Origin of the sequence: Paenibacillus gyeongsangnamensis, from assembly GCF_027533625.1 — a bacterium.
GTDB classification, from domain to species: Bacteria; Bacillota; Bacilli; order Paenibacillales; family NBRC-103111; genus Paenibacillus_G; species Paenibacillus_G gyeongsangnamensis.
The window spans coordinates 288357-346027 of sequence record NZ_JAQAGZ010000002.1; the positions used below are offsets into that span (position 1 = coordinate 288357).

Genomic DNA, 57671 nt, shown 5'->3' on the forward strand with positions numbered 1-57671 from the left:
CTTTCCAGCCGGTATCAACCAAAATACGATCGTTAATTAACATACTGGCTGTGTCGCTCCCTACTTCGGGTACAGCACTGGAAGTGCCTAAAAAAGTAATTCTTGTTGTTAAGTCCTCCATAAAATTACCTCCACGTTAACGAGATTCAATTTTTATTAAAAATTAATAGTCACTTTACGGATTATTCGCTTACGAACGTTCTCCGCTTTGTCCTGACAGCGAATGACGTTGAACCGTCGTTTGTGTCGTGAGCATGTGCGGTTGCTCCCCAAGCTGCGGTGCCTCTTGCGTATGATCCGACTCCTTCCCGGTCGTTATGTCTTTAAATTCCCTGCAAAATAAGCGAATATCCGCCCCCATACAAAACACCTCTACATTCATGTCTTCCGGCTCCAGCGGGTTTAGACCAGGAACCATTTTTTTCCCGCCGTTTCCTCCTTTATAATACAGAGCAATATGATCCGGTTCTTGAATGAGGGCTGATAGGATCGGTCCCACTTAAACAGCAGAAATCCGATGATCCATGGGGAAGCCATCAACCAGCCCATCAGATTTTCTTTCCGTCTTCTTTTTTTTACGGACCTGACCAGCATGACTTGGGCAGCGGCTGACTTTTCAGCATATTAACCCTTTGCCTTGTTTTCCTGGATGATTTTGTTCAGCTCGTTTTCTGCGGCTTTCCAGCCCTGCTCCACCGATACCTTGCCGCTGTACATTTGATCCAATGCGTCCTTAATGACACGCTGCACCTCGGGGTACGATACCCATTCGCTGAAAACCATAGGCTTCGCATAGCTTAAACAACGTTGGAACGCCTTAAGATTGGCAGGCTTGTCCGAGCTGAAAAACGGATCCTGCGCTTCGCCGTAAGTCGGAATATAGACGCCTTTCTCAGCATACACCTGCTGCGACTCCTTGCTCGTCAACTGCTCCAGCAGCTGGATAATTTCTGCCTTTGCTTTCGTATTCGGACCGACAATATAGCCAAGCACGTTGGAGGATACGAACCTTTTGTTCGTGTTCGGGGAAAACGGAATTTCCGCTACATCCCATTCAAAATCTTTAATTGCGCGGTATTTGGGCATCGTATAGTTGCCGACGTTCATCATTGCAATTTTACCCGTCATAAATAAATCGTCAACGCTTTGATCCTTGATGAAAGCTGGTGTTGGAGACACTTTATCCTTCACCGCCAAATCAGTCAAAAACTGCATTGCTTGAATGCCTTCCTTGCTGGCAATCGTGCATTGATCCCCAGCCTGATTGAACAACTCTGCTCCGTTCGACCACAAATATTCAAAGGTGGGCAAACGATTGACCGGCACCAAATAGCCGTACTGGGTAATGTCGTTCCCTGATCGCTTGGTCAATTTGATTGCAATGTCGCGAAGATCGTTCCAGGACCATGATTTTTCGATTTCCGAAGGCAGCTTGAGCCCTTCTTTTTGAATCAATGTTTTATTGAAGACGATTCCCGTGCTGTCCACTCCGAAAGGAACGCCTCTGGTTTGGCCTTTATATTGGTACGTTTGCACGAAAACACTGTTCATCTTTGCCAGGTTTTGCTGTAGCTTCGCGGAGTTTTTCACTTCCTGCGTAATATCGGCCGCCTGTTTTGCCCGGGCGAACGTTTCGAAATTAGGACGGGTCATTACAAACAGATCGGGGCCTGTACCCCCGGCAATACTGATCGGCAGCTTTTTCCAATAATCATCATACGGAAAATATTGTACAGTGACGTTCAGGTCGGGAAATGCTTTTTTAAATTGGGCGACTTGCGCGTCGATAACTTCTTTGGCTTCCGATGTCCATGTTTGGAACACGAGATCGGTTACTTTGCCGTTGCTCGTGCCGACTTTGGCACAAGCGGCTAGGATGCCGCCCATCGAGGAAAGCATCATCAAACCTCCCGCCATTTGCGTTCCCTTTACCAAAAAATCTCTGCGTGACAGCTTCGTTTCTTTTTCGTTCATGAGCTTGCAGCCTCCTTCGATTATACAATAGTTGTATGACCGTCTTTCGGCCATTCGACTGATTTTGAAAATATTTGGCTTGCGACCTGCACGCATTCATCCGCAGTGCTCAAGGGACCGTGGATCAAAAGCAGCTTTTCCACCTGCGCAGCCTCGGCAATCCGTGCGGCGTCAACAGCGCCTGAATGCAGTGCCGGGTTGTTATTCATATCGACAGCAATCGGACCTCGTGAAGCTTCATGAATAAGTAAAGAGCTGCCTTTTACATGGTCTGCGATGGGAGGATGGTAAGCCGTATCGCCGGTGAACGAAAAGACGCGTTCCGATAGCTTGTCCGTAAACCGATAGCATAGACCTTGCACCGGATGCACGGTTTCACAGGTATGCAATACAAAGTTTTCATCCTCGTATGAATCTCCGGGTTGAAGTGGAATCAGGGTTGGGGTTCCTCTATCCTCGAAAAACCGTTCGAATTGCAAAAACTGTTGAGCAAGCTTAACCACCTTCTCCAGGTCGTCCGCCGGCCCGACAATTTTGAGACTTGCCAAATCCTTCCGTTTCATGGTGAAGTAAAAAATGAGCGCCGGCAGCGACAAATAATGATCATGATGTATGTGGGTAAAGAAAAGATACTCGATGTTCAAAGGATCTATCTCGTACTTTCTTAAATTGGGAATGACAGACCACCCCGTATCCACCAAATACTTGCCATTGATAACAAAACTGGCTGTATCGCTTCCCAAATCGGGAACCGCAGTGGATGTTCCCAAAAATGTGATTGTCGTTTGATTATTTATGCTGCTCAAAATCGTACACCGCCTATTCTTGGTTTAATTTCTTTCACTCTATATAGTAGAGATGATTTGTTAATTATGTGTCAAATTTGAATGAAAAATTTGTTAAATACGGTCATTTTGATTATTATCAATCATTTAGAGGGATGATCGTCGTGGCTAAAAAAAGACGGCAGGAGCTAGTCAACCTGCTTAAAACGAATATGTTAATGAATGTTCAGGATTTATGCGTCCGATTAAACGCGTCTCCGGCAACGATCCGCCGGGAATTGATAGAGCTTGAAAAACTGGGACTGATTAAGCGGGTAAGTGGGGGAGCTTGCTTCCGTTATCGGGAGATTCGGCTAGCAGCCAATATGCGAGCCTCTTGAACGACCCTTACTTGCCGTATAAAAAATCAATTGCCCGTGCTGCAGTCTCGCTGGTAAAAGAAGGAGATACCGTATTTATCGATGCCGTCTCGACCAAAAATCAAATTGCAGACTTGCTCGTCTCTTCACCAATATATCGATCGTTACGAATAGCGTTGAAATAGCGTATAAGTTCGTCCGCAGAAGATGTTTCGGTTTTTGTAAGCGGCGGATCGGTCAATGAAACCATTTCCGACGGGAGCATTGTAGGGCAATTGGCGGAGATGATGATTTCGCAGTTTCTGGGGAAATAAATGCTTTGTTGGCAGTTCGGGGGTAGATACGAAACACAGCCTTACGGACCCTTATTTGTCCGTTGCCAGCATTAAAGCCAAAATGATCGAGAACTCGTCCCAAGTTGTTCTGATTGCGGATCACAGTAAATTCGGCAAGGTAAATAAAGCTTTTGTAACTTCGATTGATAAAATACAACATGTCATTACAAACGACCGGGTTTGCGTCAGGACTGCTTGATTAATCTCATTCGGTTCTAGATAACTCCCAATAGCTTAAAGAGGTTGTTCGATTATCTTCGGCAGACTCATGGATTTGTTGTATTGAACTCTTGTTTCTCAAGAGTTGCCCTCTTTTGGCCTAATTCGCGTCAACTTGTGATGGCGAGTTTGAATTGGCTAATGTTCTTGTCGTTCGCCAGGTATTTAAAAAATACCGGCTTTCGAAAAATTCGCGCCAAATAAAAAAAGACACCTCACGGTGTCAGTTTATTTGTTTTGGGGTGACTTTAAATAGAGGGGCCATTTCCAGCTTCCTTATAATAATAGTATAACTCCCAATAAATACACGGTCGCATTCCATTGAATTTGCGCCAGCGCACTCGAAAACTGTTCGGCCATCGTAGGCATGGCGATGTTGACGATCCCGACATCGAACGTCGACATCAGCGTCCCCATATTCACTACATACAGTATGCCCCAGCGGTTCGAATGGCTTGCGCCGTCACCTTAATGTTCATTTCCGGAGAAGTCCGAGTTCAACACCACTTCTTTACTGCTTCTGGACGATTCATAGATCGCAAGGATCAGCTCGACGGATTTGCGCGCATCTTCACCCGAAACGAGCGGAGCTCGATCATCGCGAATCGCCCGAATCATATCGTCCAGCAAAATGTAATGCCCGTCGCTGGCGATTTTGCTCGGATCGCTGCCGGAATACACCATCCCCTCCACTTGCGGCATCTCTTCATCACTTCCTGCGAATTTCCATTGCTTAAACCCGCTATCCCCGAAAATAATGGTGCCATTCTCACCGTGCAGCTCGAAACGTGTCTCCTGACTGGGAAAGACGGATGTCGTGCCTTGAATGACGCCGAACGCTCCGTTCTTGTATTTCAGCACGGCGACAGCCGTATCCTCGACTTCGATGTCGCGAAGCAGCGGAGCGGAATAAGCGAATACAGAATGTACGTCTCCCGCCAGCCATTGGATCAGATCGATGCCGTGCACCCCCTGATTCATAAGGGCGCCGCCGCCGTCGAGCGCCCAAGTCCCTCTCCACCCGGCGCTGCGGTAATATTCCGGGCTGCGGTAATATTTTAAATAGGCGTCGCCCAGTACAAGCTTGCCGAGCTTTCCTTCTTCGATAGACCTTTTGGCGACGATGGACGCGGGCATGACCCTCCGTTGAAACACACAGCCGAGCTTCACATTGCTTCGCTTACACGCCTCTATCATTTGAGTCATTTTTTCACTTGTGATTTCCAGCGGTTTCTCGCAAAACACATGCTTACCGGCTTGCGCTGAAGCAATCGTCACTTCCCCATGCATACCGCTGGGCACCGCCACCGATATGACATCAATATCGCCCTGCTTCAGCATTTGTTCGTAATCGGTATAAACGTACGGGATGGCGTATTCTTCGGCCATCTTATTCGCTTTGTCCTTCTCTACGTCGGCGATAGCGACTAGCTCCGCATCCGGATGGCCGGCAATCGCTTTCGCATGAAACGGGGCGATCACTCCGGCCCCGACAATGGCAAATCTCATTTTGTCCGTCATGTATTGGTTCTCCTATTCATTCCACACCGAAAAGCCGGTGCAGATATTTGCACGCTAAACTCGTTTCCTCTTCAAAATTTTTCCACAAGCATTCGATCGAAATGCGGCTGTCATATTCGGCGCGACGGATGCAATCAAGGAAGACGGGATATGGGTAGTCGCCCAAGCCCGGCGCGTACCGGCTATCCGAAACGTGAACATGTCTGATCCATTCTTTATGCCGCACGATATTTTCCAAAGGCTCGTTTTCCTTGTACATATGATAGAAGTCCGCCAATACGCGTATCGATTTCCGATTCACTTTTTCGGCGAAATGGACCGCTTCCGGGACACTGTTGATGATATTCGATTCCGTCCTGTTGAGCGGTTCGATCACGATCGTAATACCGGCCGGATCCGCGAGATCCGCGAGTGTATCGAGGAACTGCACAATTTGTTCTTCCCCTTTTGCCCGCGGAAATCCTTCCGGCAATGTTCTCGAGCCGCCGCTTCCGAATACGATCGTGTCAGCGCCGACCGCTTTGACTCTTTCCAACGCTTTTTCCAAATAGCGCTGCACTCTTTCGCCGTCCACATTATCGCCTACGATTTTCAAATCGCGCGGAAGCAAAATGTTAAACGATTCGATGGGAAGCGGGCTCTCCCGATACTGCTCCAGAACATCCCGCACCTCGGAATCGCTTTGTTCCGGCTGTAAAGAAACGACTGTACATTCGATAAAATCGAACCCGGCCTGTTTCACAATCCCGGCCTTGTCAATGGGTGCGCATACGCCGAATTTCATCGCATTGTCTCCTCTCATATGTACAGGACGGCGTCACGAAGTAACGTGAAGCCGTCCTAAATTTGGAATGTTATACCCGTTATGAACCGGTCACAACCTCTTTCTTCATTAACGGAATCGATATGGACGTTCCAGAGTCGGAAGATTGGTGTGCGGCTAACGACACCTGCAGCGTTCTCGCCGCTTCCTCATATGGCGCCAAAATGCCGGAGGCGTCCTTCGTAAGCACTGCATGAATGAACGCATCGTCCTGCTCTTTGTAGAAATTCACTTTGCTCTTGTAAGTGACGGTCTTATCCTTCTCCATAATCGTCAAAGTCGTGCCGTCAAGGGTGACCCGGAAGCCGCGTCCTATCACTTCCAAACTGGAACGTCCGTCGGGCTGCTCTACGAAGGAGGTGTCGAGATGGCCGACCGCTCCGGAGGCGAAACGCAGATTAACGGAATACACGTCGGGGATGTCGATTCCCGGTACATCCTCCATGACCCGGAGAGCCATATCCGCCGAAACCTTGTTGACGTCTCCGGCCAAGTAAAGCATTAAATCCAAATTATGCGTCGTTTGCTCGATCAGCTGTCCGCCGGATTTAGCCATCTCCCGCCACCAAGGAACGGTTACCAAAGAACCGAAGCGGTGAGCGCGCACCATGGCGATCTTCTTGCCTTGCAGATACTCCCTGGCCTTCGTTACCGTATCGAGATAACGCAAGCAATAACCGGTTCCGGCGATGATTCCGGCCTTTTGAATGGCTTTTGCCTTCCGTTCCACCGTTTCCATATCGAGGCCGACCGGCTTTTCCACGAACAGATGGATGCCGCGTGCAGCCGCTTTTTCTTCCATATCACCATGTGCAAACGGAGGCACGCAGAGGAACAAAGCGTCGATCTCTACACTATCCAGCATTGCATCAAAATCCGTATACGGAACGACGTTGTACTGCTGAGCGGCTTTCTCGGCGCTTGCTTTGACAATGTCGCAAACGGCGACAAGCTCCGCTTCGTCGTTTTCCTGCAAATTTTTCAAATGCTCGGCGGCGATGCCGCCAACCCCTACTACCGCTACACGCACCATATCGATGTCCTCCTTTGACTTTTGCTCTACACTTCGGCCCATAGCCGTTTGGCGTTTTCCATTCCGATTCTGGAGCCTATACGGCAGTCTTCCATCCCCTCAAATTCGATGGATATATAACCGTCATAGCCCGAGCTTTTGATAATGCGAATGACTTCCGGCATATCGATGTCGCCTTGCCCTACGATTGCGCCGCGCAAATAATTGCCTGCCGACGTCTGAAACCACCCTTCGCCAGGGTTGCGATACGATGGACGAAGGTAGAAATCCTTCAAGTGGACGATGGAAGCGTAGCCGATATTTTTTTTGACTGCCGACACCGAATCTTCGTCAACACACATGAAATTGCCGATATCCAGCGTCGTTTTATAATTGCTTCGATTGACGGCATGAATGAGCCTTTGCACCCTGTCGCTCGATTGTATGAAGTACCCGTGGTTTTCGACGCTTGTCGTAATTCCGTACTGATGCGCATAATCGGCGATGGTGCGGGCCGCATACACCAAGCTATCCAAGTCCTCTTCCATTTGCAATACCGTACATTCGGGTTTTGGCCGAAAAGCGATGTCGTGCCGCATCGTCGATACGCCGAGACGGCGCGCGATATCGACATGGTTTTTGACGCGTTCGATTTCGGCCTCGTACTCGACTGCGGTCGGCTTAATGAAATTGGAGGACACGTTGTAGCTCGATACGTCGATGCCCTTTTCGTTCGCCTTGTGCACGATGGCGTCGGCCAGGTCCGGCGTTTCCTCAAGATTGAAACCGTGGGGGGAAATTTCCACATGTTCCCCGCCATTGTCGGCGATCCATTCGATGACCTGCAGAACATCCATTTCGCCGGATTTGATCGCCCGGGATAAGCTGTATGTACTTAAGCCGATTTTCAAGTTCTATGCCTCCTATGAATCGAGTTATCGCGCTTCCCCGCTAATGATAAAATCCAAATGTCTGGACGTATCGTAGATCAGTTGTTCCGCAGTGCTGGCATAGGCGTCAAGCTCCGCTGTCAGTGTATCGGCATAGCCGATATCAAGCAGCGCCTCCCTTACCCGTGCCCAAGGCACATCGCCCGCCAAAAGCGGAACGAAGCCGTTGTAATTGCCTACATTCGGTTTAAAATCTTTCACATGAACTTTCTTGATGCGGTGGCCGAGGATGCGGATCCATTGATCCGGAAAACCGACTATAAGCGTATTTCCTACATCGTAGTAGGCGGCGGCAAACGGAGATTGAAGCTCATCGATATAACGCGCCATCTCCAAAGGAGACTGCAGAAATTTGTTCCACACGTTTTCGATTCCGATATAGATGCCGCGCGCTTCGGCGTCCGGCACTAGCTTTTGCAGCTCCTGTTGACTGCGGGTATAGCATACGTCATAAGAAACTTCATCGTTGACCCTCCCCGGGACGACGAGAATCGTATCGATCCCAAGCAGCGATGCGAGCTCCAGCTGCTTCTGCACGGCCCGCCGGCCCGCAGCCCGTACGGATTCGTCATTCGAGGTCAGCGGGTATTTGCCGAGCAGGCCAGTGGACAAGCTGCGCAGCTGCAGGCCGTAATGGCGCGCCATAGCGCCGATCGCCTCGGCCTCCGCTGCGGTTGTGTCCATCGTCAGCCCAACCCCGCCCGGCTCGTATACGTTCAATTCCACCGTTTCGTATCCGGCTTTTTGGCATGTTGCGAAAATCGTTTCCAGTGGAGTTCCAGTCGGAAAACACCATTGATTGATACCCTTAAGCATCTCAATCTCGCCTCCACATCATAGTCAAGATTCGAGCGTGACAGTGCGTCGTCGCGCTCTTATATTATTATATTATGGTATTATTTCAAATTATTCGACCAAGCTTCGGCGCGCTTCTGCAGATCGTCGAGGAATGTTTTCGCATCCGGCGCGTTGCCTTGGGCCGCTTGGCTGGCGTATCCGTTGATGGCCGGCACGATATCGCTCAAGAAGAACGGATTCGCTTCGTCCATCAGTTCGGAGTGGGCGACGTCGGCGATTTTCAAAGCTTCTTTTACAAACTTGTCTTCGGCCGTTATGAAATCCGGATTTTTCAGCGTCGGCGTATAGGCAAAATATTTGTAGTTATGCTTTTGCGTTTCCGGGCCGGCGAGGAACTTCATGACTTCCCAGGCGGCTTTTTCGTCCTTAACGTCTTTGGCCATGATGAACGGGTCGACGGCAACCCAGCTCTCGCCTTTCGGTCCGATATTCATGGCCGGCACGAAGCGGTCTATGATGTCTTTGTTTTTATTGACGCGGAAGTCGCTCATTGTAGTCCCGCCGGTTTGGTCGAGACCAATCGCGATACTGTTTTTCGCAATACCGAAGCTTTCTGCGCCTTGCGCGTTTACGAATCCCGGAGGTGCAAGAGGCGCCATTTCTTTTAGCCACTCGACCACCTTGACCATTTCCGGGCTGTTCAGCTGCCATTTGATGTGTTTCATATCGCTTAGGCTGCCTTCAGCGCCTTTGGCGCCGAAAGCCAGCGTCAGGCCGACAATAGTGGAGCCGTTAAGAGAGTTGCCTGACCAATAAACGCCGTAGTTTTGTTCTCCGGTTTTCGGATTTTTGCCCGTCATTTTCTTGGCAGCGTTCATAATTTCGTCCGGTGTCGCTTTGCTGGATAACGGCTTTACTCCCCAATCGTCAAACAGCTTCTTGTCATAAATCGTCATCCGTCTGCCGAGTACGGCGGGAATTCCGAACTGGTGCGTTTTGTCAAGAGATTTGGTACTGTACGAATTGTTCCAGACGCCATCCAAATAAATTTTCGGATCGAAGCCGGAATCCGCTTTAATCAAATCGTCGATGTCCCGCAGCAGTCCTTGTTGATACCACTGGGCCGCATACGCTCCCCCGGTGTACAGCAGGTCCACGTCCTTGGAAAGCAGCATCGCGTACTGCTTAGCCTTCGCATTTTCCCAAGGAATCTGATAAATTTCCAGCTTAATGTTGGGGTACATCTTATTGAACGTTTCTTTCAGAAATTGATTGAGCCCAACGCTCTCGGCGCCGGTCTGGGCATCAATGCCGTTATCGAGCGTCCATCCGGCTAACGCAACCCTGACCGTGCCGGCCATATCGGACTTTTTGGCGACCGGCTCGGTTTGCTCCCCATCACCGGAACTGGATGATGAACAAGCGGCGATTGACAGCGTCAGCAGGATCGAGATCAAGACAAGCAACGCTTTTTTCATCGGCTTATTAACTCCCTTCGGTTTGTTTTACCCAAGATGGCTTACATGCTTAACTCCGTCGTTATCTGCCTCTGCCCTACATCGCATTCACCCCCACCGTAATGAAACCAGGACGACTTATTGCTTGATCCCGGTCAGAGCAATACTTTCGATGATATATCTTTGTAAAAACAGATATACGACGACGACGGGCACGAGACTGACGGTGGTGGCGGCCATGATGATGGACGGGAGCTTGTTGATGCCGTTGTTATATGTGAACATCGCAAGCCCAAGCTGTATCGTATATTTCGCCGGTGATTTCAGCGCAAGCAGCGGCCAGAGCAGGTCATTCCATACCCCAAGGAACAACAAAATGATCATCGTGGCAACAATCGGCGTACACAAAGGGAAGTAGATTTTGCCGAATACCGAAAATTCCCCGGCTCCGTCAATAATGGCTGCCTCCCGCAAGCTGGAGGGCAGCTGGTCAATAAACGCTTTCGCCATGAAGGTGCCGAACGCATAGTGCATTGCCGGCAAGTAAAACGCCCAGTACGTATCGATCAGCTTCATGCTGCTGAACAACAAGTATTGTGGAATCATCGTCATTTCAAACGGAATCATGAGCGTGCTCAGTGCTAACACCAAGACGAAGTTCGAGCCTATGAACCTGATCTTGGACAGGGCATAGCCGGATAATAATGCTGACATGACGCTCACAACAATGACGCCGGCAACAACCGTCAGCGAATTGAAAATGTATTTCAGCATCGGCACATTCGTGAAAGCCGCCCGGTAATTTTTGAGTGACGGATCGAGCGGCCAAAATCGTGGCGGAAATCCGAGCTCAAGTCTTGCCGCCCAGTCGAAGCTTGTACTGATCATCCAGATGAGCGGAATGATCATAACCAGCGATCCCAGCGATAGCAAGATGACCAATATCCTTTGCATGGCGGCGTCTCGGCGCTTTTTAGAGCCCGTCTTATGAACAATCGATGTTCCCGGCATGCTTCACCCCTCCTTTAATCGAAGCTGTCTTTTTGCCTGTTAAGGCGCATCAGCAGTACCGTCAAGATGAGAATGACGATGAAGAGCAGGTAGGATGCCGCCGTCGCGAGACCCATTTGACCGGCCAAAAAGGCGTTTCGATAAATGTACATCACCGAGGTCAGCATCGTTCCACTCGGATTGCCGGCCGTCCCGCCGATGAGCCACACATCCGTAAATCGCTTCATGCTGCCTATTGTTCCCATGACGATCATAAAGACGAAAATCGGCCGCATATACGGAATGGTAATGTACCACCACTTTTTCAACCCGGCGGCGCCGTCCACTTCGGCAGCTTCGTATAAATCGCGGGGGACGCTTTGCAATCCGGCGATGAAAATGATCGTGTTGTAGCCGAGCGCTCCCCACAGACTCATTAACACGATGCTGATTTGTGAAAACCGCGGATCCGTAAACCAGCCGATTGGACCAATCCCAACGGCCCCCAGTACGAAGTTGAGCAGTCCTTGCTTCGTCGGGAAAAATAAAAAGCTGAACAACAGCGTCGTCGCCACCGCGGAAATAACGTTGGGCAGAAAAAATATGCCTTTGAAGAAGTTTTTCCCTTTCACCCATTTAACGCTGTTGATCATGCTAGCCAATACGAATGAGACGATGATACCGAGCGAAACAGATAAAATGCCCATATAAATCGTGTTGAATAACGATTTCCAAAAGATCGGATCGTTTAGTGCATAATTATAGTTGGACCATCCGACCCATTTGCCGGCAAGTGTGGCGCCCGACGTTTGATTGAAGCTTAAATACAAAGCGGAAAACATCGGATAAATGGCAAAGACCAAAATTCCGAGTACCAAGGGCGCTACGAACACATAGCCCATCCTGTTATTGCGCTCTTTTACCCTTCTCCTTCTTCGTGCCGGATCGGGCATCCGAACCGAAGCCGTCTGTGCAGAAACGGCCATCAGCTTCACCTCCTAATTAGTGTGTCGACGGTATAGCAACCGGCTTACCCATCGCAACCGATTCATCGATGGCGAAACACAGCTCCATCGATTTATAGGCATCGAAGAAATCGCATCGCGTTTTCCTATTGCTCTTAACCGCTTCTACAAAATCATTGATTTCATGCACGAACGGATGATGGGAGACATCGCCGCTATCGGGAAGAATGGTCGGCACGGTCGCATAATCGGTTTGGCCGGGAAGTTTGTGAGTGAACAGTTGATTGTTCATTACGGATCCCTTTTCCCCGAGAAGATGGATGTTGAATTTATAAGGAGTCCTACATTCCAAGGAGGAAGAAACTTTGGCGACGCCGCCATTTGCCAGCTTCATAATGGCGATGGTGTTCGGATCGAATTCGTATTCCGAATCGGACCATGTGCTGCAAGAGTAGGCTGTCACTTCCTCGACATCGCCGGCAAAATACCGGACGGCGTCGACTGCGTGACAACCTGCGGAAAGGATACTGCTCCCTCCCAACGCCTTCTTGCTGCTCCAACGATATTGGCCGTATTGCGGGCCGATATGATGCCAGTAATCGATTTGCGCCATAAAGACACGTCCAAGGGCATCGTCATCGATCAGCGATTTGATCGTTTCGAAGGCCGGATTCCAGCGCAGCACGAAGCTGGCCACGGTCGTCACCGGATGCTCCTTTAGCGCTTGCGCCATTGCAATTAGACTTGCTTTTTCCATTGTCAACGGCTTTTCGATCACGATATGCTTGCCGTATTTCGCCGCCAAAATCGTTTGCTCGGCACGTATGTCGGGTGTCGAGCAAAGGACGACGGCATCGACTTGCGGATCCCGAACAACGAGCTCGTAGGAATCGCATATGGTTGAATCGATGCCAAGCTCGGCCAGTCGCACCTTGGCTTGAACGGGATTTCGCGTGACAACTCCGTAAACTTCTGCGTCCGGGTGATTTCGAATCGCCTTCAAGTATTCTCCCGCCACCCAACCAGTACCGACAACTGCAAATTTTATCGCCATATTGAGATCACCTTCCAGTGTATAAATGAAAGCTTCTTATACAGGAAATCTGATTGCGTTAGGCCGAGTCCACGCCATATGTTGAATGAACCCTTCGGCATAGGTGCACCCAGCTTGAATTCCCCTCATCTTACCGAGCGTTTCGACGAAACCCAAAATATCGACATGATCGTGTTCCTTTAACCAGGTCAGCTGGCTTTGATGCTTCCGCAGCATTCGGAGCTTCGTTTCAAATGTATCGGTGACATCGACGTAAATCGTCGGCTGAAAATCAATCCCGGATAAATTGTCCATATAATATAAAGCTGGCACTTTTTTGGCGATCGGGAAGCGGTCGGAGAATGCCGGCAACGTGGCCGTAAACGTTGTGTCAAACACGAGCTTGCTGACGGCGACGTGATCCGGCATGTAATCATTGGGTGCATGAGTAATGACCATATCCGGCTGAACCGATCGGATCAGGTCGATGAATGTCGTTTTTACGGATTCGTCTTCAGAGGAAATTTCCCCGTCTCTGAGCCCTAGACTTATGACCGGGCAGCCGATCAGCTCACCCGCCTGCTGCGCCTCGCCCTTCCGGATTACGATCAACTCGTCCGCGGGAATTACATAATGGCCCTTGTCACCGGTGCTGGCGTGGCACAGTACGACCTCATGTCCGGCCTGCTTCATCTTCGCCAGCGTTCCGGCACATGAAATTTCCAGATCGTCCGGATGTGCGCCAATAGCAAGAATGTTCATCGCACGCTCTCCATTCGCGTCAATTCAGCTCCGCTGTCAGCGGTCCGGCCAATTCTTGAAGAAAGAACAGCTTGCCCGGAAGCGTCGGCATGTAGGAGGAAGGCACCCAAGGCGAAGGGCCGTAGCGCAGCGTCGTCCAAAGCGACATCCCCTGCCACATCATCCCCCGCCCCATCGCTCCGTCGGCCCCGCCGATGGCATAATCCGCTTGTAGGAATAAGCCCGGACCGATCGTATTGGCATAGCACGGCACGAGGGTCGTCCGGCTTTTGAAGCTGGTGATCGCATTCTGCTCGACGGTTAACGGATGCAGGTTGGCGCCCACACGATGCGTCTGTGCCGCCCACTCTTGATCGCCAGCGAATTCAGCGGCAAAGTGTGGCTCCCAAAAAGCGATGTGAAACACCCGGCCGATGCCGTAAACGACAATTAATTTGGCTCCTTGCGACTTCAGATCGTTGATTTTATCCGCATAAAGGGGAAGATTGTCCTTAGTGGCGTAATTTCTTTGTGATTCCGGAACGGTAAACTCCCCTAGAGGGCCGTAGAACGCTTGCTCCATCCCGTATTGGAAAGAGCCGCTGTTTGAAGCCGGCAGCGTATTGCCTTCGGAATCGCTCCATTCATCCATGTTGAAGCCGTACACATGATCCGCTTGAATGCCCCAGCTTTGCAGGAAAAATACCGTCCACTTGTACATCCCCATAGGACCGACCGGAAAAATAATCGCAAGCTTCTCGCCCCGGTCTCTCGCCTGTTTGATTTGCAATGCGATTTCGTGCCCTAAGTAGGTATTGAACTCATCCAGACTGATGCAGCTGATCGGCTTAAATTCGTCATGCCAATGATGCTGCTTGTCGAACACCCGTTCAGGTGCATGGCTCGTACACTTGTCGATCTTAGCCAAATCCCAGCCTCCCGGCAGTAAGGACTGAAATAACGATCCGCTCAGCGTGGATAATAAATTCATTTGAAACCCTCCTTGATTCGTTAATGTCTGGATTCGAATTCATCCACCGATTTATTAAAAATATATGGGGTATGACAGTAGTACATGTCTTATTTGTGAGGGTTGTGTAAATATTATTTCACCCTTGGCTACCTGGGGATTTAATTCTCCAGCACCTTGATTAATGTAAGGATAGCGCCGCCTGCGGATATCGCATTTTCTTTGTGGCTGGACAGCACGATTTTGCACGATTGCAAAAAAGGTTTCAGTGCCCGCTGGCGCACTTCCTCGAGAACCGTATTCAGCATGAATTCACCGAGCAGTGAAAATCTGCCGCCGATCGCAATGACCTCCGGATTGAAAATGTTCACGATGTTGACGATGCCTTGGCCCAAGCTTCTGGACATATGGCCGACGACGCGAACCGCCGGCGGGTCATTCAGCCTGACGGCTTCCGCTATTATGCTTTCATTCAATCGATTAGGATCGCCTTGGATTAGCTCATGCATGATGCTTTCGGGGTGGTCATGAAGAGCGGCCCGCATCGCATTCATGAGCGATTGAGTCGACACCATCAATTCGAAGCAACCGCGGTTCCCGCACGGACACAGCTCTCCGTTCACATCAAGCGACATATGGCCGATTTCCAGGCCGACGCCGTTTGTCCCTTGCAGATTTTCGTTGTCATTATTTATCATAACGGAAGCGCCCAATCCATTATTGATCGATAAGTAAACGAAGGGACTGGCGCTTTTTTCGAACCGTTCTTTCTCATAGGTGGCCGCCAGCAGCGTTTCGTTCTCAATAAAAATCGGATACGGAACCATCTCGCTCAATTTGTTGTAAATATCCACTTCCGTAAGATCGAGCGGGGTTGAGACGAGAATCGATTTCTTATCGCGATCGAGCAGTCCGGGGACTCCGATACAAATACCAAGCAGCTCCTTCGATTCGTCCAGAACCGAATCGAGCAGCTTATGGATTAAATCGAGGAACGTATGATGCAGTGCCTCTTCCGTCATTTTTTTGCGATTGGAATGGTGCGTGATCGTAATGAGCGGCTCGGTTTTTAAATTGAATATCGTACCTGAAACGCCCTCTGCGTTAAACTCCATGCCAATGACGTATTTATGCATGCTGTTGATTTCGAGAGTGATCGCTTTACGTCCGGCGCCCGGATTGTTCATGAGCGAGCTTTCAATGACTAGTCCCTTGTGAATTAATTCTTCAACGATCGTAGAAATGGTCGTCGGACTTAATTTCGTCAGTTTTGACAAATTGGCGCGTGAGATTCGGCGACAGGATTGAATGAGTCCGAAAACGGTTCTCGTATTCGTTTTCTTGATTTGTTGTTGGTTAGCGATTCTAATCAAATCCGTTTGCCCCTAACGTTTCGTATTCGACTCCTGTAATGCCGGCACGTACGAATTCGTGCCGCTCCCTGCGAATTCATCCGGCGGCTGAACGAATTCGTGCAGGCCTGCACCCGATGGAAGCGATTTTATATTTATTATATATGCAGTTGATGGACGAAATAACACGTCAGGACAGCGAACACGAAACGTTAGCCAGATCGTACGCACTCTTTCACGTTAAAGAACCGAAGCGACAAGCGCTTCGGTTTAAAGTGGAGGAATGTGGTCTCACATACGACGATCATGCGCCCAGTTCATCGGTTTGGTCCTGAAATAGACAAGCGAATTCGACCCTTTTTGAAATCGACAAATGATTCTTATCGTGTTGACGAGACTTATATTAAAGTCAAAGGAAAATGGATGTATCTTTACAGGGCAGTTGATTAGGGCAGCACAATTGATTTCATGCTGGCAACTAATCGTGATGTTGATGCGGCGAAACGATTTTTCAAGAAGGCTTTATCTTCGCCTCATAATCAATCCCCACGCGTAATTACGGTTGATAAGAACCCTGCGTACCCACCCACGTTGCAGCAATTAACGAATGAAAAAGTCCTATCGAAAGAAACCTTAATCCGACAGACAAAGTACCTTAACAACATTGTGGAGCAAGATCACCGATTCATAAAGAAAATTACAAATCCCATGCTTGGTTTCAAATCGTTTCTGACTGCTGATAAGACGTTGAAGGGAATCGAGTGCATGCATATGATTAGGAAAGGACAGGCCGAATGTGATCATTCGCAGCAGTTGAACTGATTAATAGATTATTTGGATTAGTAGCATAAGTAAACCTAATAACTTGTAGTACTTTTTGATCGTTTTAAATGTTTGCACCAGAACCAATATCATTCACTCCTCTTTATGTATAAAAAGGGCATTTGAAAAATACCGATCAAATGCGCTCGTTTTTTTGCATTTGGCAGGCTATATATTTTCGATCAGAAAAAGAATGAGGCGCCTATGAAAAGCAGACTTGGCATAGAAGAAATGAGCTGGATCCGCGCGGATCGACTGGAGAGACTGATGGAGTAACACAAAAAATAGCAAGGCAGAGATTAGTCTGCTTTACTTTTTTTCATTGATAATCTCATCATTTTAATTAGGGTGTTACCACGTTATGTTGCCCGTTACTTCGATGAAGCTCGGGGAGCAGCTGCCGCGGCAATCTGCTCCCCAATAAATCCACTATATTACCGACATCGTGCTCTCCATACGCACCCTGCGTGCCCAAGGGAAGAACCGGCGTAAAGCGGACGTGAGCACATAGCTCATTCCAGAAAAGAATAGATGACGGGATGCCTGCCGGGCGCTTGATGCCTGTAGGCTTTTTCTATATCGGTACTGAATAGTTCGAAATCATTCAACGTCGCCGTTACATACACATGTACATCTTGCCCTACAGCTTGCTTCAGACTGTCGGCATCGGATAGACGGACGGCCGGAAGACCGTGAACCGCGGACAGTTGCAACAGCGCTTCGGACAACTCACCGGCACCGTAGATATTGAAAACGTCTACGCCGTCCCGCTTCAAACGGACGATCATGTCATAAAGCAGCGCCTGCCTGCCGAACCGGTCGCGGAATTGAACATAATATCGGTACAAGAAATCCGGGTCGTGTAATGTCAACAGTCCCTGCGGCCAATTTGCACTAAACACGGAAGAGCCGTAGTTGCACATGTCGAGAAAACGGGCTCCCCCTTGAGCGAACCACCGGTCGTCGATTCGGTCGCAGATCGGAGCGATTTGGGTTCCGCAAAAATTATCCTGATGGGTCAAGGAGCCGAGCAGTTGCGCTTCTCGAGGGGTCGGCATATCGATCGCACGGTGCAGAGGCAAACACCACTGCCGCCGGTCTCTGGACGGGTCGGGCAGCAAGCCCGGCTTCGCCTTATCAAAAAACGCGGCAGCCTCCTGAAACCTACGAATCCCTTGCTGGCAAGCTTCTTTGTAGGCAAACTCCTGTTGTTCGTGTGCAAGGTCAGCAAGCACCGGCCGCACTTCCCCGCTACCGCTTCGTTCGTATTTCAGCGTCGATCCGAATGAGCCCATCATCAGCTCTTCCAAAAAAGCCGGACTTCTGGCGATTTTCCCAGCAAGGTCAGCTTCGGATCCGGCGCTGCCGAAATAGCACCGTAAGTCCAAGCCTCTGAGCAAATAGTCTGAGGCCCGTTCAGTACCGACCGCCATCAAGTGAACCATTGGTACATCGTAACCGGCCTTCATGACGATCGCTTGCAAGGAGCTTTGAATCGTGCCGTTGAAGCCGATATCAAGCGTAACGATAGGACTTTCGAAGCCGCCGCAATGCTGCCGCAAATGATCGATAAGCAGCTCGCGCTGCAACTTGATGCGCGATTCGATTTTCCGGACGAACTCCTCTTGAAGCAGGTATGATTTCAGCCGGTCCGCTATCGCCACTCCCGCCTCGTCGAACAGAAGCCGAATATCGCGTACCGACATATCCGCATAGGGCCGGAAATGTCCGATTTCCGATTCGAGATCCAAAATGACGAACAGATCGGTCACCTTCACCCAATTCAGCCCCATCAACCGCTCTAGCTCCGTTTCCCCGAAGCTGTCCATGGACGGCAAAAAGGCGGCTTGCCGCGAAATGTTGACCGGATAAACCATCAGCTCCAAGCCTCTGCGGCTGATGACGCGCTCCAGCATCGGAGCAAGCACATGCGCTTCCCGCATCAGCGGATGGATAGCGGGGTAGTTCTCTTGAACGCACAGCTCGACCGCCCATTCGCAGAGTGCGTGGAGAAACGGCCCCAGTATCGTAGTGCCGATCCGGTAGTACTCCAAAGATGCCTCGTCCAACGGAGAGTCCGGCAGCGTCTGTGCGGCCCATTTTCTCAGCGACTTGATCTCCGGAAGAACGGCTCCGTACCGCACCTCTTCCCAATGAAACAGACTTTCGAAGCTCTCGGGAACGACTCCGTAATAGAGCGTATCGATGCGGCGGCTCTCGGCTCCGCGTATATCGGCGGAAATGTTATCACCGATATGGACGATCGAGCTTGGAGGTACGTCCGGATAAAGCGCAAGCAGCTTATCGAACAAGCCTCCGTCTACCTTGCTGCATCCATGCTCGCAAGAAATGAGCAGACAGTCGATCCAGGACAGCTGAAGGCCTACAGCGGTCAGCAGGTCGAGCATCTGTGCCGAGTTCAGATACATATCCGACACCAACACGATGCAGCAGCCTCGGCTTTTCCCGTAACGCATGAGAGACACGACGGCCGGATTCAAATAACCGAATTCCGCCTCCGTCGCAAGCTCCAGCTTCATCAGCGCTTCCCGATCCATCAGGGCAGCCGGAATTTGTTCATAAATATCGGCCAAGGTAACTTCCATATACAATTGCCGTCCCCCGCGACTTCTGGCGGCCCTTTCAGCCTGCTCTCGGATGTAACGGAATTCCTTCGGATGAAGCGGCTTTGACAAAACCCCGAGAGTTCCCGCCTTCTCGCCCGTCTTCTCGAATATGTCGGCAGGCGCCCCTGCTGCCCGAAAAAGAAGTGTATCGAAAATATCCAAGGATATAATACGATAATGCTCAATGGAGTCCCGTAGCGATGCAAGATAGCGATCGCTCAGCCATAGCTCGGTCCACTCGTACGAGATCGTATTCATAAATGTGTTACCTCCTGAAACAGAGATGAGGGGTGAATGTATCGTAAAGCAACCTTTGATTTCCGTTATTATCCCTACTTACAACCGGTATCTGGAGCTCGGTGAGCTGCTCGAATGCCTGGACAAGCAGCATGAACGGCGTTTTGAAGTTATTATCGTCAACGATAACGGGCAGCGGATCGACGACGTTATTCAGCCATACCGCGACTGTCTCGACATTCGGACGATACACCTCGAGCAAAACTACAAGCATATCTACGCCCGGAATCGAGGCGTCGCGGAGGCGCGAGGGGATTACATTTTGCTTTGCGACGACGATGATCTGCTGCCCAAGATAATGAGATAAGCACCAAAAATTTGAAGACTTCGCGAAGCATGATTCATATGGATACCCCTTTCTCCTACTAAAATTATTATATTGCCAAAACCGTGAAGGTCGCCGCAAGATCATTTTTTTCCGTTATGGCGTGAATAATAAAAAAAGAATGCACCTTAACAAGAAAGGAAACATTCTGTTTATTATAAGGATATTCCTATGACATATATGCCTTAATTATGCGGTATCTAAAATCTACATAAATAATTTGTGATGAGCGCAGATATTTCCGTTCAATATCGTTCAGTATAAAATTCAACCTCTATGATGTCCGTGAAATTATGAGAATCAGAGGTATACCGGAATCGTAAGAGGCTTAGATCCTCGCTTCTACCTTGTTAAGTTAGAATTTAATTATGATTGGAAGTTATTCATCCCACTATTGTCAAATTTTTTTACGAAATAAACAAGTCAATCAAACCACAGCCTGAATTAGCCTTTGTTCTTGTATTGAGTTATTTTCTAATGAATACTCTCGTCTCTTAGCCACACTCCTTCTAACTCATCAACCTTCCATTCTAATTGCTTTATGTATTCTAACATTCGTGTTTGTGTCTGTTTGGTGATAAAACCTAGGACTCCATCGTTTTCCATTTTCATGACCTTTTCAAAGTAGGAACTCTTCTTACTTATTTCTTTACACCGAGAATTTCTAAAAGATAATAAAATTCTCTCGAATTGTTCCCAGACCTCCAGCCTGTTGTGCAACAACATCAATTTATAGTAATGATCACAATTGTTCGTAAAAGGGAAATCAAAATATTTTTTGGTATACTCTACTGAGGATCTTAGGGAATTTATTTTATCCTCTACCAATTTAATAAGCTCGTCCATTTTTATGTACCTGCCTTCCTTTATACTGAAGCAGCTTGCCTACACCGGTAAGCTGCCTCATCAACTTGAAATGATTTACCGCTTCACCTTATAAAACTCATGATACAGCTTCATGAGCGCCCTTTTCTCGATCCTCGACACATACGACCGACTGATCCCTAATTCCTTAGCAATTTCCCTCTGCGTCCGCTCTTCCCCGCCATGCTCTAGTCCGAAGCGGCCAACAACAACTTCTTTTTCCCGTTCATCTAGAATGTGCAGATTCTTATATATTTTCGACTTCTCGATCTTCAGCTGTACTTTTTCAACGACATCGTCGGCTTCCGTACCGAGGATATCGATCAAGTATTGGTTGGAAATAAAACTACAACTTATCAATATAAGAATCACTTTATAAATTTTGGTTACTCAACTATGACACCAGGATTTGAAAACATTTATTACCCACATGTTAATAAATCTTCACATTAACATCATCTTTACATCCTGATAACAATCACCAAATATTTCTAGGTTATCATTTTAAGTGTGTCATTTTTAAAAGAGATTAGGAGGAAGAGTGAGTTGAAAAGGCCCTGGAAAAACCTCAGCAAGAAAAAATTCATTACCCTCATTTCAGTTGCGTCCGTAATTGCCGGCGCAGGCACTACATACGCTTGGGTAGGGAACCCTTTTGGCACCAGTCTTGTCGGACGCCAGTCCGATAATCAAGACAAGGTCCTAACGCCTGTCAACCAGTTCGTCACACCGGCCGGTCAGCAGGTAGAGTTTGGAGGGAATCCGATTTCCGTTAAAGTCCGTCCAGACGGAAAAACTGCAGCAGTCGTGATCGGTCGGAAAGACTACGGCGGCGATGGAATCAACATTGTGGATTTAAAGACGGGAGCTCTCATTAAAAACAATTTCTCCCTAAAGCTCGACCATATGTGGGGATTGGCTTACTCGCCGGATGGAAGTAAGCTCTATGCCACGGGCTCGTCAGGTAAAACGGGAAAAATTGTCGTGATGGCTGTAGCGGAAGACGGGACTCCCACCGTGAATAATACGATTGATCTTCCTTTAGCTGCTGTCGGAGATAATATCAATCCCCAGGACATTGCGGTCGGGCCGGACGGAAATACCCTTCTTGTCGCGCTTAACCGCGATAACAGCCTTGGCGTGATTGACCTGCAAACGAATCAGCTGACCGCCCGCATCCCAGTCGGTAACGCCCCGACCGGCGTCGTCGTAAACGGAAATATGGCGTACGTGACGAATGTAGGCGGTAAGAAGGCCGAGCCTGGCGACTTCACGGTTAATTCTTCCGGCACGCCAATCGTGGCCTGGCCTACAGGAAGCTCTGCGACAGGTACCGTTTCGATCGTCGACCTTTCCTCAAATACCGTCACGAAAACCGTTTCGGTCGGCCTCCAACCGGCGCGGATGACCGTATCCGGGCAGTACGTCTTCGTAGCGAACACAAACAGCGACACGGTTTCGGTGATAGACTCGAAATCAGGTGACGTCGTACAAACCATTGACATCAAACCTTATCCGAATGCACCGCTCGGCTCTGCCCCAAATGCGGTAAAGATGATCAATGATCATCAATTGGTGGTTAGCCTTGGCCGCAACAACGCTTTGGCTGTCTATAACTGGAGCAGTCCAAAAGAAAAGCCAGGCCTCGCAGGACTTGTGCCGACTGCTTGGTTCCCGGTGGATATAGAAATCGATGCGGAAAATAAACGCCTGCTGGTTGCTAATGCCGACGGGGTCGGTTCGCTCGGTCCAGACAGAAATCTGACAATCCAGGGAATTAGCGTAACGGGCCACTCCTCTTACGCGCAGCAAGGGTCTATATCCATGATTCCGTTTCCTTCTTCAAACAGCGATTTGGTTAAATCGACAGATGAAGTTTATGCCGACAACAACTGGTTTGGAATAACGGGCCGAAACGCCAAGCCGCGCCAAAATAAGAAGCTAGACGCAATGCCTGAGCGGATTGGCGAGCCGTCCCCTATCAAACACGTCTTTTATATTGTCAAGGAGAACCGCACTTATGACCAGGTGTTCGGTGATATTGGCAAGGGAAATTCGGAACCGGCATTGACCCAGTTCGGTGAGGATGTCACGCCTAATTTACATAAACTCGCCAATACTTTCCCACTTTTGGACAATTTCTATGTCAGCGGCATTCAATCGGCGAGCGGACACCAATGGGTGATGCAGGCGACGAATACGGATTATGAAGATAAGGAAACCGATGTAGCTAACGTCCGCAGCTACCCAGGGGGCGCAGGTGACTCGCTGGCCTACGCATCAACCGGTCATATCTGGGATAATGCCCTTGCACACAACGTACCGGTCGTCAACTTCGGAGAGGATAACACCAAGTTCACGGGGCCGGAGAAGTTTGGTACTTGGATGGATTGGTACAACGATTACTTGATTCTGTCGGGTCAAAAACAAGGCGATTTGCATGTGCCGATTGGGCATTATCAGGCGCAAACCGATATTCCGTCCTTGAATCCGATCACATATAAGCCGTTCCCTAATTTTAACTCGGCGATCCCGGATCAGTACCGTTATGAAATTTTCAAGCGGAAGTTCGACGAATATGTGAAAAACAATAATTTGCCGGGACTTGTACAGATGTGGGTCATGAATGACCATACTGCAGGTACTTCCAAGAACTTCCCGACGCCTCAGTCGCAGGTTGCAGACAATGACCTCGCCGTCGGTAAAATCGTCGATCTCATCTCGCATAGCCCGTACTGGAAAGACTCTCTTATTGTCATTACGGAAGACGACGCGCAGAATGGCCTTGATCACGTGGATGGTCACCGCGCTCCTGCCCTCCTGATTAGTCCGTGGATCAAGCGAGGGATCACGGACAGCCACTACTGGACCGTGATTAACATGGTCAGAAGTATCGAGCAGATTCTGGGACTGCCTCCGATGAATCAGAATGATGCCTCAGCCACTCCGATGAGCGAGCTGTTTACCAACGAGCCGGACTTTACGCCGTATGACTTTGAGCCGAACCGCATCCCGCTTGACGCCTTGAATCCCGGATCCGATACGCCGGCAGGCACGACGCCAGTGACACCTGTTACAGCAGAAAAAGAGGATATCCAAAAGAAGTGGATGGAATGGTCCGACAAGAATAAGGACAGCTTTGCTGGGGAAAATGCATCTCCGGACAAAGTGAATGCAAACATGCTTAATCACGTGATTTGGTACGCTACAAGCGGGTTCGATAAACCGTATCCCGGCGAACAAAAGGTTCTGACACCTGATGAAGTTGCAGCGCAACCTGAAAGCAAAGCCCCATCCCCTGCTAAGAACTAAATCATACGTTTAGCTGATGGGCAGATGTATGCCTTATGCCCCTGGGTATTTTGCCCGGGGGCATAGGTATTTTCCGTTAAGGATTCGCTTTTGATTAAGCGTATCATTAATGAACACGATGAAGGTATAATTCAAGAGTCGACTAAGTCCTTGAATTGAGAACATCAATCGAAATAATCCTATTTGAGGGAGGATGAATGTGAAACTCAAAAAGCTGATGTATCAACCTTCTTTATTATTAATACTTCTATTGTTTTCCTTTACCTTTGTTTATACCATACCTGTGTTTGCTGAAACACAGTCAGAAAAAACAATAAAGGATAATATATTGGATAGTTCGTCCAGTCACTTTACAGATCTCCACAAGCAACACTGGGCATATAATACAATCATTTGGGCAATCGATCAAAAAATCATTTCAGGCTATGAAGACAACACGATTCGCCCTGATAAGAGCTTGACCGGGGCTGAATTTTTAGCCATGATTCAAAGGGACTTTCCCAATAGTGCATCTACAGAAGGCAACCCTTATACGCCTGCAAAGTGGTACGATGAATATTATCGGTTTGCAAATAATCTAAACTTGCCAGTCACCAGGAATGAAGCTGAATCCGACATCACCCGTGGTAAAGTAGCGCAAATTATTGCGTATGGTCTTGGACAACGACTGGATATTAAGGGTTCTGTGAATTATTTGCTGGATAAGAAACTTTCTAACGGAAAGACAGCACCTACCTACGAAGGTTTTAAAGCTAATGACGTGTTAACAAGGGCAGAATGTTTAGCATTTATTAAGAATCTGTTGGATAAAGGGATTACTTCACTTCAAAAAGGACCTTTGGAAACCTCTGTCGAGAAATCATCTACAAGAACGTATACTAATACAAGATTCGGATTCAGTATTAATTTCCCTACCATATGGCCGAAAGAAGATCTGTTACAAAATGGCGATGGAGCTGTCACCACAGGACCACCTAATGGAGAATATGGAGAATTTGCAGCCGCTGAATATACATTTACAGTATCAGGCCATCATTATATCGAAAAAGTAGACCAAGACGGATTGTATACGCAGCCCGACGGCCCTTATAAAAACAATCATTACAGCACAATAAGCACGATGAATTTGAATGACGGAACAAAAGCAAAACTATTAATTATTAGTGATAGTTTCCCAACACAAATCCAGGCTGAAATCATTCAAGATAATATTGTATATACAATGTCAGGGTCTATCGGGGTCCATGATTATGAGAATTATGAAAAAGTAAAAGAAGAAATATTGAATACAATAAAATCGTTTCATCTTCACTAAAGTGGAGTAGTAGACAGGTCATCAACTTCTGATTCACCGCAAAGGGATACGTCTTCGGTTATAAGCCGCAAAATAGCAATGGAAATTAATATTGTATTGAACAGACCAAGAAGTGCTCAACCTCCACAATAGACCCTAAAAATAATAAACCTCCAGTTCCACGTTTGGCGTGGCTTTGGAGGTTTAATTCACAAACGTCAGTTCTTGTTCCTGTCAAATTCTTCGGGCATCTGCCAGACTGTGATCAAGTCAAAAGAGTTACCGTACAACGACTTTACGCCTATACGGCATATCCTTTGGCTCGCCGTAGAATACGACACCTTTCCCTTTCATTGTTTTATAATCTCGGCCAACAAGGTCAGTTTCAAGCGTAATGAAAACGTGATTTGCAACCTGCCTAGGAGCCAACACGATTTCCGCTTAGCTTCTGTATCGGTCGGAACAAACACGAATCGTATTAAATCCCATTTTACGTATCATGCGAGTGTTCCTCCTGTTATTTTCAATCTAATCCCACATGGCCTCACGGCCACCACCATGGATGAAAATGGGGCTTGCAATTCTAACCTTCCTTTGAAGCAATTAAAGTAAGCAGATCAGAGGTCGAAAAGTTTTTGGTGTTCGAACCCGAAGTCTATTCTGGCCAATTGTAACCTTAAGGATCGCCGATTGTTGCCTTGAGAACGAGTATAAAAATTTCCTGTTACAGGTTGCATGATCTGCGAACCACATACAAAGGTTGTGACACGTCCATGGATGTTATCTTAGAAACATGCGCTGGTCTTGATGTTCATCAAGAAACGGTCGTGACTTGTGTCTTGAAAGGCCCCCTGGATAAGAAGCCGAAACCAGAAGTAAGGACATTCGGCACCACAACTGCAGAATTACTTCAACTGCAGGACTGGTTAAACGAGCGTGAATGCATCGAAGTCGCCATGGAAAGTACCGGAGTACTCTGGAAACCGATATGGAACATCCTCGAGGATACTTGTCGGCTGACTCTGGCCAATCCTGCAAAGATCAAGAATATGCCGGGCAAGAAAACCGATGTCAAAGATGCTGTATGGATCGCTCAATTGCATCGATGCGGACTCATCGAAGGAAGTTTTGTTCCCGAAGAAAAAATCCGAGACTTGCGCGACTTGACCCGTTATCGTCGAAAAATGAAGCCTATACATAACTTAAAGGAGAGAAATTACGTTTGCCCTTTATTTGAGGGTTCGACAATCTATTTGCAAGAGATTGAACATCCAGCTAGCAATATACAGGCTGCAATCGAGGGGGAAATTGATTTTCGAAAGGCTTTCATTTGTAAACCTCCCTTATATCATTTTGAACTCAATTTCATTATGGAACGCTTACATTTGCCCACTTAATATGATTAAACTCCGCTTACTAGCTCCTGGCCTGTTAGCATAGCGACGTCGTCAGAAAAGCGATATCAATTTCCGTGCCAATTTCATTCTCAATTATGCACATATGTTTGTGTCGTGGCTTCGCGATACAATCATATGCGCTTTGAAATAAAAAATCCCCAATCTACGGGGATCTTACAGCACCTATGTTTGTGTCGCCGGACAATCATCATCAATAAACTCTTGTGAATATTTTTTGATATGGCATATCGAGACTTGCTTCATCGCTACGGGCTGTTCTTGGTAAATCAAGCTAAAGGTGAATGAAAGCTTGTATAGATCTGATACATACGAGACTTTTCATTTACCTTTTAATTGTTGGTATTAAACAAGCAGCAATATTTCCTTAATAGGCCTTCATAAGATAAATTCAGACGAGAATGTGTCAGCTCATCGAAAGTCCCTCATGCGGAAGCAATTAGGCTCTTCATTTATTGAGCGCTTCTTGGTTAGTGGTCGGATAACACATGACATAAAATATCAATGAATTCATCAATTTCTTTGTCAGTTACGTATAAACTCGGCAGAAGCCGGATGACGTTTGGGCCGCCTGATATAACAAGCAATCCATTCTGATAAAGCGATGTAATAATCTCAAAAACAGGTTCGGTAAACTCTATCCCTATCAATAATCCTATTCCTCTTACTTCTTTAACAAATTTATATTGCGCTAATTCTTCCTTCAGTCTTTGTTGGAGGTATTTACCCATTTTCTCTGCCCGTTCGGATACACGTTCTTCTAGTATCGTTTCTATGGTTGCTAATGCCGCTATTGTCGCAAGAGGTGAACCTCCGAACGTTGAACCGTGGCTTCCAGCGGAAAATGCGGCCTTTAATTTTTCTTTGCCCAACATGGCGCCAATAGGAAATCCGCTTCCCAATCCTTTAGCCAATGTTATAATATCTGGCGCGATGCCATAATGCTCATAAGCGAACAATTTGCCCGTTCTGCCAATACCAGTCTGAACTTCATCAACGATGAGAAGCAATTGATTCTCTTTACAAAGATGGGAAATTTGTTGAATAAACACTCTGTCTGCAATGTGAATGCCGCTTTCTCCTTGAACAAGTTCAATCATAATCGCAGCAGTCCGGTCGGATAATAAAGATTTTACTGCCATTAAGTCATTTAAGGGAGCATGCAGAAAACCATCGGGAAGAGGTCTATACCCTTCTTTCACTTTATCTTGACCAGTCGCGGTAAGCGTAGCTAGTGTGCGTCCATGGAACGACCCTTCGAAAGTAATTATTTCATACCGTTGATTTTCTAGTACACGCTGATGGTATCTTCTAGCCAGCTTTATTGCAGCTTCGTTAGCCTCAGCCCCGCTATTACAAAAAAAGATCAGGTCTGCGCAACTCTTCACGGTCAATATTCGTCCCAATTTTTCTTGGTTCGGAATATGAAAGAGATTACTGACATGCCATAACTGTTCAAGCTGTTCTTGTACTTTTAACTTTACTTTTAATGGCACATGTCCCAAATTACATACAGAAATGCCGGACATAAAATCCAAATATTGATTATTTTTATCATCCCATAGCCTGCTCCCTTTTCCTTTGATAATGGTTATCGGATATTTAGAATAATTAGGAAAAAGCACACTTTTTTCACCGGGATTCATGGTTCACATCACTCCTCATGCCGTTTCAATTGTATGAGTGGTTGCCTTGAAATGATTCGACTTTTATTTCGCCAATGCCGCGAATCAGTTTTTTTCGATAAACTACTTTGGGCTTCAATACTGATATCAGCTCATCAACAACAGATTCAGGATCAACGGTCTCGCCGCAAGTATAACTATCTATTGCGGCAAACCTATTTTCCGGATAAGTGTGGATGGAAATATGACTCTCGGATAATAATAGAAGAACGGTTGCTCCTTGTGGTTCGAATTGTTTGGATTGAACTGATAATATAGTGGCCCCGGCATTTTCGGCAGCATCTATCAGTATGGTTTTCAATAATTCAACGTTATTAAGCGTATTAAATTCGACACCCCAAGTATCAACAGCAACATGTCTTCCAAATGTTGAATAGTCCATCATCAGTCTCCTTTGTGTTGTTAAGAATTAGCGTCCGCTTTTCAGATGTCGCGGGGCTCCCGGCTGCGGCGCGCTACCCCGGAATCGTAGGCGGCTACAATAACCGCTTTGCTGACTTGTTCCGCTACATGGGGATTAAAAACGCTTGGGATGATATATTGTTCATTCAGTTCATCTTCGCTAACCACAGAGGCAATTGCATGAGCAGCAGCGAGCTTCATCGTTTCTGTAACTTGTGAAGCCCTGCAATCTAACAAACCGCGAAATATACTAGGAAAACACAAAACGTTATTGAAGATGCACGTACGGATTTTTCGCAATGGCGAGCGTCCCCGACGTTACCTAGTCCAGCCGGTGCACCGGACGGAAGTGGAAGCTCTGGCCCTTCTCCTGCCAATAATGCACGACACCGTTAGCTATCGTATTCAAGTAATGCCCTTGCGTCGGATGTACCACCAGACCGGTCGGTTTGTTGAGCACCAGGAGCTCGTCATCCTCGTGCAGTATATCTAGCTCCATCGTCTGCGGCAAAATGTCGTCCGACGCTTCCGTCTCCATGCGGACCGCCACCCGGTCTCCCAACTTCACTTTGATGTTGATATATTTGCGTTCCCCGTTCACCGTGATTCCTTGCTCCTTCAGCTACTGGTAAAAATCATACTCATGATTTGCGGCGGAACACCTCGGCACTTCGCACATATTCGATGTCGCCCACGCCGGCGCGGTGGTTCGCCGTCCGGGCCACCGTAAAGAACAGGTCAGACAGCCGGTTCAAATAGCGGCGCACTTCTTCGTTGATCGGCTGCGTGCGGGCCAGCGTCACGACGCGGCGCTCGGCACGCCTGCAAACCGTGCGGCAAACATGCAGCGCGGAGGAAGCCTGGCTGCCTCCCGGCAGGATGAACCGCTTGATGTCGGGCGTTTCCGCATCGTATTTATCGATCCACGCCTCAAGCCGATCCACCATCTCGGCGGTAACCTTGTAAGGCAGCAGCTCCTGCTTGAGCAGCGCAAGGTCGGAGCCGCAGTCGAAGATCTCGTGCTGGATTTCCAGCAGATCGGCCATTAAATCCGCATCCCGCTCGGGATCCAGGAAGCCGATCGCCTGTCCAACGAAGCAATTCAGCTCATCGGTCGTGCCGTAAGCCTCCACCCGCGCATCATCTTTGTCCACCCGGCCTCCGATAACGCCGGTCTGACCGGTATCCCCGGTTCTTGTATATATTCGCATTCCTTTCCCTCCTCCGCTTATTTCGTTAGCCCTATCTAGTGGCTCCTTACATGCTCCGTCAACCGGTCGAAGGCCGCTTCCCTGCGTTCCGAAAACCTCTTGCCCGCCGTCAGCGACAGCCAGCCCCTAGCCTCCCGGATCCGGTTCAGCCACGCCCGCCGGAAATCGTCATTATGCAGAATGCCATGAGCATAAGTGCCCCAGAGAAGCCTGTTCTCGCTGATGACGCCGTCTTCCGCCGTCTCTTCCCTGGTGCCTGTAGGCCGGATGGCAAAAGGATGTCGAACCGGCTCCAGGAAGGTGGTCCGTCCCATATGAATTTCATAGCCCGTAATCGGCAGTCCCGGAGAGGGGGCGAATATATCGATCGAACATCTTGGTATCACCGTTCTTTGGAGTTTCCTGTATGGTTACCTGCCGCGTTTTCGCGACGACGGATATGAACCCGATTCTGCTGAAGCCGAAGAAGGACATGGTGTCACAGGTCCTGGTGCACGGCAAGCCTTACAACCGTTATGCTGCAGGGCACGGGGTCCGATGTCGGCAAAAGCCTGCAGATATCCACGCAGAATCCACGGCTGTCTGCCGACCTCCGCATAGAACTATCCAAGCCCATGGCGAGAAAGGATAGCGGTCCTCCCGCTAGAATGCCTACTAGCATCCAGGGGTTGTATGCATCCCGACGTTTCGACCGTAACAGTGCAAGAAACAGTACGGGAACGAAATGTTCAGTTCCTTTGGCATTGGCAGGCATGTATCCCGTACTTTTCTTGCGTGTTTTCTAATGGTTCAATTTTTCTTGTGTTGTCCACAATCCCGCTGATGGAGTGCTGATAAAATAAATTTCTTCTCCATTTTCCAATCGATTAAACCCATTTTTAAGTTTATCGATTGGATAGAGTTGCAACGCTTTGTTGTAATCCAAATATTGATAATGAACAGACTCAACTTCTTCTTTCGTTAAATACTTGGGAGCGTAAGTAATTTTAAATCTTCCTTCTGACGAACCGTGAATGAGATGTGCAGTAGCATGGGTCAGATCCTGCAGATCCTCGTTGTTCTTCCAATGCTGGATGATTCGGTCCATACCGGCAAACATCCCCCAAAAATCGCAACTAAATACACGACTTCCCATCAGCAGCTGCATATAGAATCCGAAAACCGGAATTCGCTCAGCGATGGCATAGATCCTTTTCAGATTATCCTCTTCTGACAGCGATTTCCGTTTCCGTTTCTATTTTTTCCTCACATTCTTATTCGTTAAGTAGTCCCGATTGTTTGACTTCCGTGTAGAATCGTTTAAATTCTTCGAAATTCAGTTGTTGTGCAGCGTCAGATAGTGCTGTTGAAGGTTCCGGGTGCACCTCAACCATTACGCCATCGGCCCCAGCGGCAAGAGCCGCCTTGGCGCAAGGCGCCATAATGTCCTTTCGACCGGTTGAATGAGTAACATCGACAAGCACCGGAAGATGGCTTTCCTGTTTCAGAATCGGTACGGCAGAAATATCTAGCGTGTTTCGCGTCGCTTTCTCATAAGTTCGTATACCTCGTTCAATCAGCATAACTTGTGTGTTGCCACGCGAAACAATGTATTCTGCAGCATGGAGGAATTCTTCAATCGTTCCCGCCAAACCTCGTTTTAGTAAGACTGGTGTACGCACATCTCCCGCCGCTTTAAGCAACTCAAAGTTTTGCATATTTCTCGCACCAATCTGGATAACATCGATATAATTGCAGGCCATTTCGATATGGGAAGGGTCGACAATTTCACTTATCGTTTTTAATCCAAATTCAGTTCCAACTTCTTTCAGGATTTTCAGCCCCTCTTTCCCCAAACCTTGGAAATCATAAGGGGAAGTCCTTGGCTTGTATGCCCCCCCTCGCATTACAGTAATGCCTGCTGCTTTTAGAGCCGCGGCTACTTGACGAACCTGCCCATAGCTTTCTACCGAGCATGGTCCAGCAATCATGACGGGCTTTCCACCACCGACCGAAATATTGCCCAAATTAATGATTGTATTTTCCTTTTGAGTATTACGGCTTACCAACAAATGCTTTTTGTGCTCCTCTTGTTGAAGGTTCAAAGAAGCTTGAAAAATTTGTTTGAACAGATGCCGGATGGTTTTATCATCGAATGGTCCTTTATTATTAGCGACTAACACATCAAGCATGTACTTTTCTCGTATCGGATCAAACTCTGGTACTCCCTGCTTTTCTTTCTCTTCTCCAATTTCCTGAGAAATGCGTGCCCGTTCCGACAGTATTTCCAAAAGTTGAACGTTAATCGTATCCAATTTTTCACGTAATTGATTTAAATCTCGTAGAGTCATAATGTTCTCTCCTCATTTATCATAAGTAAGAAATAATCGCTACTTTCCTTGGATAGTCAAAATTCATGTACGTATCCCCCCTACCCATCATACGAATACGTTTATTAACATTAGCAGATTAGATACAAAAGAAACCTACCAATTGCTTATTTTTTTACCCATCCATAGCTGCTCCTCTTTTCGAGTGCCTAAATTTCAAGTAAGAACCAATCTTCTCGCCTTAAACGGTGTTATTACACGAATGATCAGAGCTCAAGGAAAAGTAGTTGGGACAAAAGAAATGATATTGGATGGTTACTTCAAAAAATATTTAAGCTACTATTTGACTGGCTTCACCATTAGTGTTAAGAAAATGAAAGGGTGTGAATGATATGAATAAGGTCACTCAAACGCTTGATGGTTGGTATACCCTACACGACTTTCGTTCAATCAATTGGAATTCTTGGAAAAAGCTCAGCATAAAGGATCGGCAACTTGACTTAAACGAACTGCGATCTTGCCTTAAGCAATGGGGTTCTCTCGAGGAACAAAAGCTTGGTAGCACAGCAATTTACACCATCGTTGGTCAAAAAGCGGATTTCTACTTTCTGCATATGCGTGATACATTGGAAGAACTGAACGAGTTAGAAAACAAGTTTAACAAGACAAGTTTTGCAGATCATACGACGCCAGTTTATTCTTACCTGAGTGTAGTCGAACTAAGCAACTATATAACAAAATCTTCGGATTCAGATCCATTGCAAAATCCAGAAATAATCGGGGGTCATTTTATTTGCTGACGACTGGGAGAGGTCCAATGTTGCAATCAGAATTCCTTCCTCGTTATACAACGTCCATGCTTATCGAATAAGATGGGCACGGACTGAATTACCTTCATAAATCGATTTTTCATTCTACTATTCCTCGCAACGTAGATTTATTTTGATAATAGTAGGAAATCACAACAATATATTGGCCCGGAGGGGATCGAACCCACGACCTGATGATTAGCAGTCAACTGCTCTACCACTGAGCTACGGGCCTAAAATGTAGACTTTAACTACGTTGCATTCAACGATTATTTAACTATCCATGCCTTAATCGATCGTTCTACAGGATCCGCATGCAAGCCATGGACAATCCTTCGCTTCTTCACCATACAATGAATTCTCCCCGCAAGCTGCAGGGTATCTTATATAGTCGCTCGCTTCGCTCTCTCAGAAAAAACTCAGTTGCTCACCGTCGATCTTTTCATGTAACTTTTCATATTCCTGCTCCGTCCCTTGGTTTTTCACTTAGTTTCGGATTGTCGCCTCACTTCCGAACTTACTCACTGTATTGACGAAGTATCCGTCCGACCAGAATTGCCCGCCCCATAACTTCTTCTTTACTATCGCTTTGATATCTCCAGACATATTTCTTTCAGGGTTATATCGACTTCCTTACTGAATACTGCTCTTCTGTACTTCACTGGACAAACAAAATGATACATGAGCACCGATACGTTGTGTGATTTATGAACATACTCACTCAAATCACAGATTTTCTGATGTGCTCATTATACAGCAAAGCCTAAGTTAGTTACGTATCAAGTTGCGGGGAATTAGAACTTAAGAGATTAAATTCAATATAACAATTGAACTTCAGTTAATAACCATCCAATCTTAATTTTTCAGTACCAACCGCTTCGTCAATCGAATCGGATTGATTTAATGTTATACAATTGGGTGGTTACTTTTTAGGGGAAGTGTTTTACCTTTTTACCATAAAGGAATTTCGAATCAGACCGAGGGGAGTGAAGCATGAAAGGCAATATCGCAACGGAGCACGAAAAACGTTGTACAATTGTTGTTTTATCAAGTATTTAAAAACTGAAAATCTTCTTTGTTGAAAACATGGGAAACTTTTTCTAGCAGGGTCGATCCGTATAACTCGAATATATTATGCTTTTTGGCTCGAAGAACTTAGGTTCGAGAGATGGGAATCTGCGAAATAGTATCTCGTTGAACGAAAAATGAAAGTCTGGCAAAGCCAGCGTGCATTGAACATCACGTACAAGAGGAAATGGAGTTGAAAGCTGTGCTGACAGAACATACTTTACATGGCGTTATGGTTCCCATTGTTACGCCTTTTGATCATCGTGGAAATTTAGATATAGAATCATTTGAAGGATTGGTTCAACGTTTGGTAAGCAGGGGAATTCACGGTCTGGTTATTAACGGAACTACCGGGGAATCCCCTGTGATTGAATCCCAAGAGTTGGAGTCCCTTATTGTATCGGCTCGCAAAGTAATGGCTACATCACAAGTCATACCGCTTATTGTTGGAACGGGATCTAATGATACTTCAGCTACAATAATAAGAACAGCACAAGCTAAATCTCTCGGGGCTGATGCTGCCCTCGTTGTTACCCCCTATTATAATCGTCCATCGCAACAAGGCATCATCCAGCATTATCAGGCTTTGGCCGAGGCAGAACTGCCAATTATTCTATATGATATCCCTCATCGTACTGGGGTATCGCTGGAAGTTGAAACTGTTAAAACCATTATGAAAATGGATCATGTGATTGGGCTTAAAGAAGGTACAGGCAATATACAGCGTGTTTTCAAACTGGCCCGATCCATATCCAAACCACTCCTATGCGGGGAAGATGTTCTTTTTTTTGCGTCCTTATGCTGCGGTGCTAAAGGTGGAATTCTAGCCAGCGCTAACCTGGACAGTGACCAGTTTGTTCAAGTGTACGAGCTTTTCCGTGTAGGAAAAATAGAGGAGTCCTGTGCGTTGTTTCACCAGTTGTTGCCACTCGTTGAATTCCTATTTTCAGAGCCGAATCCGGCTCCACTAAAATGGCTTCTCGCTCAACATGGGTATATCCGTTCAGATCGACTCCGCCTGCCTATGACAACGATCAGCAGTGAAGCAACCAAGATCGGAACTCAACTGCTCTAAAGAAACATGGGAGAATGATCTAGTAGTAGTTTCAATCGGAATTGCTAAACCCGATCAGATCCTAGCCTGGCTGCTATACTCAATTTCCTGATCCATTGATTAACTTTTTACGCTCTATGCAAGTAGTCCGATGAGAAACAAGTAAAGGTAGCATTCAAAATAAGGCTGAGTTAGAAGTTCAACTCAACGCTGGAGTTAAAATATCTTGGGGAGGCTCGAATTCTTGTACCAGATTCATCTCATCATCGAGCCTCCAATTTTAATAATTCCATAAAGATGATATTGGTAAAACAAGTTCGGGTTCAATACCTGCAGGGCACGGTCAATCAAGCCCGTCATTTCCTCTACCGTTGGTGGATGTCGTACACGCCCAGACCGATTCCCTTGCTATACGTGTTCGATTCGAAGCTACCGATCAGTTCGCCATGGCTCCGGGATGATTCGATCGAGATCACATCTGCGTTCATCGCCTCAATAGAATCAATCATGTCATGAAATTCAGAGTAGCACATATGCGTGTGGATCTGCGTCTCATCCTAAGTCTCGGACCGCCCATGCTAGATACTCAGCTTGATTGGATTCCTTGAGAGGCAAACCTTCACGAACGGCGGGCTCGTCAACTTGAATCATGCAGATGCTGGCATCGGCATCCTTTAGCTTCCGCCTCGCTTCGGACACCCTTACCCTTGGCTAACGGATGTCGCTCGATAGCCCCCGGTCGGGAATATCACTGGGACATCCATACTGGGCATAAAACTAGAAGAAGGCTTGCAGAGACAGGTTTGCCGTAGCGTTGAGAGTCATTATGAAATAAATTGAGACCGCCAAAAGGAATTAAGAGATCCCTCGTTGACGGTCTATTGACATCTTTGTTTCATTTTAGTTTATGATGATCCCATTAAACAATTTTTCATTCCCGAGCATTAAGTTAATAAGAAAGTAAAACAACGGTGACGCTAAGAGAACAAAAAATATAATGGTTAACGGAACAAGACCATTCAATCTTTGTTCATAATTGCTTACGTTTGTTTTCTTCATTTTCAGTTTTCCCCTTTCTATTATTTCTATAAGTCCGTGACATCCATATTGTAAAACTGAATGTCGATTAAATCCCCATCCAATATCACGATATTTTCACCCTCCATGTTCACTTTGTTGCAATATTTATTTAAATCTGACGGCATTTACATAGCCATATCCAGACTCTTCGATTTGGCTGGTCAATCATATTGTTTATAGAGAGTCACCATAACAAACATGAATAAACATGTGACCGATGTTCCGAACGGCAGAAACTTTACGATTTCCTTTGGCAGAATAAAGGGGAACAGCGAAAACGCATAGATGGCGGGCATACGTATCTTCATCATCTTTTGCAATAAAAGCATTAAAAACATATCGACTATTGTAATAACTATCAAACTATCTATAGATAAAAACAATAAAGTACCTGTTGTAGAGGAGATCGTTAACTCTATCCCTTGCTTAAGCGCAATCGTTTCACTATAATTCGCTTTTTGTAGCATCAATCCGAATAAAAAAAACCATCATTATTACAAAGGTTTCGAAGAAAATAAGAAAGACTAGTGACACATCGTGTGCGTTCGTAATCAAAGGAAGCAGACCCGTAGCAAGGGATGGAGCAAAATTTGATTGGATAAGACGTAAACAGAGCATGATTAGGACTAACTTAATGCCTATAAACATGGACCATTTGGAGAATCTGATTAATAGTGAAACCAACAGCCGAAGTCATAGTCGGTGCAAGACAATTCTTCAAAGGATCTCTTAACCAATTAGGGTCCCGATATGCCCACATGGCAATAGCCATCGCCGCTATTTCAGGTAGAATAAACTCATTATTGTGAATAATAACGGAACTGATGACCATGCTAATGATTAAAATAAAAGCAGCTGTATAAGAATAAAGAGGAACTTTCTTTTCTCTGTTCATTTACTCTTCTTCCTTGGGATGAGTTGTATCTACATCGATTGCGTAATGAGTGGTATCTCCATACAGTTCTATAACAGATTTGTCATCCTTCAACACCATTTTATTTAGACTGGCCGGTTTGATATCCGGTATTCTCGCTATATCACTTAATGTGTTCCCGGAGTAATAGTTCATGATGACTTTCAAAGTAATACGGTGAGAAACAACAAGAACATTTCCCCCTTTAAATGTGGATAGGATATCTTTCATAGCGGAAAGGCCCGTACCACTATGCTCTGGGTTTATCCCGGAAATCAACTCCGCGGTGCGTACAGCTCTAGGACTTGAACTTGAGATAACGCCGTCCCATTTGATTGTCTTTAAACGCTCCCGCAATTGTGCAGCTTGTCTTAGACCCTCTCGAGTTAACCATATCGCTTCCCCTTTCTTCATTACTTGGAGTATAGCTTCGAAATGTATAAAATAGTCCGGCTTAAAAATAAAATCGTGTTATGTTCTCACGAGCCGACTTACTTAGAAGGCTACAAACGCGATTTTATTTCGATAATCCTTAAAAATAAAGCTTAAAACTGGAATCCCGCATAAGAAATCAAAAACAACTCCTTGGAAAGTGCTTCCATGGAGTTCTCTCACGGTCGTCCTGCTGATAGACACGGTGGAACTTTAGCAACTGAACGTTCTCGGTTGGTCGTCTTGAAGGGCCTCCTTAATAGTTCCTCTCAGGTTACGGCTCTGCCTCTTGATGATCTCGATCTTCGACACTTTCTCATCGCCCATAGATGTCAAAGAATATCACTCCTTGTTAAAATTCCCACTTGACCACTTTGATAAATGAAAAAGCGCTAAAACAAAACATCCAAAGGGGCATTTTTTGACCCACCCATTGCAAAAGTACTCTATTCTTTAGTCTTTGTTCTTTCTTCCGTAGAAGACCATCCAATTCGAAGTGTAAAACACCATCCATGTTCAATGAATTGATAGACATTTGTTATAAACCACGTCTTCTTATTTGAAAATGAGTGTTATGATAAAAATCACAATCATGGATATTCTAATACAAAACAGAGGAGGTGGAGATCATGTGGAAACCTGATCGCCAAAGCAAACAACCTCTCTTTCAACAAATTGCAGACGATCTAGAACGGAGAATTTCATATGGAGAATTTCCGCCGGGAAGTTTACTTCCATCCGAACGAAAATTGGCCGAGCAATTGGGCGTGAACCGAAGCACCGTCATTATGGCCTTCGCGGAGCTTCGTTCGCTTGGGATCATCGAAAGCCAGATAGGCAGCGGAACGCGAGTAAGTAAATATAAATGGGGAGTCACGCCCAAGCATACCCCGAACTGGCACCGGTATGCAGAAGGCGGAAGCTTCCTGCCCAACGTGCCGTTTTTGCGACGTATTCGGGAGGCGCTCGGGCAACGTCCGTCATTAATCGATTTTGCGAGCGGTGAACTGGCAGCGAACTTATCTCCTATTGATGAGATCACAACTCTCATGAACGAAAATCAATATACCGCTTATTTGGGTTACGACAATCCGCAAGGATATGTCCCTCTCAGGCAAACGTTGGTCTCATATCTTCGTCAATATCGGGGAATTCAAACGACTGAATCGTCGATTCTCATTACATCTGGCTCCCAACAATCGTTGTACTTAATTACACAATGCTTGTTATCTCCGGGAGACGCCGTTGCCATTGAAGATCCTTCTTATTGCTATTCATTGCCCATGTTTCAATCGGCCGGGCTTCAATTGTTTCGACTTCCCGTCGATTGTAAAGGAATCCGCCCCGACGACATTCGTTCCTTATATAAAAAGCACCGCATCAAAATGGTGTTTATAAATCCGAATTTTCAAAACCCTACGGGCACGGTGCTTGACTCCGAAAGACGCATTCAACTCCTTAACGTTGCCAGCGAATTGGGGCTGCCTATCGTAGAAGATGACCCTTTCAGCCTAACAGCCTATGATGGAACACCTCCGCTTCCGCTCAAATCGATGGATCCGATAGGTTCAATCCTTTATATTGGATCCTTCTCCAAAATCGCTGCCTCCGGGTTACGAATTGGATGGATGATCGCTCCCCACTCGGTTGTCGAGAGGCTGGCGGATGCCAGACAACAGATGGATTTTGGTCTCAGTGTCTTTCCACAGCAGGTTGCCGGGCAATTCTTGAAATCGCCCTTTTTCGATCCCCATCTGGAACGTTTGCGCATGCAACTGCTCTTTAAACGGGATGTGCTTATCGAAGCCTTGCAGAGAGAATTGCCAGGCTTAGTGGAATTCACGGTTCCTCAAGGCGGATTACACTTATGGTGCAAACTGGTTCCTGAGATTCATGACGGCAAGCTGTTGGAAGAAGCCATCCGAAGGGGAGTTGTCTTCGTTCCCGGAAGCGTCTATGGATCGGATTCCGGTTTTGTACGATTTACATTTGCAAGACCGGATACTGAGGAAATCGTCTCGGGGATATCGAAGTTTGCGGAAGCGTTACGGAGTATAATAAATTAAATAATTAAATAGAACAACCGCCGGGGTTAAGACTACCTAAGCGGTTGTTACAATTTTATTCTGATTCAAATCACGCCTTATCTTTTCAACAAAATCATAAGGACAATGACTTCCTAAGATGAAGTTCATACCCCATTTTGGATGCTGATACCATATTAAATCGGTTTATATCAGCGCAATAAATTCCCCGTTTCTTAAAAAAACAGGATAGGTAGTAAGCCCTTCATATGGAATATGCTTGCAAATCCCTGTCTTTTCATCGAAGTTCCATCCGTGAAGAAAACACACAATTTCCCCATCGCTAACATCAACGGGATACCCCATATGCGGACAAACTCTTGAAGCTAGTAGATAGGTACTGTTGTTTTTTAACAAATAATAGGACGAGTGATCAATTTCAATCGGGGCTGGAAATTGAGCAAATTCAACCTCGCGGCCAATAGTAAATTCACGCATCCGCTTCCTCACCTTCTTTTCTTGTATGATAACGTCGCCTTATTGCATTTCAGCCATTCCTTTTTTACCACGCGATATTCCCGATTTCACTTTTCTATCTTTAACACCTGGAACCTTCTTTAATATGCTCAAGTATACACAACTATATATTGAACGTAACCGACCAATTAAACTTAAATATGAGCCATCCGTTACCTAATTATAAAACTGGATGGCTGAAAAAGTTGAACCATTGGCAGGTTACCAATTGATAGACAGCCGTTATAGTTAATCTAATAAATTTTATAAATCGGATGGTGATAATGAGTATGCGTATACGTCCATATAATTTTTTTGCTGGTCCCGCTGCACTACCTTTAGAAGTAATAGAGCGAGCACAAGCGGAGTTATCTGATTTTAAAGGAATCGGCATGTCTTTAATGGAAATTTCCCATCGCTCGAAAGAATATGAGGAAATCCACGACGAAACACAGCAGTTGTTCAAGGAACTACTCCAGCTTCCGGAGGAGTATAAGGTACTTTTTCTGCAGGGTGGAGCGAGCACACAATTTTCAATGATTCCCATGAATTTTCTCGTACCGGGCAAAATTGCGAACTATGTGATGACGGGAGCTTGGGCGGAAAAAGCGATCCTAGAGGCTAGAAAGATCGGTGATGTTTTCATATCCGCTTCAGGAGAAGCAAACAATTATGTGGAAATTCCATCCTTGGAAGATATACAGGTTTATCCGCAAACCGCCGCTTATCTGCATATCACTTCGAACGAAACAATTGCTGGCACACAGTTTCATAGCTTTCCGAGAATCAAAAACGTGCCCTTGATAGCGGATATGTCCAGTGATATCCTTTCACGTCCATTGGATGTCTCGCAATTCGCTCTGATCTATGCTGGTGCTCAAAAAAATCTCGGCCCATCTGGCGTTACGGTGGTTTTATTACGTGAAGAAATCGTCCGGAATATTCCTGAAAATTTACCAGTTATGCTTAAATATGATACGTTTACTAAACACAATTCGCTATATAATACCCCACCCGTCTATTCGATCTATATTGTCAATCTGGTTCTGAAATGGATTAAGCAACACGGTGGTTTGGTTAGTTTGGAGAAACGAAATGCGGAGAAGGCAAAACTGATTTACGATGCTATCGATCAAAGCGGCGGATTTTACACCGGCATGGTCAAACTAAACAGCCGCTCACTTATGAATATTACGTTCAAAGTACACGATGACGAGCTTGAGAAGCTCTTTTTGCAGCAATCGAAAGCCAACCATTTCATAGGACTTGAAGGACATCGTAGCGTGGGTCATCTCCGTGCCTCGACTTATAATGCAGTACCTTATGAAGCTTGTAAAGCGTTGACCGATTTTATGATTGATTTTCAAAAACGCTACGGATAAACAGAAAAAAGCTATAATCATCATTATAATACAGCCATCTGGTCTTGCTTAAATAATCGGTTTTTGCTTTCCCAATAGTAACCACCCATTCAGATATCCTCTTCAGATTGTATGCTGATTTGAAAAATCCTGACTCAAATTCTCAAAGTAATTTCAAATAAACGAAAGTAGAACGCCTTAGATAAGGCGTTCTACTTTCGTCAAAGAGCCCGTTGCAATCGGCAGAAATCAAACCATTCTTATGCCCCAAAATACCTTGGCCTTTTCTTATTAAAAACATCCACCTACCTTAAATTAGAACCGCCACAATGTCGCATCCACAATCATCATGAAAAACACTACCATTAAGTAGTTCACCGAAATCAAAAAATTAGTTTTGGCCCACCGTTTATTGTCGACTGCTTTTCTCCCGAGCAGCGTATGCAACAACCAAACGGTGCTTGCAAGTAATGACACAATCAGGAACCCCCCTCCCGAATAACCATAAAGATAAATCAGGATGATGGTCGGCAGCAGAAGCGCAATATAGAGGATCATCTGCATTTTTGTACGTCCGATCCCTTTTCGGACGGGTAGTAGCGGATAACCTGCAGCTTTGTACTCCTCCACGCGCTGAATGGCAAGTGACCAGAAATGGGGGGGTTGCCATAAAAACAATAAGGCAAACAGAAGAAGTGCGCCTGCATCAACTTTATTTGTATAAGCACAATAACCGATTACCGGCGGCATGGCGCCGGACACCCCGCCGATGGATGTGCTCCAAGTGGAGGTCCGTTTCAACCACATGGTATAAACGACGATGTAAACGAACATACCTACAAGGCCAAGCCAGCCACACAGCGCATTTACTTTCAAGAACAATACGACCTCTCCCGCGATCCCCAGCACCAGGGCGTACAATAGTACATCTCTTATTTTCAGCCGACCTACTGCAAGCGGCCGATCTTTCGTGCGATTCATCTTTTGGTCAAGTTTACAATCCCAAACATTATTCAGTACGCATGATGACGCCATCGTAAGCAGAGTACCTAGCATTGTCCACAGCAGAACGCTCCACTCGACCGTCCATTTGGAGGCCAGCCAGCAGCCTCCAAATACGGCAACGAGATTCAACTGAAGGATACGAGGCTTTGTCAACTGAATCCAGTCATTGAGTGAACTTGCTTTTCTCATGAAGCCACCACATTAAACAACATGATCCACATCGATCCGACGACGATGAGCAGTAGGATGACCAGAGCGAGAACAAAGGTGATCAGTTTGTAATGTGGCTTCTTCTCCTCACGCAGATGCATGAAAAAAAACAGTTGCACGATCAATTGCAGTACGGCGGCCACCATCAGTACAACCGCTTTCTTCGTCCCCTCCAGCCCACCACTCGTCACAATGGCAATCGAAATTACCGTTAGGACGAGGGAGAAAAGGAAGCCGAGCGTATACGATTTGATCGAACCATGAGCTTCATCCTGCGAATGGGCCGATTCATATGGCTTCATCTAATTCACCCCCATTAGATATACAACCGTGAATACGAATATCCAGACCACATCAAGGAAATGCCAGAACAAGCTGATCACATTGACTTTTCTCTTGGTTACAGGCGTGATTCCCTTTTTCGTCAGTTGAATGATTAGAGCGACCATCCAGACCAGTCCGACCAGCACATGCAAGCCATGGGTTCCTACCAGTGTATAAAAGGCCGATAAAAATGCACTTGTGCCCATTGTTGCACCTTCGTGCACCAGATGAGTAAACTCGCTGACCTCCAACCCGATGAACACCGCGCCTAGCAATGCCGTGATGCCAAGCCAGCCGATCAAGGCTTGACGGTTCCCTTTATTCATCGCCAACAGCGCCAGTCCGCATGTATAGCTGCTCGTAAGCAAAATGAACGTGCTCGCGATCACCCCGCCCAGCTCGAACAGATCGGCAGGTCCCGGACCGCCGTTCGTATTGCCGCGAAGGATGATATAAGTCGCAAAAAAGGTTCCGAATATCATGACATCGGTCATCAGGTAGATCCAAAATCCGAATGTGCGCATTTCCTCCATATCCGGATGGTCATGGTGTTCCGAATGCGGTTCGGGATGAGAAGAGTGCCCCAACAGGTTTGATTGAGCCATTATCTTGTCACCTTCCTTATTGCAGCTTCAGTACGTTCAATTTCATCCACTGGAATATAATAATCCGTGTTGTAATTAAAGGAATGGACAAGCATACAAACCGCTACGCCAGCAAGCCCCGGTATTGCTAACCAAAGCCAGTGAAATACGAATCCAAAACCGGTTAAAAAGAAGAAACCTGCCATAATAATCGGAATCCCGGAGTTATTGGGCATATGGATCGGCTCGAGCTTTTTCGAAACCGCCTGAACCGCTTGTCCCTGTTCCCTGCGTATCTTCTCTTCCCACCACTCATCCAGTTCGGAAACTTGCGGAAGAACCGCAAAGTTGTAATGAGGCGCCGGAGAAGGAATTGACCATTCCAGCGTACGCCCGTTCCACGGGTCCCCTGTCAAATCCATATGGTTTTGACGGTGTTTTAAGCCATGCGCTATTTGCCAAACCTGAAACAGAAAAGCGATACCCATTAGGACTGCTCCTATCGTGGAAACCAAGTTCAGTTCCCACCAGCCTTTATCCCAGCTATATGTCACAACCCGCCGTGTCATGCCCATCAGACCAAGCACATATTGTGGCATGAAGCATACGTAAAACCCTATATTCCAGAGCCAAAATGCCCACTTGCCAATGCTCTCATTCAGCTTGAAGCCAAATAATTTGGGCCACCAGTAGTAAAGTCCGGCGAAGTAACCGAACACGACACCACCAATGATGACATGGTGAAAATGCGCGATCAGAAAGTAACTATTATGGAACTGAAAATCCGCTGGCGCGACCGATAACAGTACCCCTGTCATTCCGCCCGTTACAAAGCAGGGAATAAATCCGATCGTCCAAAGCATAGGTGTTTCGAACGTAATCTTTCCCCGAAACATGGTAAACAGCCAATTGAATACTTTCACACCGGTCGGGATGGCAATCAGCATCGTGGTCAAAGCGAAAAAGGTATTGACATCCGCGCCCGAACCCATCGTAAAGAAGTGGTGCGCCCACACGAGAAACGACAGAATGCTGATAATCATCATGGCATACACCATCGAGTTGTAGCCGAACAATTTTTTCCTGGAAAAGGTCGCTACAACTTCGGAAAAAATGCCGAAGGCTGGGAGTACAATGATATAAACTTCAGGATGCCCCCACATCCAAATCAGATTAATATACATCATCGGGTTGCCGCCGCCGTCCAGGGTGAAAAAATGAGCGCCTGCATAGCGATCCAAAAACAAAAGCGCTAGCGTGGCCGTCAAAATCGGAAACGAAAAAATGATCGCGATACAGCTTGATAAGACCGACCAAGGGAATAACGGCATTTTCATCAGCTTCATTCCGGGAGCGCGCATTTTCAGAATGGTGACGATGAAGTTGATTCCCGTCATCAGGCTTCCGATCCCAGAAATCTGAATCCCCCAAATATAGAAATCTTGACCGACTCCCGGGTTGTACATCAATTCCGAGTAGGGCGGATAGGCGAGCCAGCCTGCATCCGGTGAACCTCCGATGACGAAGGACAAATTGAATAGCATTGCACCCGCGAAGAATAGCCAGAAGCTGAGTGCATTCAGAAACGGGTATGCTACATCTCTCGCTCCGATTTGCAGCGGCACCATCACGTTAAACAATCCGAACATAAACGGCATTGCCATAAATAAAATCATAATGACGCCGTGTGTTGTGAAAATTTCATTGTAATGATCCGGCTGCAAGAAATGAAACTCCGGAACAGCCAGCTGCGCCCGCATCAAGAGTGCATCAACCCCCCCGCGAAACAGCATGAGGAAGGCAGAAAGGATATACATAATACCGATTTTTTTATGATCGACGGTTGTTAGCCATTCTCTCCATAGCCATCCCCATCTTTTAAAATAAGTCAGTACAAACAATACGGCCAGAAGTGTCAATACAATACTAACATCCGCCCCGTAAATCAAAGGATCACCAGTGACAAAGAAGCCAGAAGCGAAGCTTTTCACATTCTCCCACATGACTCATTCTCTCCTTTCCTATTGATTGTGCATATGCATGTCTTGCATCTCTTTCCCGGATACTCCGTGGTTGTGCATATTGTCTTGCATCTCTTTCCCGGATACTCCGTGGTTATGCGACGTTGCATATTTGGTCACCGTCATTTCAAACAAACCTTCGGGAAAGGAAGAAAATGCCCGTACATTCGACGTGGAAGGCTCGGCCAAGTGCTTGTAGCCATCTAATGTTAGCGCAGGCGAATTGGTTTTGATCCCAGCCACCCACTGGTCAAAATCCTCCTGCGTCGTGGATTCCACATCGAAATACATCTTCGCAAATTCGGTACCAGTGAAATTGGCGCCCGATCCCCAATATTTGCCTTGCTTGTCGGCCTGCAGATACAGCGTCATCGCCATGCCCGACATGGCGTACATTTGACCGCCAAGCTGAGGGATCCAGAAGGAATTCATCGGGGAATCGGCTGTAATCTCGAAGCGGACCGGCACATTCTGGGGAATTTTCAATTCATTCACGGTAGCGATTCCCTGTTCCGGATATTGGAACAACCATTTCCAGTTCAACGAAGTCACCTGAATGGTCAAGGGCTTGCTGTGGGACTCAAGTGGCTTGGACGGCTCCAGGGCGTACGTGGATCGTGTGGTAATCACCGCCAAAGTTAAAATAATCGCAATCGGAATCCCCCACCAGATAACCTCAAGCCTGGTGCTGTGCGCCCAATTCGGTGAATACGTTGCTTTTCTCCCCTTCCTGTCGCGGTAACGCCAAATAATGACCGCCGTAAGAATCAGAACAGGGACGATTACGATGCAGCACAACAATGTTGAAATCAGCATTAATTCCCGCTCTTGTTTCGCAATTGGTCCTATCGGATTCAACACAGCAATGTTTTCTGTACATCCTGTGGATGAAAGCAACAGAAACGCCAGCATCGATAATGAGGCCAACCATCGAAGCGCTTTGGGTAATTTCATGTTTCTCAGCTCCTATCTTGCTTGAATCAAGTTTCACTCTAGAAGAAAAGAGTGAATGTGTCACCATCCGCTTGCACGGATATCTAACCGACCAAATTCAATAAGTTGAAATAATCTAAACAAGATTTGTCAACAATAACCTTCATCACATAGTGACCAACGGTCTCCAACAATTGAATCATCATCACCCTTCTGTCAATCCGGAATGATATATCTGGAGCTTCTGCCAATCGCCTCATCCGATTGTCGATTGGCAGCGACAACCTTGACCTCTTGGATGTTCGGATCCTCCGGTCCTTTAACCGGCAAGCCGGCCTCCAGATGACGCATAATATAATCCACGATTTCCTGGGTTATGATTTGTCCGGGCATCAGTATCGGAATTCCAGGGGGATAAACGTAAATGAATTCGGCGATAATAAGACCGCAAGATTGTTCAAGCAATACATTTTCTGTGTTTTCGTAAAAGGCTTCTCTTGGCGACAATAAAAAGCGTGAAGCTGCGGGAACAACAGCGGTATGGGCACGATCTTGGACTGCTTCATGATCGATGAAAGCAGCAGACATATGCCGCAAGGCGTGAAGCAATTGGTTTACTTCTCGCTCCGTATCTCCCAGTGTGATTAGACACAAAATATTCGTCAAATCGCTGAGCTCTACCTCAATATTGTGTGTCTCCCTTAGCCATTGCTCTGCTGCGTATCCGGTCATATTCATCTGTTCCAGATGAATGCAAAGCTTGGTTGGATCGTAATGAAAAACACCATCCGTTTCACATATTTCATCTCCATAGCAATAGAGTCCGGGAATCTCATTGATATGGCGCCGGGCATAATGGGCCAAACGGATCGCTTGTGCCGCCAATGCTTGTCCATGCAGGGCTAACTGCCTTCTGGCGGCATCGAGCGAAGCAAGCAGCAAATAAGAGGTCGAGGTGGTCGTCAGCATGCTCATGAGTGAACGAATTTTTTTTATGCTCACGCGATTGCCTTTGACATTCAGAATCGAACTCTGCGTCATCGAGCCTCCGAGTTTATGGACACTGGTTGCCGCCATATCCGCACCCGCTTGCATCGCGGACATGGGCAGCTGCTCGTGAAAATGGAGAAGCGTCCCGTGTGCTTCATCCACCAGCACGGGGATGTCATAGCTGTGAATAAGCTCGACCATGTGAAGCAAATCGATGCTGGTACCGTAATAAGTCGGGTTGATGAGCAGCACGGCTTTTACATCCGGATTCCGATTTATGGCTTGCCGAATCGACTCCTTTGTCACGCCGTGCTCGATGCCAAGCCGGTCGTCCTTCTCCGGATAAACCCATACGGGTGTAGCTCCTGCAAAGATAACGGCGGATAAAATGGATTTATGCGCATTGCGGGGCACTATGATTTTGTCGCCCGGCGAACAGACGGACATAATCATCGTCATAATGGCCCCTGTCGTCCCTTGTACGGAAAACAATGTATGATCCGCGCCAAAGGCGTCTGCCGCGAGATTCTCCGCCTCCCGTATCACGCCGGATGGCTGATGAAGATCGTCTAGCGGAACGATATTGATCAGATCAATGGATAAGGCATTGTCACCTACAAAGGCCCGAAATTCCGGGTCCATTCCTCTTCCTTTCTTATGGCCCGGAATGTGGAATTGAAGCGGGTCGCTTGCGGCGTGTTGCTGCAGTGCCGTGAATAACGGCGTACTATGCTGGTCCATGCTAAATCTATCCTTTCAAAGAACAAAGCGATCGCTGCTGCCGCCTTCTTCTGAAAAGAACTTCTTCGTTTCAAGAACGGCATAGATCAGCCTATCGACATCTTCTCTCGTATTGTATAAATAGAAACTCACGCGAACAGTTGCCGACCCTAGATCTACGTGGTCGATCATTTCTCCTCCAAATTCAATCGGTTCCATCAACTGCAAAAGCTTATCTTTTCCATATAACACGCCAATACCGGTAGGACCGCACATCTTATGGCCGGAGAAAGCATAAAAATCGCAATCCAACTCCTGTACATCCACCGGCAGGTGGGGAATGCTCTGCGCGCCATCCACAAAAACAACTGCGCCATGAAGGTGAGCAAGTTTTGTTATTTCTTTCACCGGATTGATTGCACCGAGAACGTTGGAAACATGGGAGAAAGCCACGATTTTCGTTCGGTTTGTAAGCGTATCTTTAACATCTTGCATTGCAATCGAGCCGTCCGCCTGCAAAGGAATAAACTTCAGTACGGCACCGGTCGCAGCAGCTACTTGCTGCCAAGGAATCAGATTGCTGTGATGTTCCATCGGGGTAATTACGATCTCGTCTCCTGCTTCGCAGATCTCCCTGGCAAAGCTGCCCCCAACCAGGTTAATGGCCGTCGTGGTTCCCCTGGTGAAGACGATTTCCCGCTCCGAATGGGCTTGAATAAACTGGGCAACCTTAGCTCGTGCCAGTTCATAGGCGTCGGTTGCACGCGATCCCAATGTATGAACCCCTCTATGAACGTTGGCATTGTCCCATTCGTAATAATGCTTGAGTGCGTCGATGACCTGAATCGGTTTTTGCGATGATGCTGCGCTGTCCAAATAGGTGAGGGGGTGTCCATTGACTTGTTGGTTTAAAATAGGAAAACATTTGCGTACTTCGGAGACGTCCATACTTCCCTCCTCCTTTCATTAAAAGCTATCCAGTGATTGCGATGACGCATGCGCGTGCCAGTTCCGTTATTGCGGCGTAATTTCCCTCTTCAATCCATTTTTTATTCACCAAATTCCCGCCCATGCCTACTGCGAAAGCCCCTGCGTCAATCACTTCGCGAATATTGTGCAAACCGACGCTGCCTGACGCAATCATCGGAATACGATCCAGCGGAGCGCGAACTTCCCTCAAATAGGAAGCACCGCCGAGCGATCCCATAGGGAACACCTTGACCGCTTTGGCACCCGCTTTTACCGCTTTGACCATCTCCGTCGGTGTCATGACACCGGGATAAACATCGACCAGCTGCCGGGCCCCGTATTCAATGACTTCCTCATCCAAATTAGGCGAGACGAGAAATTGTGCCCCGGCATCAACAGCTTTCTTAGCCATCTCGACATCAAGCACCGTTCCAACACCAATCACTACATCATTGCCATATTCCTTTCTCCAGCGGGAGACCAGCGTATAAACCCCTTCTGTATTTGTCGTCACTTCAATGAATCGAATGCCTCCCCGGACCAAAGCATCGATAACCCGATCCGAATCGTCCGGTTGCAAACCTCGGATCATAGCCATTATTTTTTCCTTTCTCAAAGCGTCCAGTATGTCCATCTCGTTCAACCCCTGTCCCCTTGGCTTCATGACTGTTTTCAACCCGATCGTAATGGTTTTCATGCAAACCGTAACCATCCATTCTTTATTTTTTTGCGCCAACCATTGCATGAAAGGAATGATCTTCGAAACTGGATTGTCTAAAGTAAGTCAGATTGGATGGTTACTTTCCGGGAGGGACGTTTTACATTAATGCAAGAACATGAGAAGCCTGATGAATTTACATTCGAGGAGATTTGGTTATGAAGGAAATCACGAAGGTCAAGGCACGGAAGACTCTGCAAAACATTACTCCTTATGCTCCGGGAAAGCCTATTTGGGAGCTTCAAGACGAGTTGGGTTTATCTAAAGTCATCAAGCTGGCTTCAAACGAGAACCCATTGGGCCCTTCTCCAAAAGCATTAGAGGCCATCGTATGTTCATTATCGGACGTTCACCGTTATCCGGATTCAAGCACATCGAACTTGCGACGTGTTATTGCCGCAAAACTTGGGATGGCACCCGGAACAATTCATCATCAGCAATGGCGGGGATGAGCTTATTACGCTAGTATCCGAGGCATTTCTTGAGCCAGGCGATGAAATCATCGTGCCTGCTCCTACATTTAGCGAATATGAATTCGGGGCACATCTTATGGGGGCCAATATCGTTACCGTACCGCTCGGAGAGTCGTATGCCTTCGATCTGGATGCCATCGTAAACGCGGTTACGGAACGAACCAAAATGCTCTGCATCTGTTCGCCCAATAACCCGACAGGCACCTATCTCTCGAAATCCGTTTTGCATCATCTGCTCGGTATACTACCCAAACATATCCTTGTGCTATTTGATGCAGCTTACAGTCAATACGCTACAGCTGACGACTACACGAACGGACTGGAGTTTGTTCGTGCGGGATATCCGATTGTCGTACTTCAGACTTTTTCAAAAATATACGGTTTGGCAGGATTAAGAGTTGGTTTTGGGACGGCTCCAGAGTCTATCATTCAGCACATACTCAAAGTAAAAGAACCTTTTAATGTCAATGCATTGGCTCAAGCTGCCGCAGCGGCTGCCCTTCACGATGATGAGCATGTACGCTTGTCCTTGGAAGTAAATATGCAAGGCAAAACGCAGCTATATCGTTCATTCCGGGATCTCCGCCTGCCGTTCATTGAAAGCATGAGCAATTTTGTGCTGGTTGATCTTGGTTCAGGCGCAAAATCTGTTTATGAGCAATTATTGACCAAAGGAATTATTGTTCGTTTCGGAGGAATATGGAATCTGCCGCACCATATTCGTGTTTCGGTGGGAAAGGAAGAAGAAAACTCGGTCTTTGTTCACGAATTAACTGAAATTTTACACCATCATTTGTAGTTTCATCGCAGATTCAGGAGTCATTTAAACGAAAATCTGATCATGGAGAGCAATAGCAAAAAAGCGATACCGAAACAAAGGCGCATCAGCCATCTGTCTTGACGATCAAACAGATTCACGATAATTCCCCTTTCACATATCTGGCATTAAACAAAAACCTATCACATTGGGAGACAAGTAATCACGAGAGGCGCTTTATATAATTGGATGGTCCAATAAATCAGCTATTGGATGGCGATATTTCGTTAAGTAGGTTATATGATACTTACAGTAATACAAATACAGTAAACCGATGGGTTTACAAATTTTTGAGGAGGTTTTTATAATGGCACTTTATTTAGCGGAGTCTATATTACCAAAGGAGCTGCGCGAAAAGGCAACGTTGGAACAAGCGGCGGCAGCTGTTTCACAGCAAGCGGGAGCAAATGAAGCCTCTTTGATTGAAGTGCAAGTGGCCAGTGATCTTATTCGGGCCTTCTTTGTTTTGGAAGCCGATAATCAAGCGGCAGTACGGGATATCTTAGGCAAGAGCCAGATACCTGTAACTTTAGTTAAACCGGTTCGCTTGGTTGGACAAGAACTGGAAGAAGTCCGCAAAAACGCAGGAGCCATTCGTTACTTGGTAGAATGGAATCTTCCAGAAGGTCTGACTATGGATGCCTATTTGGCTAGGAAGAAAGAAAAGTCTGTTCATTATGCAGAGGTGCCCGAAGTTTCTTTCGAACGTACCTATGTTTGCGAAGATATGACTAAATGCGTGTGCCTATATAACGCACCGGATGCAGCATCGATCCAAAAAGCCCGCGATGCGGTGGGCGCTCCGATTGATGCACTTACCGAAACCATTAGTGTAACTCCGGATAAAGATCAGAAATAACTGATCCCTGGTAAATTGATGAATAACTTCACACCTAGCACCATTGAAGAGCTAGTTGTTACCATGGCCGAACTGTGCAGTGAAAAATACTCTAAATTCAAAAACCGTCCAGCGGCATTTTTCGTTCAATCGATTATGGGTGGAGCCATGGTTGCTTTTGGCGCCATTTTAGCCTTATCGGTTAGTACGGGAATTCCTTGGCCTGGTCTTGCGAACCTCATGATGGGATTGGTATTTGGGTTTTCGCTAGTGATCATTATGGTTTCTGGCGCAAGCCTCATTACCGCAGACATGGTTATTGGTTTTCTGGGGATTATTCACCGCAGAATTACATGGGGACAATATTTCTGGATGAACCTGGTTAGTTATCTGGGCAATGCCGTCGGCAGCTTGATGGTTTCCCTGCTGGTTTTTATAGGTGGAAGCAATTACCTTGCCGCACCGTGGTTATCCCGCGCTCACCAGATTGCTGTGGGAAAAACAGGCATGACCGATTTGCAGATTTTTGCGATGGGATGCCTTTGCACCTGGATGCTTCAGACGGCGGTAATGCTTTACTTCAAGGCACGCACGGATGTAGGTAAGATCCTGCTTGCGTTTTACGGACCACTTGCGTTTGTCGCTGGAATGACGGAACACTGTATCGCCAATATTGGTTTCCTTGCATTACCCATCCTGCAGCAACCGATATTCACCAAGATTACACATACTAGTCTGGCGGCTGCGGGCCCCAATGCAGAGCTTTCTTGGGGGTTTGCCCGATACGGTTGGGCGCATAATCAGCTTTTTACCTTAATGGGAAACTATATTGGTGGAACTATTTTTGTCGGGCTTATTCTTCATTTTATATCTGATCCACAAAGGGTCATATTTATCTATCAAACCTCAATTAATCGTTTGCAAAAATGGGCGCGGCTTCCGAAATAATCGGATGTCGCGTTTTTCCGAAAGTGAGATGTAAAAATGGATTATGCCATTTGGAATCCTTGGCCGTGGGTTCTATTTGCAATAGGAATCTTGTTTTGCATCATAAGCGTTTCAACTTTTCATAAAAAATACCCACATTTCCCTTGGGGAAACAGCAATGATCACTTGAAGGCACAGGATGTGAGCGAGCCTTTCACCCCAAATGCACGAAATCTGGGAGCATTGCCGAAATGGCGGGTTAAACAACATACCCCCATCGCGGAAGTTAAGAAGATATTATCAGAAGGAATTCCTTATGTCGGGGTAGAGGATGAAGAGAGTAATTTAGTCGGCATTATTGGTCCCAAGCACATTCCTTTGGGAGTTCATAAGTTCAAATAAAGGGTAGGGGGTGATAAAGTGTTATCCATTCGAAACCACGAGGTAAAAGAAGCGTTGTTGCAGTGTCTTCAAAAAATGGTTAGGACAATAGATGAGGATTCGGTATACCCACGGGATTTTATACAGGGGCTCGGAAAAGCGGGGTTCTATTCGAATGATGGTTTAACCTCTGGCGAGATTGCGGAGAAAAAGCTGCAGCTAATCGAGGAAGTGGGATCAATATGTAATTCTACTGCATTTTCCATTTGGTGCCATGTTACATCCATCACTTATGTTAGAAATGGGCAAAGTTCATATCTGCAGGAAAAAATCCTGCCATCACTGGAAAATGGAGATTTATTAGGGGCTACAGGATTATCCAACCCTATGAAGTTCTACGCGGGAATGGAGTCTATCCGGCTGAAAGCAAAACAAACTCCTGGAGGTTATTGGATCTCAGGCACGCTTCCATTCGTTTCTAATTTAGGGCCAGATCACTGGTTTGGCATAATCGCTGAATTAGATGCCACGCATCGGATCATGGCTCTAATCAATTGCAATGCTGAAGGTTTAACCCTGACGGAACGTACAGATTTTATGGGGATAAACGGAAGTGCAACGTATAGCTGTCATTTTGATGATGTGTTTATTCCTTTCGAATGGATTCTTTCCGGAAACGCGGATGAATTCATGAAAAAAATAAGAGCAGAGTTCGTATTGACACAAACCGGAATGGCTCTTGGTCTAATAAAAGCTGCTGTTAACGGCATGGAAAGATTGAAGAATCGGCAAGGCGAGGCGAATCAGTACCTTCCAAAGCAGCCTGAAGAGATTAAACAGCAATGGGAAACACTGCGGGAACAGGCCTACCGGTTGGCCAAACATCCATCCGACGATGTGATGAACGAAATCCTGCGAGTTCGGCTGAACGGGTCCTATTTAGCATTGGAAGCAGCCAATGCCGCCTTCTTACATTATGGCGGTGCGGGTTATGTTAGACGGAGTGATGCGGCCAGACGACTGCGAGAAGCTCACTTTATCGCTATTGTTACCCCGGCGGTCAAACAGTTGGAGAAACTTCTGAAAGACGGTTGGGGATTCAAGCCTAACTTTAGAAAAGTGCTGGATAACTATAATAGATGGTAGAATAAATACTCATTGGCAAGTCGTGTGTATGCAAAAGCAAAATCACGACTTGCTTTTTCATTTTATTTGCCCAATTGATCCATGGTTGGTTCCGTCCTGTATAACGAAAGACCTACCCGCTGTTGCTTTCGTAAAGTGGTTGGTGAAAAAAGCTTAAGGCTTGGCAGGTTACGGACTTCGTTGAATCATTTAAATTAATTTCATTGAATCCACTAGGACAAAGGGGTTGAATACATGTCTAAACGGTCCCACAATTTTTATGCCGGGCCGGCTGTGCTTCCGCAAGAAGTATTGGAACAAGCTCAAGCGGAAATGACCGATTACAAATCAATTGGACTTTCCTTGATGGAGATTTCACATCGTTCGCCAGCTTATGAAGAAATCCATTATGAGACACAACTTTTATTTAAAGAGTTGCTTCAACTGCCAGATGAGTACCATGTGCTGTTTCTGCCTGGTGGCGCCAGTTTGCAATTTTCCATGATCCCTATGAATTTTCCACTCACCGCAAGAAAGCCAATTATATCCATACCGGTCTTTGGGCTGAGAAAGCCATTGAGGAAGCCCGTAAAATTGGCAACGTTTATGTCTCTTATTCTGGAAAAGCAACCGGCTTCAGCGAAATGCCTTCACCCCAAGATATACAAGTAGACAAACAAACGGATGCTTATTTACACATCACTTCAAATGAAACCGTGAATGGAACACAGTTTCATTACTTTCCCATTGTTCCGGGTGTTCCGGTCATCGCTGACATGTCCAGCGACATCCTCTCTCGTCCGCTTAATATCTCGAAATTCGCTGTCATTTATGCCGGTGCTCAAAAAAATCTTGGTCCTGCAGGAGTCACTATTGTTATTTTGCATGAAGAAATGCTTCAACAACAAAGGGCTTCATTGCCTGCCATACTGGACTATCATACCTACGTCAAACATAATTCTCTCTACAACACTCCGCCTGTCTATATCATTTATTTGGTGAATCTTGTATTAAAGTGGATTAAACGTAACGGAGGATTGGACTTTATTGAGAAACGAAATGTAGAAAAAGCGCGGCTGATCTATGAGACCATTGATCAGAGTTACGGTTTTTATCAAGGAATGGCTCGACCGGCCAGCCGTTCACTGATGAACATTACATTCAAAATGAAGAACAACGAGTTGGAGAAAAGATTCATTCAGGAAGCAAACGAGCAGCGAATGCTCGGATTAGAAGGATACCGAAGCTTCGGACATATTCGTGCCTCCGTCTACAATGCCTTACCTTATGAAGCCTGTAAGGCACTAACTGAATTCATGAAAGAATTCCAAAGACACTATTGTTAAAATCATAAGGTTGGAGTTCACGGTATCCAACCTTTTTACTGCGCGCTGCTTACCATAAAGTTCATGTTTTACGGTAAGGATAGAGCCCAGTTTGGGACGCATCGACGGCGCGGCGGGTGGGACTGTGAAATTCCATAATCCCTTAGAATTGTTCCACAATTCGGCATCAACAGGGCCACAGAGGTACCTTAAGACAGAGTAACTCGTAGTTGATTGAGGGAGCGATTGATGCTCCCCTTACAATTGTAAGTTTATGATAACCCCTGAGTACTCAAGATCCACAATCATGTGAAAGAAGGACATATAGAAGGGTATACGGTCATGGTTGGTTATCGATCAGGATACCTATCCAAGACTGGCCAGTCCGCTATGCTATTTTTCACGGACTGAAGCTGTGGATACCATTCTCGATACATGTGTTGCGATCGTAACGATTGAACGGGACTTCGGTGATCGGGCAAACAGACGTTTGGTTCGTATGAAGTATCTCATTGAGCGGAAAGGCTTGGATTGGTTTAGGAACGAAGTAGAAACGCGAGTCGAACGGAAGCTGGACCGGCCGCGGCACCTGGCGTGGAAGAATGGAAAAGACTATCTTGGTTGATTCGGGAACTGAGTGATTAAAAGCTGCGGCAGATACCAATAACTCACCCCTTGTTTTATTATGAATAGAAAAGTGAGTTGACACGAATAATGATTGTTTCTAAGAAAGAAACGGTGCTTTCTTATATTGTTGCCTTTGTACTGGTTTTATTGATGGTGGCATCTGCTGTATGGCTGGATGATCGTGAAGTCATTTTGCCTGAAATTGCAGCTATGGCGGTAGGTATGTGGGTATACAGAGAACCAGGATGGATCAAGCAGCCATTTAAGATTTTTATTGCTCCGTCGTTGACTGCTGTTATTGGTTTTGCAGTTAACCAATTAAACATGGCGTATGTAGGAAAGGTTATTCTAACCTTGGTGCTTATCATGTTTGTTTTAAGTCTAATCCGGACGAGCCTGGCACCTTCTATCGCAACGGGATTGTTACCTCTGGTGATAAATGCAACCGAATGGACTTTCATTCTATCAGTTGTCGTATTGACATTGGTGCTGATGCTTGGGGTGCTGGCAGTTGGTATTCATAAGGGACTTGAACAGAAAGTACAGGTCAATATCAAATACATGATTATATATGTTTTGC

At 46.5% G+C, this 57671-nt stretch carries 51 protein-coding genes, 1 tRNA gene and 10 pseudogenes (2 of these 62 cut by a window edge); 21 read left to right on the forward strand and 41 right to left on the reverse strand.

The features are described 5' to 3' along the window. The 4 genes from O9H85_RS04305 to O9H85_RS04320 form a co-directional block, all read right to left on the reverse strand. A protein-coding gene (locus O9H85_RS04305) for an MBL fold metallo-hydrolase (RefSeq protein ID WP_269880060.1) crosses the window boundary here: on the reverse strand, positions 1-121 show its start. The gene continues 665 nt to the left of window position 1, outside the view; the window shows 121 of its 786 coding nt (coding positions 1-121); it begins with the start codon at positions 119-121; its stop codon lies off the left edge, out of view. 69 nt (positions 122-190) lie between these two features. After that, positions 191-418, reverse strand: a complete 228-nt coding sequence (locus O9H85_RS04310; RefSeq protein ID WP_269880061.1) for a hypothetical protein — start codon at positions 416-418, stop codon at positions 191-193. 206 nt (positions 419-624) lie between these two features. Beyond that, positions 625-1974 (reverse strand): ABC transporter substrate-binding protein, encoded by a 1350-nt coding sequence (locus O9H85_RS04315; RefSeq protein WP_269880062.1) that lies wholly within the window; start codon positions 1972-1974, stop codon positions 625-627. A gap of 20 nt (positions 1975-1994) precedes the next feature. Continuing rightward, positions 1995-2780 (reverse strand): MBL fold metallo-hydrolase, encoded by a 786-nt coding sequence (locus O9H85_RS04320; protein ID WP_269880063.1) that lies wholly within the window; start codon positions 2778-2780, stop codon positions 1995-1997. Positions 2781-2914: 134 nt separating this feature from the next. On the opposite strand from O9H85_RS04320, the gene O9H85_RS37655 reads away from it, so the two are divergent. The 3 genes and pseudogenes from O9H85_RS37655 to O9H85_RS37665 all read left to right on the forward strand — a co-directional run. Further along, on the forward strand, positions 2915-3139 hold the full coding sequence (locus tag O9H85_RS37655) for a DeoR family transcriptional regulator (RefSeq protein WP_409348101.1): 225 nt from the start codon (positions 2915-2917) through the stop codon (positions 3137-3139). Between the two features lie 11 nt (positions 3140-3150). Continuing rightward, on the forward strand, positions 3151-3303 hold the full coding sequence (locus O9H85_RS37660) for a sugar phosphate isomerase family (protein ID WP_409348102.1): 153 nt from the start codon (positions 3151-3153) through the stop codon (positions 3301-3303). A 121-nt stretch (positions 3304-3424) separates the two neighbouring features. Continuing rightward, positions 3425-3652, forward strand: a pseudogene (locus tag O9H85_RS37665) (DeoR/GlpR family DNA-binding transcription regulator); the annotation flags it as partial. Positions 3653-3948: 296 nt separating this feature from the next. Here the strand turns inward: O9H85_RS37665 and O9H85_RS04325 are convergent. The 13 genes from O9H85_RS04325 to O9H85_RS04385 form a co-directional block, all read right to left on the reverse strand. Continuing rightward, positions 3949-4095 carry a hypothetical protein gene (locus tag O9H85_RS04325; RefSeq protein WP_269880064.1) on the reverse strand — a complete coding sequence of 49 codons (147 nt, stop codon included), beginning with the start codon at positions 4093-4095 and terminating at the stop codon, positions 3949-3951. Positions 4096-4140: 45 nt separating this feature from the next. Next, positions 4141-5193: a Gfo/Idh/MocA family protein gene (locus O9H85_RS04330; RefSeq protein ID WP_269880065.1), complete on the reverse strand. Its 1053-nt coding sequence runs from the start codon at positions 5191-5193 to the stop codon at positions 4141-4143. A gap of 16 nt (positions 5194-5209) precedes the next feature. Next, the gene (locus O9H85_RS04335; RefSeq protein WP_269880066.1) at positions 5210-5977 is read right to left on the reverse strand and encodes a sugar phosphate isomerase/epimerase family protein; all 768 of its coding nucleotides are present in this window, start codon (positions 5975-5977) and stop codon (positions 5210-5212) included. A gap of 79 nt (positions 5978-6056) precedes the next feature. Next, the gene (locus O9H85_RS04340) at positions 6057-7049 is read right to left on the reverse strand and encodes a Gfo/Idh/MocA family protein (RefSeq protein WP_269880067.1); all 993 of its coding nucleotides are present in this window, start codon (positions 7047-7049) and stop codon (positions 6057-6059) included. A gap of 26 nt (positions 7050-7075) precedes the next feature. Then, a complete protein-coding gene (locus tag O9H85_RS04345; protein ID WP_269880068.1) occupies positions 7076-7939 on the reverse strand; it encodes a sugar phosphate isomerase/epimerase family protein in 864 nt (287 codons plus the stop codon). Positions 7940-7963: 24 nt separating this feature from the next. Continuing rightward, positions 7964-8794: a sugar phosphate isomerase/epimerase family protein gene (locus tag O9H85_RS04350; RefSeq protein WP_269880069.1), complete on the reverse strand. Its 831-nt coding sequence runs from the start codon at positions 8792-8794 to the stop codon at positions 7964-7966. A gap of 80 nt (positions 8795-8874) precedes the next feature. Continuing rightward, positions 8875-10254 carry an ABC transporter substrate-binding protein gene (locus tag O9H85_RS04355; protein ID WP_269880070.1) on the reverse strand — a complete coding sequence of 460 codons (1380 nt, stop codon included), beginning with the start codon at positions 10252-10254 and terminating at the stop codon, positions 8875-8877. Between the two features lie 117 nt (positions 10255-10371). Next, positions 10372-11187 (reverse strand): carbohydrate ABC transporter permease, encoded by an 816-nt coding sequence (locus tag O9H85_RS04360; protein ID WP_409348103.1) that lies wholly within the window; start codon positions 11185-11187, stop codon positions 10372-10374. A gap of 71 nt (positions 11188-11258) precedes the next feature. Next, entirely contained in the window at positions 11259-12209 is a 951-nt protein-coding gene (locus O9H85_RS04365) for a carbohydrate ABC transporter permease (protein ID WP_269880072.1), read from the reverse strand. Positions 12210-12225: 16 nt separating this feature from the next. Then, positions 12226-13242: a Gfo/Idh/MocA family protein gene (locus O9H85_RS04370; RefSeq protein ID WP_269880073.1), complete on the reverse strand. Its 1017-nt coding sequence runs from the start codon at positions 13240-13242 to the stop codon at positions 12226-12228. 36 nt (positions 13243-13278) lie between these two features. Then, positions 13279-13983, reverse strand: a complete 705-nt coding sequence (locus O9H85_RS04375) for a PIG-L deacetylase family protein (protein ID WP_269880074.1) — start codon at positions 13981-13983, stop codon at positions 13279-13281. A 19-nt stretch (positions 13984-14002) separates the two neighbouring features. Then, positions 14003-14953, reverse strand: coding sequence for a sugar phosphate isomerase family (locus tag O9H85_RS04380; protein ID WP_269880075.1), 951 nt, complete (start codon positions 14951-14953; stop codon positions 14003-14005). Positions 14954-15093: 140 nt separating this feature from the next. Further along, complete coding sequence (locus tag O9H85_RS04385; RefSeq protein ID WP_269880076.1) at positions 15094-16305, reverse strand: ROK family protein; 1212 nt, start codon at positions 16303-16305, stop codon at positions 15094-15096. 240 nt (positions 16306-16545) lie between these two features. On the opposite strand from O9H85_RS04385, the pseudogene O9H85_RS04390 reads away from it, so the two are divergent. Further along, positions 16546-17135: pseudogene (locus O9H85_RS04390) on the forward strand (IS6 family transposase); the annotation flags it as partial. A gap of 483 nt (positions 17136-17618) precedes the next feature. On the opposite strand, the gene O9H85_RS04395 reads toward O9H85_RS04390, so the two are convergent. After that, complete coding sequence (locus O9H85_RS04395) at positions 17619-19991, reverse strand: HAD family hydrolase (RefSeq protein ID WP_269880077.1); 2373 nt, start codon at positions 19989-19991, stop codon at positions 17619-17621. A gap of 55 nt (positions 19992-20046) precedes the next feature. Here O9H85_RS04395 and O9H85_RS04400 point away from each other — a divergent pair, with 55 nt between their 5' ends. Further along, the gene (locus O9H85_RS04400; protein WP_269880078.1) at positions 20047-20337 is read left to right on the forward strand and encodes a glycosyltransferase; all 291 of its coding nucleotides are present in this window, start codon (positions 20047-20049) and stop codon (positions 20335-20337) included. A gap of 939 nt (positions 20338-21276) precedes the next feature. On the opposite strand, the pseudogene O9H85_RS04405 reads toward O9H85_RS04400, so the two are convergent. Next, positions 21277-21546 (reverse strand): annotated as a pseudogene (locus O9H85_RS04405) (sigma-70 family RNA polymerase sigma factor); the annotation flags it as partial. A 219-nt stretch (positions 21547-21765) separates the two neighbouring features. Here O9H85_RS04405 and O9H85_RS04410 point away from each other — a divergent pair. The 3 genes from O9H85_RS04410 to O9H85_RS04420 all read left to right on the forward strand — a co-directional run bounded on the left by O9H85_RS04410 (position 21766) and on the right by O9H85_RS04420 (position 27222). Beyond that, positions 21766-24531: a bifunctional YncE family protein/alkaline phosphatase family protein gene (locus O9H85_RS04410; protein ID WP_269880079.1), complete on the forward strand. Its 2766-nt coding sequence runs from the start codon at positions 21766-21768 to the stop codon at positions 24529-24531. A 199-nt stretch (positions 24532-24730) separates the two neighbouring features. Beyond that, on the forward strand, positions 24731-25846 hold the full coding sequence (locus O9H85_RS04415) for an S-layer homology domain-containing protein (RefSeq protein WP_269880080.1): 1116 nt from the start codon (positions 24731-24733) through the stop codon (positions 25844-25846). Positions 25847-26598: 752 nt separating this feature from the next. Continuing rightward, a complete protein-coding gene (locus O9H85_RS04420) occupies positions 26599-27222 on the forward strand; it encodes an IS110 family transposase (RefSeq protein WP_269880081.1) in 624 nt (207 codons plus the stop codon). Between the two features lie 488 nt (positions 27223-27710). Here the strand turns inward: O9H85_RS04420 and O9H85_RS04425 are convergent, their stop codons facing one another. The 8 genes and pseudogenes from O9H85_RS04425 to O9H85_RS04460 form a co-directional block, all read right to left on the reverse strand. Beyond that, the gene (locus O9H85_RS04425; protein WP_269880082.1) at positions 27711-28886 is read right to left on the reverse strand and encodes an acetylornithine transaminase; all 1176 of its coding nucleotides are present in this window, start codon (positions 28884-28886) and stop codon (positions 27711-27713) included. Between the two features lie 25 nt (positions 28887-28911). Next, positions 28912-29307: an adenosylmethionine decarboxylase gene (speD, locus tag O9H85_RS04430; RefSeq protein WP_269880083.1), complete on the reverse strand. Its 396-nt coding sequence runs from the start codon at positions 29305-29307 to the stop codon at positions 28912-28914. A gap of 41 nt (positions 29308-29348) precedes the next feature. After that, positions 29349-29600: pseudogene (locus O9H85_RS04435) on the reverse strand (malic enzyme-like NAD(P)-binding protein); the annotation flags it as partial. 52 nt (positions 29601-29652) lie between these two features. Further along, positions 29653-29949: pseudogene (locus O9H85_RS04440) on the reverse strand (pseudouridine synthase); the annotation flags it as partial. 19 nt (positions 29950-29968) lie between these two features. After that, a complete protein-coding gene (locus O9H85_RS04445; protein WP_269880084.1) occupies positions 29969-30538 on the reverse strand; it encodes a cob(I)yrinic acid a,c-diamide adenosyltransferase in 570 nt (189 codons plus the stop codon). Between the two features lie 35 nt (positions 30539-30573). Beyond that, positions 30574-30924: a cobyric acid synthase gene (locus O9H85_RS04450; RefSeq protein WP_269880085.1), complete on the reverse strand. Its 351-nt coding sequence runs from the start codon at positions 30922-30924 to the stop codon at positions 30574-30576. Positions 30925-31319: 395 nt separating this feature from the next. Then, positions 31320-31625 (reverse strand): hypothetical protein, encoded by a 306-nt coding sequence (locus tag O9H85_RS04455; RefSeq protein ID WP_269880086.1) that lies wholly within the window; start codon positions 31623-31625, stop codon positions 31320-31322. A gap of 166 nt (positions 31626-31791) precedes the next feature. Continuing rightward, positions 31792-32868 carry a bifunctional 3-deoxy-7-phosphoheptulonate synthase/chorismate mutase gene (locus O9H85_RS04460; protein ID WP_269880087.1) on the reverse strand — a complete coding sequence of 359 codons (1077 nt, stop codon included), beginning with the start codon at positions 32866-32868 and terminating at the stop codon, positions 31792-31794. Positions 32869-33239: 371 nt separating this feature from the next. Between O9H85_RS04460 and O9H85_RS04465 the strand changes: the two genes are divergently transcribed. Further along, a complete protein-coding gene (locus tag O9H85_RS04465; protein ID WP_269880088.1) occupies positions 33240-33647 on the forward strand; it encodes a chlorite dismutase family protein in 408 nt (135 codons plus the stop codon). Positions 33648-33819: 172 nt separating this feature from the next. Here O9H85_RS04465 and O9H85_RS04470 read toward each other — a convergent pair. After that, positions 33820-33891, reverse strand: a tRNA-Ser gene (locus O9H85_RS04470). A 173-nt stretch (positions 33892-34064) separates the two neighbouring features. Next, positions 34065-34381 (reverse strand): annotated as a pseudogene (locus O9H85_RS04475) (transposase). Positions 34382-34926: 545 nt separating this feature from the next. Here O9H85_RS04475 and dapA point away from each other — a divergent pair. Next, complete coding sequence (dapA, locus tag O9H85_RS04480; protein ID WP_269880158.1) at positions 34927-35799, forward strand: 4-hydroxy-tetrahydrodipicolinate synthase; 873 nt, start codon at positions 34927-34929, stop codon at positions 35797-35799. A gap of 285 nt (positions 35800-36084) precedes the next feature. Here dapA and O9H85_RS04485 read toward each other — a convergent pair. The 3 genes and pseudogenes from O9H85_RS04485 to O9H85_RS04495 all read right to left on the reverse strand — a co-directional run. Beyond that, positions 36085-36480 (reverse strand): annotated as a pseudogene (locus tag O9H85_RS04485) (5-methyltetrahydropteroyltriglutamate--homocysteine S-methyltransferase); the annotation flags it as partial. Positions 36481-37489: 1009 nt separating this feature from the next. Continuing rightward, positions 37490-37753: a hypothetical protein gene (locus tag O9H85_RS04490; RefSeq protein ID WP_269880089.1), complete on the reverse strand. Its 264-nt coding sequence runs from the start codon at positions 37751-37753 to the stop codon at positions 37490-37492. Then, positions 37754-38185, reverse strand: coding sequence for a histidine phosphatase family protein (locus tag O9H85_RS04495; protein ID WP_269880091.1), 432 nt, complete (start codon positions 38183-38185; stop codon positions 37754-37756). 647 nt (positions 38186-38832) lie between these two features. Here O9H85_RS04495 and pdxR point away from each other — a divergent pair. After that, on the forward strand, positions 38833-40269 hold the full coding sequence (pdxR, locus tag O9H85_RS04500; protein ID WP_269880092.1) for a MocR-like pyridoxine biosynthesis transcription factor PdxR: 1437 nt from the start codon (positions 38833-38835) through the stop codon (positions 40267-40269). Positions 40270-40434: 165 nt separating this feature from the next. Here pdxR and O9H85_RS04505 read toward each other — a convergent pair whose 3' ends face one another. Further along, positions 40435-40725, reverse strand: coding sequence for a Rieske (2Fe-2S) protein (locus O9H85_RS04505; RefSeq protein WP_269880093.1), 291 nt, complete (start codon positions 40723-40725; stop codon positions 40435-40437). Between the two features lie 308 nt (positions 40726-41033). Between O9H85_RS04505 and serC (O9H85_RS04510) the strand changes: the two genes are divergently transcribed. After that, entirely contained in the window at positions 41034-42125 is a 1092-nt protein-coding gene (serC, locus tag O9H85_RS04510; RefSeq protein WP_269880159.1) for a 3-phosphoserine/phosphohydroxythreonine transaminase, read from the forward strand. Between the two features lie 294 nt (positions 42126-42419). Here the strand turns inward: serC (O9H85_RS04510) and cyoE are convergent, their stop codons facing one another. The 8 genes and pseudogenes from cyoE to O9H85_RS04550 form a co-directional block, all read right to left on the reverse strand. Continuing rightward, positions 42420-43298: a heme o synthase gene (gene cyoE / locus O9H85_RS04515; protein WP_269880094.1), complete on the reverse strand. Its 879-nt coding sequence runs from the start codon at positions 43296-43298 to the stop codon at positions 42420-42422. Next, positions 43295-43621: a cytochrome o ubiquinol oxidase subunit IV gene (locus O9H85_RS04520; protein WP_269880095.1), complete on the reverse strand. Its 327-nt coding sequence runs from the start codon at positions 43619-43621 to the stop codon at positions 43295-43297. The genes cyoE and O9H85_RS04520 overlap by 4 nt, the downstream gene beginning before the upstream one ends. Further along, complete coding sequence (cyoC, locus tag O9H85_RS04525; RefSeq protein WP_269880096.1) at positions 43622-44248, reverse strand: cytochrome o ubiquinol oxidase subunit III; 627 nt, start codon at positions 44246-44248, stop codon at positions 43622-43624. Then, positions 44248-46230: a cbb3-type cytochrome c oxidase subunit I gene (locus O9H85_RS04530; protein ID WP_269880097.1), complete on the reverse strand. Its 1983-nt coding sequence runs from the start codon at positions 46228-46230 to the stop codon at positions 44248-44250. The genes cyoC and O9H85_RS04530 overlap by 1 nt, the downstream gene beginning before the upstream one ends. Before the next feature lie 18 nt (positions 46231-46248). Further along, positions 46249-47202, reverse strand: coding sequence for a ubiquinol oxidase subunit II (gene cyoA, locus O9H85_RS04535; RefSeq protein ID WP_269880098.1), 954 nt, complete (start codon positions 47200-47202; stop codon positions 46249-46251). 195 nt (positions 47203-47397) lie between these two features. Next, complete coding sequence (locus tag O9H85_RS04540) at positions 47398-48912, reverse strand: aminotransferase class I/II-fold pyridoxal phosphate-dependent enzyme (protein WP_269880099.1); 1515 nt, start codon at positions 48910-48912, stop codon at positions 47398-47400. Positions 48913-49050: 138 nt separating this feature from the next. Then, a pseudogene (locus O9H85_RS04545) lies at positions 49051-49839 on the reverse strand (aminotransferase class V-fold PLP-dependent enzyme); the annotation flags it as partial. 25 nt (positions 49840-49864) lie between these two features. After that, positions 49865-50557 carry a bifunctional 4-hydroxy-2-oxoglutarate aldolase/2-dehydro-3-deoxy-phosphogluconate aldolase gene (locus O9H85_RS04550; protein ID WP_333474161.1) on the reverse strand — a complete coding sequence of 231 codons (693 nt, stop codon included), beginning with the start codon at positions 50555-50557 and terminating at the stop codon, positions 49865-49867. A gap of 179 nt (positions 50558-50736) precedes the next feature. Here O9H85_RS04550 and O9H85_RS37435 point away from each other — a divergent pair, with 179 nt between their 5' ends. The 9 genes and pseudogenes from O9H85_RS37435 to O9H85_RS04585 all read left to right on the forward strand — a co-directional run. Further along, a complete protein-coding gene (locus O9H85_RS37435) occupies positions 50737-51030 on the forward strand; it encodes a hypothetical protein (protein WP_333474162.1) in 294 nt (97 codons plus the stop codon). Continuing rightward, positions 50966-51850, forward strand: a complete 885-nt coding sequence (locus O9H85_RS04555) for a pyridoxal phosphate-dependent aminotransferase (protein ID WP_333474163.1) — start codon at positions 50966-50968, stop codon at positions 51848-51850. The genes O9H85_RS37435 and O9H85_RS04555 overlap by 65 nt, the downstream gene beginning before the upstream one ends. Positions 51851-52175: 325 nt before the next feature. Next, on the forward strand, positions 52176-52727 hold the full coding sequence (locus O9H85_RS04560) for a DUF4242 domain-containing protein (protein ID WP_269880101.1): 552 nt from the start codon (positions 52176-52178) through the stop codon (positions 52725-52727). Between the two features lie 63 nt (positions 52728-52790). Further along, positions 52791-53654 carry a formate/nitrite transporter family protein gene (locus O9H85_RS04565; RefSeq protein WP_269880102.1) on the forward strand — a complete coding sequence of 288 codons (864 nt, stop codon included), beginning with the start codon at positions 52791-52793 and terminating at the stop codon, positions 53652-53654. Positions 53655-53690: 36 nt separating this feature from the next. Then, positions 53691-54035, forward strand: a complete 345-nt coding sequence (locus O9H85_RS04570) for a CBS domain-containing protein (protein ID WP_269880103.1) — start codon at positions 53691-53693, stop codon at positions 54033-54035. Between the two features lie 18 nt (positions 54036-54053). Next, the gene (locus O9H85_RS04575; protein ID WP_269880104.1) at positions 54054-55160 is read left to right on the forward strand and encodes an acyl-CoA dehydrogenase family protein; all 1107 of its coding nucleotides are present in this window, start codon (positions 54054-54056) and stop codon (positions 55158-55160) included. A 234-nt stretch (positions 55161-55394) separates the two neighbouring features. Beyond that, a pseudogene (gene serC / locus O9H85_RS04580) lies at positions 55395-56485 on the forward strand (3-phosphoserine/phosphohydroxythreonine transaminase). 394 nt (positions 56486-56879) lie between these two features. After that, positions 56880-57089 (forward strand): hypothetical protein, encoded by a 210-nt coding sequence (locus O9H85_RS37670; RefSeq protein ID WP_409348104.1) that lies wholly within the window; start codon positions 56880-56882, stop codon positions 57087-57089. An 89-nt stretch (positions 57090-57178) separates the two neighbouring features. Next, a pseudogene (locus tag O9H85_RS04585) lies at positions 57179-57671 on the forward strand (hypothetical protein); its annotated part runs 56 nt beyond the window's last position; the annotation flags it as partial.

Coding starts and splice junctions, on each gene's coding strand:
- O9H85_RS04310 (WP_269880061.1), bottom strand. CDS start 418: ATGGTTCCTGGTCTAAACCCGCTGGAGCCGGAAGACATGAATGTAGAG.
- O9H85_RS04315 (WP_269880062.1), bottom strand. CDS start 1,974: ATGAACGAAAAAGAAACGAAGCTGTCACGCAGAGATTTTTTGGTAAAG.
- O9H85_RS37655 (WP_409348101.1), top strand. CDS start 2,915: ATGATCGTCGTGGCTAAAAAAAGACGGCAGGAGCTAGTCAACCTGCTT.
- O9H85_RS04330 (WP_269880065.1), bottom strand. CDS start 5,193: ATGACGGACAAAATGAGATTTGCCATTGTCGGGGCCGGAGTGATCGCC.
- O9H85_RS04335 (WP_269880066.1), bottom strand. CDS start 5,977: ATGAAATTCGGCGTATGCGCACCCATTGACAAGGCCGGGATTGTGAAA.
- O9H85_RS04340 (WP_269880067.1), bottom strand. CDS start 7,049: ATGGTGCGTGTAGCGGTAGTAGGGGTTGGCGGCATCGCCGCCGAGCAT.
- O9H85_RS04350 (WP_269880069.1), bottom strand. CDS start 8,794: ATGCTTAAGGGTATCAATCAATGGTGTTTTCCGACTGGAACTCCACTG.
- O9H85_RS04355 (WP_269880070.1), bottom strand. CDS start 10,254: ATGAAAAAAGCGTTGCTTGTCTTGATCTCGATCCTGCTGACGCTGTCA.
- O9H85_RS04360 (WP_409348103.1), bottom strand. CDS start 11,187: ATGCAAAGGATATTGGTCATCTTGCTATCGCTGGGATCGCTGGTTATG.
- O9H85_RS04365 (WP_269880072.1), bottom strand. CDS start 12,209: ATGGCCGTTTCTGCACAGACGGCTTCGGTTCGGATGCCCGATCCGGCA.
- O9H85_RS04370 (WP_269880073.1), bottom strand. CDS start 13,242: ATGGCGATAAAATTTGCAGTTGTCGGTACTGGTTGGGTGGCGGGAGAA.
- O9H85_RS04375 (WP_269880074.1), bottom strand. CDS start 13,983: ATGAACATTCTTGCTATTGGCGCACATCCGGACGATCTGGAAATTTCA.
- O9H85_RS04380 (WP_269880075.1), bottom strand. CDS start 14,953: ATGAATTTATTATCCACGCTGAGCGGATCGTTATTTCAGTCCTTACTG.
- O9H85_RS04395 (WP_269880077.1), bottom strand. CDS start 19,991: ATGAATACGATCTCGTACGAGTGGACCGAGCTATGGCTGAGCGATCGC.
- O9H85_RS04420 (WP_269880081.1), top strand. CDS start 26,599: ATGGATGTTATCTTAGAAACATGCGCTGGTCTTGATGTTCATCAAGAA.
- O9H85_RS04425 (WP_269880082.1), bottom strand. CDS start 28,886: ATGAATCCCGGTGAAAAAAGTGTGCTTTTTCCTAATTATTCTAAATAT.
- speD (WP_269880083.1), bottom strand. CDS start 29,307: ATGGACTATTCAACATTTGGAAGACATGTTGCTGTTGATACTTGGGGT.
- O9H85_RS04445 (WP_269880084.1), bottom strand. CDS start 30,538: ATGCGAATATATACAAGAACCGGGGATACCGGTCAGACCGGCGTTATC.
- O9H85_RS04455 (WP_269880086.1), bottom strand. CDS start 31,625: ATGGACCGAATCATCCAGCATTGGAAGAACAACGAGGATCTGCAGGAT.
- O9H85_RS04460 (WP_269880087.1), bottom strand. CDS start 32,868: ATGACTCTACGAGATTTAAATCAATTACGTGAAAAATTGGATACGATT.
- O9H85_RS04465 (WP_269880088.1), top strand. CDS start 33,240: ATGAATAAGGTCACTCAAACGCTTGATGGTTGGTATACCCTACACGAC.
- O9H85_RS04490 (WP_269880089.1), bottom strand. CDS start 37,753: ATGAACAGAGAAAAGAAAGTTCCTCTTTATTCTTATACAGCTGCTTTT.
- O9H85_RS04495 (WP_269880091.1), bottom strand. CDS start 38,185: ATGAAGAAAGGGGAAGCGATATGGTTAACTCGAGAGGGTCTAAGACAA.
- pdxR (WP_269880092.1), top strand. CDS start 38,833: ATGTGGAAACCTGATCGCCAAAGCAAACAACCTCTCTTTCAACAAATT.
- O9H85_RS04505 (WP_269880093.1), bottom strand. CDS start 40,725: ATGCGTGAATTTACTATTGGCCGCGAGGTTGAATTTGCTCAATTTCCA.
- serC (WP_269880159.1), top strand. CDS start 41,034: ATGCGTATACGTCCATATAATTTTTTTGCTGGTCCCGCTGCACTACCT.
- cyoE (WP_269880094.1), bottom strand. CDS start 43,298: ATGAGAAAAGCAAGTTCACTCAATGACTGGATTCAGTTGACAAAGCCT.
- O9H85_RS04520 (WP_269880095.1), bottom strand. CDS start 43,621: ATGAAGCCATATGAATCGGCCCATTCGCAGGATGAAGCTCATGGTTCG.
- cyoC (WP_269880096.1), bottom strand. CDS start 44,248: ATGGCTCAATCAAACCTGTTGGGGCACTCTTCTCATCCCGAACCGCAT.
- O9H85_RS04530 (WP_269880097.1), bottom strand. CDS start 46,230: ATGTGGGAGAATGTGAAAAGCTTCGCTTCTGGCTTCTTTGTCACTGGT.
- cyoA (WP_269880098.1), bottom strand. CDS start 47,202: ATGAAATTACCCAAAGCGCTTCGATGGTTGGCCTCATTATCGATGCTG.
- O9H85_RS04540 (WP_269880099.1), bottom strand. CDS start 48,912: ATGGACCAGCATAGTACGCCGTTATTCACGGCACTGCAGCAACACGCC.
- O9H85_RS04550 (WP_333474161.1), bottom strand. CDS start 50,557: ATGAAAACCATTACGATCGGGTTGAAAACAGTCATGAAGCCAAGGGGA.
- O9H85_RS37435 (WP_333474162.1), top strand. CDS start 50,737: ATGAAGGAAATCACGAAGGTCAAGGCACGGAAGACTCTGCAAAACATT.
- O9H85_RS04560 (WP_269880101.1), top strand. CDS start 52,176: ATGGCACTTTATTTAGCGGAGTCTATATTACCAAAGGAGCTGCGCGAA.
- O9H85_RS04565 (WP_269880102.1), top strand. CDS start 52,791: ATGGCCGAACTGTGCAGTGAAAAATACTCTAAATTCAAAAACCGTCCA.
- O9H85_RS04570 (WP_269880103.1), top strand. CDS start 53,691: ATGGATTATGCCATTTGGAATCCTTGGCCGTGGGTTCTATTTGCAATA.